The following is a 57671-nucleotide window of genomic DNA, read 5'->3' on the forward strand; positions in this document are numbered from 1 at the left end:
CACCCGGGCCTCCAGCTCCTTTTTATTCTTTTTATCATGATTGTGGATCTCCAGGGATTCTCTGATCTGCTCCCCTACCGTAACGATAGGATTGAGGGATGTCATGGGATCCTGGAAAATCATAGACATTCTGGCCCCCCGCGTCAGTCTCATTTCGTTTTTGGATTTTTTTAAGAGGTTCTCTCCTTTAAAGAATATCTCGCCTTCGGAAATGCTTCCGGTCCGCTCCGGAAGAAGCTGCATGACCGCCAGGGCAGTTGTGGTCTTTCCTGCTCCGGTTTCACCGACCAGTCCGATCGTCTCCTTCGTGCCGATCTCGAAATTGATTCTATTGACCGCATGCACAATGGCTTCATCGGTTTTATAAATTACACTGAGGTTTTTTATCTCTAAAAGCTTGTCATCCATCCTATCCACCTCAATCCTTTAGTCTGGGGTCCAGGGCGTCTCTCAGCCCGTCGCCCATCAGGTTAATGGAAAGCGCGGTCAAAACAATGGCCATGCCGGGAAATATGACGAGATGAGGTGAATAGAGCATATAGTCTTTGCCCTCGGAAAGCATGGAGCCCCATTCAGGAGTGGGGGGCTGGATGCCCATGCCCAGAAAGCTCATGGCCGCTGCCCAAATGATCATGCTGCCCACCGACATGGTGGTCTGCACAATCACGGGACCGATAGCATTGGGCAGAATATGCTTTAGGATAATATACCGGTCCGGAGTGCCGCATGCTTTGGCCGCTTCAATGAAATCCTGCCCGGTCACCGTTAATATCGCCGAACGGATCACCCGGGTATAGTAGGGAACCATGGACAGCATCAAGGCAATCAATACATTCACCAGTCCCGGTCCCAGTGCCGCCACTATGGCCAGGGCCATCAGCATGAAGGGAATACACATAATCGTGTCCATCACCCGGCCGATGATCATATCAATGATCCCGCCGTAGTATCCCGCCGCTGCACCAAAGAGGCCGCCCAGGGAAATGCCTACAATCACGGCGCCGATGCCCATAATCAGGGAGTTGCGCGTGCCGTGGATAATGCGGGCAAACATATCCCGGCCAAATACGTCGGTACCGAACCAGTGGTCCGCCGAGGGAGGCTGCAGACGGATGGCAATGTCCTGCTTCAATGCTGCCTGGTAGGGCACAATCAGGTCGGCGAAAATGGTGCAAAACAGGATCACAGCAAATATGGTCAGACCGAACATGGCAATCTTGTTCCTTTTCATCCGCTTCCAGATTTCCCTGAACCTGCTTTTTTTCTTATACTTTTTCGTGATGGGAATGGTCGTAATTTCAGCTATACTATTCATTTCGACTTTTCCTCCCTCCGTCTAACCTTTTTGATAGCGCGCCCGGATGCGGGGATCGATATAGGCATAAAGAATATCCACAAGCAGCATCACCATCATGAAGAAAAAGGCCAGAAACAAAGCACAGCCCGTCACCTGAGGGACATCTTTCATCCTGATGGCATCGATGATCAATTTACCCACTCCATTGATGGAGAAGACGGTTTCAATCACCACCGCGCCTCCTAAAAGCCATCCGAACTCCATCCCCGCCACTGTGACCACCGGCAGCAAGGCATTTTTCAGGGCATGATGGATGATCACTTTCCCTTCCGTCTGTCCTTTCGCCCGGGCGGTGCGCACATAGTCCTGTCGCTGGGTCTCCAGCATCGTGGTCCGGGTCATGCGTAAGAGGGATGCCGCGACCGGGATGGCCAGGGTAAGTGCCGGCAGGATATAGCCCTGCCACTTGTCCACACCGTTGGAGGGAAGCCAGCCAAGATTCAGGGAGAAAAACAGGATCGCCAGCAATCCAAACCAGAATTGGGGCATCGAGGCCATAAACATGGCGGCGGAAGTGCCCAAGATATCAAAAATGCTATATTGCCTGATCGCTGAGACAATTCCCAGGGGAACACCAATCAAAATGGACAGCAGGATCGCCATCGTTGCCAGCTTCACAGTGGTGGGAAAACGGGAAACGATTGTTTCAAACACCGACCTATTCGTCGTGTATGATTTTCCCATGTCTCCCTGAACAAGCTTGACTACATAATCCCCGTATCGAATAAGGAACGGTCGGTCAAGCCCGAGTTCGTGATTCAGCTTGGCTATTGCAGCCGGTGTCGCTTGCTGCCCCAGGATCACCTGAGCCGGATTTCCGGGAGTTAAATTCATGGTGCCAAAGACGATAAAAATAATCGCCAGCAAAGTAGGTACTAAAATCATGATTCTTTTTAAAATATATTTACCCATTTGCCTGCTCCTTTCGTAATCTGGCAGTTACCCTTGATGATGGCCTTTGCATTTCCGGACCTCTCACGGCAAGACATTGTTTAGGATCCGCAAAAAGTTTTCGCCAAGTATTTTTTTGATGGTTGTTTCATCATAACCCCGCTGTACCAATTCTTTGGTAATTGACGGGATCTTGCCAGCCTCCTCCAAACCCGGCGTCCCCGGATAAACACTGTAAGGAAGATAGCCGTTAAAATCCAGACCAAGACCCACATGATCATTTCCGGCAAAATTGATCATGTACTCCAAGTGCTCTAAGCAAGTAGCCAGAGAGTGCCGGTCATGATCGGCCGTAAACATAGAATTCAGGCCGATCACCCCGCCGGTATCAACGATGGCCTTGATCTGGTCATCCGTCAAGTTTCTGGGATGATTATAAAGCGCCCTCGCGTTGGAGTGGGATGCGATCACCGGTTTGACGGCAATATCCATAATATCCCAGAATCCTTCTTCATTTAAATGGGACACATCAATGATCATGCCTAATCGTTCCATCTCGCGAATTGCCTGCTTGCCTAAAGTACTCAGCCCGCCTGTATCCGCGCATCCTGAGGCAAAATAGTTCCGTCTGTTCCAGGTTAGCATGGCACTGCGCACGCCCAGTCGGTAAAACAGCGGTAATAAGATTAAATCTTTGCCCAGGGGTTCTAACCCTTCCAAGGAAAGCACCATACCAATTTTTTTTTGCGCGATCACTTCCTCCAGGTCACTTTTTGTACAAATCAGTTTACCTTCACTTTTTTCTAATTGCTCAATTAAATCCTCCAGTTGAAGCAGTACCTGTCTCAGCGATCCTTCGGGAACAATCTCCGCAAACATGTTGGCAAAAACAATGTTGACATTTCCCTGATTAAGCATGGGAAAATGTTTCACCCTCAACGTATCTGCCCCCTCATCACCCTTGAACTTATTTACTTCAAGGTTGCGGGTACAGAGCAGATCGAAAGGAATATCGGTATGTCCGTCAATAACGAGTGCCTTGTTATGAATCTCCAGATAATCTTTCATGTAAGCTTCCTCCATCCAAATAGGCGTCATCCTGTGCTCATGTCCCATGTTAACGCTAACCTTTGTTGATTAAGTATTACGCTTCTTCCGCTCCCCCATTTTAGCTTCGGCTTCCGCTACAATCTCGTTGATGATCCTGGATTGGGCATCCGTAAGATACGTTACTTTCTGCCGGTTCAGAATCTCCTTCACCCGCTCACGGGCTCTGTCCCGGACTGATTTAGATCCGGTTGCGGCCCACTCCTCATAAGTAAGACTGTTTCCCAGCCCCGAGCCATAATGATAAACCTCGTTACTGCGAATGTACTTAAAAGTGTGCTCATGATTCAAGAAGCTTCCCCCATTCATCACCTGATCAATTACATCTGCGGCAATCGTATCGCCATTGAAAGCCAAGTCCCGGCCGGCATATTTTAGCAGCTTAAGAATTTCGCTATCGATCATAATCTGCTCATAACTGGTGGTTAGCACATTATTTAAAGATCCTGCTCCCGTCAGCCAGTCCGTATCTGTTAGTACCGGCAGTAAACTATTCATCGCTTTTTCATACCCGCACGAAGCATCTGTTAAAATTGAACTGGTACCAAGCCCGCACACATCTGACTCCATTCCATAGAAATGGGCTAATTCTACCGCACAGGCCCCGGCCAAACCATTGTTAATATTTCCGTGGGCATTAAGCCCTGTACTCATATTGGGATAGAGCGCCCGAGCGGTATAAATAACCGGAACATCCGGGTTAATCAAACGGGCGATGAGGGAGAATCCTATAATCTCAGCATTTTGCTGTGTTAATGTTCCGGCCATCGTAACCGGTGAAGTTAGGCCTGGGATGGGACAAGTACAGGCGAGTATGGGGATCTTTGCTTTCGCAGCAACAGCAATAGCATCGCATACATCCTGCGGAAAAGTGAGCGGACTGATGGGGCACATGAGCAGTGCGCACAAAGGTTTGGCCTGCAATTCCGCCTCGCCCCCGGCCACCGCGGCTAAGATATCTATCATGCACCTGGTATCATATTCCCCAATAACTCCCTGTATCAGGGGTTTATCCGTATTCCCCAATGCTATCTCCAGCATCCGTATTTCTGCCATTTCCTGAGGGATCTCTTGAGGAACCAACATAGGCAATACTGCGTTGTATTCTTCCAGTGCATCAAGCAACCGTGTTGTTTCTACCAGATCATTCATGGTGCATTTACGTTGATTTCCCGTTTCAAGATCAAGAATGTTACTGACATAACTAAAATTATGGCTCAGAAACCCTTGTCCTTTCTTCCTTGTGATGCATTTCCCCGACCGCGTATAAAGCTCCATCCTTGGCACAGGTAAACTGATCATTTTTTGGATCAGGGATTTCGGAATCCTTACCACCTCTCCTCTGACCTGACAGCCATGATCAGCCATGATACTTCTGATATGTACGGATTTAACTACCATGCCCGTATGTGACAGGATTCTAACGGTAGCCTCATGAATTGCATTGACGGCTTCTCTACTCAGAATTTTTAAGCTACGTGCTGTATCAAAAACGGTCACTCGAATCCCCCTCTTTTTAAAAAGCAAATTTTTTAAAAGCTCTCAAACCTGTTTCCTCAGTACATAACATGGCTCTGATAGGAGCATCCGGCAATGATTCCTTCCAAAACAGATAATTTTCCTGTCATTGCTTAATATTTTTCTACTAATTTGAGCAATTGTTTTTTATTAGGATATATTATTTCGTATTTGTTATAACATTTTCTCATATGATTAACTTATTCCAATAGTACCACATCATTTTTTGAACTTCAATAGGTCTTTTTTCTTTCCATGTAAGGAACCGGCCTTTCCTCAATGACATGCCGCACGAATTAAGAATTGTTGTGCAATCCTGCCGGTAAAAGACAACAAAAAAACCAGGAAAACATGGGATTTTCCTGGTTGAACATGTCAGAAGCAGAAACAGATGGTATTCCCTTGGTATATACATACAAATACCGGGGGATTTATGCCGGATAAAGCAACCCGGTAATTAGCTTTGTGTTTCCGCGGGCACATTCTTCAAAGCAGCTCTCACCGTGAAAAGCCATCGGAAGGACTCAGTTTAAAAGCGCCGCCGTACTTCCGAGGGGTGCGCTGGTTAACAAGGCTAAAAAAGCGGCAGGATTTAAGGTAGTGGCACAACGCAGTGAAGCTGCAGGGACATTGTATATTTTGCCGGCAGGTACTGCCAATAATATCGGAAATGTCACAGCAGCTGTTATCAGCAGTGGGGCATCTGCGGGAGCATTTGCGGATACGACGATAACAATCTCAGCCAATCATACCGGTGTGATAGACGCAACTCCATACCAGGTATATGCGGTAGATGAAGCAGGAAAGTTCCTGCCCATATCAGACATAGCATTTACAGCCGACCTGACAACCCCCATCGAAAATTGCACATCTCTGGCCTTTGATGGTTTGGACGACTATGTGGCGATCTCCGACAATGATGATACCCTTTCTGCTTTTACAATCGAGACTTGGGTTAAGTGGGAAGTGAGTTCTCCTATGATATCCAGTTTATCCTATGATATCCGTTTTTTGGCGACCATTGATACCCTGGATGCAGATCTTAGTCGGATAATTATGCTATTAATTCGAGCATATCTGTTTTATTTCCTTATTTATTGGGAAAATTTTTGAATTTTCGTAAGTTTTTAATTGGAGTTTTTCCCTTCAACTGCATAATTTCTGTTATCTATGGATTCAGTCTTGCTGCAAGGCCATCCAAAATATACCCCCTTGGGCTTCAGATGTGCCGCAAGGGGGTTTGCGTTTAAAAAGAATATTTATAATGTTGCTCTAAATAAGGCCGGCCTTTTTCAGCATTCTCTCGATTAAGGCGGCTACCTCGGCGCGGCTGATGTTGTCCTGAGATTTAATCCGGCCGTCGCTGCCCTGGACAATCCCGGCCTTAATACAACTGGCCACCGCATCCTGCGCCCAGTTGTCCACATTGCTGCCGTCACTGAAACGGGCCAAAACTTGAGCTGCTTCGCCGGAATTTAACTGGGTTTTTATGCCTGCTATCTGTGCAGCCTTCTCCATTATTGCCATGGCCTCTTCCCGGCTGATCTTGCGCCCGGGCTGGAATGTACCGTCGTCGTAACCGCTCAGCAATTTGTTCCCGTAGGCTATGGATACCGCATCATAGTACCAGGCGTCTTTGTTTACGTCTTTGAAGCTGGCCTGGCCGCTGCCCGGTCTCATCAGTCCCAAGCCCTTGACAATTATGGTGGCAAATTCGGCCCGGCTGATGTCCCGGTCGGGTTCAAACTTGTCCTGGTTCACCCCGTCTATTACCAGACGTGAAGCCATGTCGTTGACGGCCGTTCTGGCCCAGTGTCCTTCCACATCAGCAAAGGTTTTGGGATTGTAGATTACCGAATAAGTACTGTTGGTTAAACTGTTGATTTTGGCGTAATATTTGCCGTCTATTTCTACTATGGTGGTTGGTACATGGGAGAAAGTTCCGTCATTGTTTAATACAATTCCGGTGGTAATCTTACCGGGGTCCACTCCCTCGGGTATGACTATGGTCCTTTCCACATAACCGTTGAATTTGGATACTTCTACGCTCTTATCCCCGCTGGTGCAGGTTATGGTGAATTCCACCGGCTTAACCACCAACTGGTAGTTGTTTTTATTTACGGTGTCTTCCACTATCTTTACGGTATCTGCCGGCGGGGTGGCTATGCATATGTTTACGTTTATGTCTTTTAATTCTACTGTGCTTCCCAGCTGGTTATCAACTGCGGCGATATTAATCTGCGCTGCTGGCAGGGTGTAGGTGACCTGTCCGGTCTTGATTTCCAGTACGGCTTCTTTATCTTCCATGTTCTTTACGGTCTGCCCGTTTAACTGCCCTATCACCACATTGGCACTGCTGTTTACGGGTATGGTTACTACGGATTTATTGCCTTCACTGGCCAGCTTCTCGTTTACCTTGCTGTCATCCACCACTACGGTGGTTACGGTTCTATTATTTATGGTGGTGGTGGTGGCAGTGGCCGCGCTCTCGTTTACTCCGTTTACCTGGATGCTGACGGTGTTGCTGTCACTGCTGGTGCTGTCACTGCTGGTGCTGCCACTGCTGGTGCTGCCACCGGACTTGTGGGGGGTAGCGCTGGCTTCGTTGGAATTAGTGCTCTCTCCCTCGGAATCAATAGCCTTGACTATGAAGTAATAGATGGTTCCATTGGTTAACCCGCTGGCCTTATAACTGTATACGGAACCGGCCACTGTGGCCAGGGCTTCTCCATAGCTGCCCGAGGTGGTGCTTCGGTAAACGCTGTATGCTACGGTATCCGCCACCTCACTCCAGCTTAAATTTACGTAGCGGTTTCCGGCGGCAACGCTTAGCACCGGGGCTCCTCCTGACTTAGCCTGCGGGGTGGCCTTTACTTCATTGGAAGTGCTGCTGTCTCCTTCGCTGTCAAAACCTTTAACTATGAAGTAATAGGCGGTGCCGTTGGTCAGCCCGCTGACTTCGTAGCTGTATACGGAACCGGCCACTGTGGCCAGGGCTTCTCCATAGCTGCCCGAGGTGGTGGTCCGGTAGACGCTGTATGCTACTATGTTTTGGCTGCCGCTCCAATTCAGGGCTACTTCCTGGTCTCCGGCGGTGGCTCCGAGTGATATGCTGCCCAGGTTTTGGTTCCATTTGGCATACAGGGTTATATTGCCTGTTATGGCGGTGTTAAAGTCAAAGGCAGTGCTAAGGCTGCTGTCTGAGTACCAACCCATAAAGGTATAACCGGATTTTACCGGGTCCTGGGGTTCGCTGGCCCTGGTTCCTGATTCTATGTTCTGGCTGTTTATGCTTGAGCCGCCGTTACTGTCAAAGCTTACCGTGTAGGTCGGAGTATCGGCTGCCGCTCTGGTTACAATGATAGTGTAGGTCTTGCTGCTATTGTCCTGGGCGGTTACTTCTATGGTTATGGTGTTTTCTCCCACGCTAAGACTAATATCGCCGGAGGGGCTGCCGCTCACTACCGCGGTGCCGTTCACTTTTACCGTGGCGTGGCTTTCGTTGACGCTCGGGATTACACTCAGGCTGCTGACGCTGTTCCCCACGCTGGCCGTATAGCTGGTGGTGGCCGGGTCAAAGTCCGGGCTCAAGGTCCCTTCGCTCAAGCTCAGGCTGCTCAGGGTGACGTCCTCCGACTGGGCTGCCGCTCTGGTTACGGTTATAATGTAGGTGTTAGTGGTATTGTCCTGAGCTGTTACTTCTATGGTTATGGTGTTTTCGCCCACGTTGAGATTGACCAGGTCGCTAGCCTCCCCGCTCACTACCGCGGTGCCGTTCACTTTTACCGTGGCGTGGCTTTCGTTGACGCTCGGGGTTACACTCAGGCTGCTGACGCTGTTCCCCACGCTGGCCGTATAGCTGGTGGTGGCCGGGTCAAAGTCCGGGCTCAAGGTCCCTTCGCTCAAGCTCAGGCTGCTCAGGGTCGCATCACCCGACTGGGCCTCGGCTCTGGTTACCGTTATGGTATAGGTCTTCCTAGTATTGTCCTGGGCGGTTACTTCTATGGTTATGGTGTTTTCTCCCACGCTAAGACTAATATCACCGGAGGGGCTGCCGCTCACTACCGCAGTATCGTTCACTTTTACCGTGGCATGGCTTTCGTTGACGCTCGGGATTACGGTTATAGAATTTACGCTGTTGCCCACGCTGGCCGTATAGCCGGTGGTGGCCGGGTCAAAGTCCGGACTCAGGGTCCCTTCGCTTAGGCTCAGGCTGCTCAGGGTCGCATCACCCGACTGGGCCTCGGCTCTGGTTACCGTTATGGTATAGGTCTTCCTAGTATTGTCCTGGGCGGTTACTTCTATGGTTATGGTGTTTTCTCCCACGCTAAGACTAATATCACCGGAGGGGCTGCCGCTCACTACCGCAGTATCGTTCACTTTTACCGTGGCATGGCTTTCGTTGACGCTCGGGATTACGGTTATAGAATTTACGCTGTTGCCCACGCTGGCCGTATAGCCGGTGGTGGCCGGGTCAAAGTCCGGACTCAGGGTCCCTTCGCTTAGGCTCAGGCTGCTCAGGGTCGCATCACCCGACTGGGCCTCGGCTCTGGTTACAATGATAGTATAGGTCTTGCTGCTATTGTCCTGGGCGGTTACCTCTATGGTTATGGTGTTCTCACCCACGCTGAGGCTCACCGGGTCGCTAGCCTCCCCGCTCACTACCGCGGTGCCGTTCACTTTTACCGTGGCGTGGCTTTCGTTGACGCTCGGGGTTACGGTTATGGAGTTTACACTGTTCCCCACGCTGGCCGTATAGCCGGTGGTGGCCGGGTCGAAGTCCGGATTGAGAGTCCCTTCGCTCAGGCTCAGGCTGCTCAGGGTCGCGTCCCCCGACTGGGCCTCGGCTCTGGTTACAATGATAGTATAGGTCTTGCTGCTATTGTCCTGGGCGGTTACTTCTATGGTTATGGTATTTTCTCCCACGCTGAGGCTCACCGGGTCGCTAGCCTCCCCGCTCACTACCGCGGTGCCGTTCACTTTTACCGTGGCGTGGCTTTCGTTGACGCTCGGGATTACGGTTATGGAGTTTACACTGTTCCCTACGCTGGTCGTATAGCCGGTGGTGGCCGGATCAAAGTCCGGGCTCAGGGTCCCTTCGCTCAAGCTCATGCTGCTCAGGGTCGCGTCCCCCGACAGTGCCTCAGCTCTGGTTACGGTTATGGTGTAGGTCTTGGTGGTATTATCCTGGGCGGTTACCTCTATGGTTATGGTGTTTTCGCCCACGTTGAGATTGACCGGGTCGCTAGCCTCCCCGCTCACTACCGCAGTATCGTTCACTTTTACCGTGGCATGGCTTTCGTTGACGCTCGGGATTACGGTTATAGAGTTTACGCTGTTGTCCACGCTGGCCGTATAGCCGGTGGTGGCCGGGTCAAAGTCCGGGCTCAGGGTCCCTTCGCTCAGGCTCAGGCTGCTCAGGGTCGCGTCCCCCGACTGGGCATTCCACTTGGCATATAATGTTCTTGCTGCGGTTACGGTGTCGCTGTCAAATATCCATTCATTAATGCATTCGGCCTCCTTGTACCAGCCTTCGAAGCTGTACCCTTCCTTTACGGGGGCGCTAGGAGCGCTTATCGTGCCTCCATATACCGCGCTCTTCACATCGCTTACCGTTGTTCCTCCCTGGGAATCAAAGCTTATCGGGGCATAGTAGTCGCTGCCATACTGGTATTCATATGCTCCCATGTCTGCCGTTCCGGCGCTGCTGCTGCTTTTGTCCATTTTTCTGCCATAGCCGCTGCCGCGCAGGTCATAATCGGTAGCGGCATAGCTGTTGTCTCCGCTGTCTATACAAGGGGACTCTCCGTAGAGCATATAGGGATGGTCAGACGCCAAAGCGCTTCCCACGAATTTGGGATCAACCGCAAAGAGGTTGTCGCTGCTGGCCGGAAATCCATCTCCTGCTCCCAGGAGGTATACGTCTTCTTCCGCATCTCCAAACAGGCTGTTGTAGGCATATGGCTCGGAGTTGCTGTCAAAATATACGTTGTTGCTTTCTCCGCTGTTGCCGTAGATTATGCTGTTGTATATCCTCACATTTCCGCCCGCATATATCCCGCCTGCTCCTCCATCTTGCGCGGCTCCCTGGTTGCCGGTTATGGTGCTGTTGGCGATGAAGAGGTATGATCCCGGGTTCTCCATGCTTATTCCGCCGACTCCGCCATAGTTATCGGCGTTGGTTCCCGAGGCCTGGTTGCCGGCTACCACGCAGTTGACCAGGGACAGCCAGGTATTGATATAGGTAGCGTATAGACCGCCCGCATAATAGGCGGAATCATTGCCGTTCTGGATTTTGAGGTTTTCCAGTCTTACATTGAGTTTGTTTTCGCTGTTATTAGCGCTGTTGTCCAGGGTGATTACCCGGCAGGCATTATTGCCGTTAAGGGTAATGCCGTTATCCGGTCCTATAATGTTGACGCTTTTGTCCATTACCAGCGGTGATGCCAGGGTGATGGTTGCTCCTGCCAATGCATCCGCGAATTGTATAGTGTCTCCCTCGGTGGCGGATGCCAGCACATTCCTCAAGGTTCCTTCACCGCTATCACTGATGCTGGTTACGGTATGGGTTGCCGCCGGCTCGCACCCGGCGAACTCCGAGAAGCCGCTCAGGCCGGATATGGTAAATTTGCCGGCCACGCCATCGGTGGCCCGGCTGACTATAGTTCCTATGTCTTCCCCTATGGCTTCCCATTGGCCGGTGTAGTTGTTCCTTTTCATGAGTTGGTAGGTGTCCCAGTTAACCCCGCTCAGGCTGGAGAAGTCTATAACCATGGTATAGGTGCCGGGATTGTCGTTATCCAGAGCTTTGACTTCAAAATACAGGGATTTGACCCGCCCGCTGCCAGGTACGCCATAGAAGTTGGCTCCGGCTACACTATTGTATTTGTAGGCTCTGAAGTTGGTAGCACTTATTCCGTTGGGGAAACTTATGCTAACTCCTACTCCGGGGAAGCCCGCTCCTACTGATGCGGTGGATGAGACTCCCGTGCTGCGGTCGGCATAGACGTCGCTACTTCCGGTGAATATTTGGGTTTGTCCGCTTAATGGGTTTGATGTCAGGTAGTTTATTGTTTCCCCGCTGCCGTTGTAGGCATAGATCTTGTAATAATATTCGCTGCCGGCAGCGGCGGCCGCATCTGTAGCGCCGGGTTCTGTTCCCACATAGACAATCTGTTCATCGCCCTGGGCTCCGGCGGTATAAGCAGTTCCATCTACCGGTACAAAGATAGGCTCCGCTCCTATCTTTCTCACTACCAGGTAGCCGCTGGCAGTGGCTGGAGCTGTGAAATGCAGGTTTATGTCAGTATTGGAGTTATTGGAATAATATAGGTCGGTAGCTTGTGATTCCGGCTGATCAGCCAGTGATACGGTATAGCCGTCATCGGTGGCTGCTGTCTTGCCCCACTTGGTTATCTTGCTGTCGGCGCTGGTGATTTCTATTACTTCTATATATTTGCCATCAGCCGCTGATGCTTCAAAAGCGCTGGTTCCACTGGTGTTCTCGGTCCAATCGGCAACTGTAACAGTATCACCTACATTGGGAGCGCTCGGATCGCTGTCCACTACCCGGTAGTAGATCTTATATCCGTCGCCGGCAACCGCTGTGCTTATGGTCAGCATCACCTTACCGTTCTCCGGGGTGCTTTTGGCGGCTGTGCTGGCGGTTATGCCAGTAGCAGATACCGGGGCGGTATAGCCGTCATCGGTGACTGTAGTCTTGCCCCACTTGGTTATCTTGCTGTCGGCGCTGGTGATTTCTACTACTTCTATATATTTGCCATCAGTAGCTGATACTTCAAAAGCGCTGGTTCCGCTGCTGTTCTCAATCCAGCTGCCAACTGTAATAGTACCGCCCACATTGGGGGCGCTGGGATCGCTGCCCACCACACGGTAGTAGATCTTATAGGCATCGCCGCTGACCGCTGTACTGATGGTCAGCATCACCTTCCCATTCTCCGGGGTGCTCTTGGCGGCTACACTGGCGGTTATACCACTGGCTGCGGTGGCACCGTCGCCAACACTGTCAATTACCGGGCAGCCGTTGTTTATTGTGGCGGACTTTATTTTCCACGTTACCCCGCCTCCGCTGTTGGTATTCAGCAGTGACACAAAATCTGCTGACTGCATATAGGCTAAAGTCTCGGAGGTTGTACTGTCGGTTCCGGAGCCTACACCTTTTTTGGAGGTTGAATCCAATGTGCTTCCGTTGCTGCTTTGTACGGCATCGCTGTTCCAATAGCAGTATGATAAGGTGCCTGATTTATAATATCCGCAAAACCCGCCAATATTACCGGTGCTTCCGGTTACGCAAACATTTCCTCTAGAATATGCATTGCTTATTGTCAGTTTATCTGCTTGACCGATAAAACCTCCTGCGGAACCCGCTGCAATACTTACATCACCTGTGGCGTAACAATTTTTTACTGTGAAGTTATAGGACGTATAGCCGATAAGCCCGCCGGCATAGATTCCTGTATTGGTTCCAGTAATGCTTCCGGCGGCATAACAGCCAGTCAAAGCACCTGAACTTTGCCCAAGCAGGCCTCCCAAACACTCAGATTTACCTGTGCCTGTGACATTACCAGTGGCATAACAACCAGTCAAAGTTTGGTTATTTGTACCTGCCAATCCGCCAACATAGCTGTTAGTTCCCGTTCCAGTAACATTACCGGCGGCATAACAGCTAGTCAAAGCGCCTGAATTTTGTCCAGCCAGTCCTCCGACAAATTCTTGACCTGTACCTGCGCTGGTAACATCGCCGATGGCATAACAGCCGGTCAAAGCGCCTGAATTCCAGCCCAGCAGACCTCCCATATTGTCACCGGAACCTGTACCGGTACTTGTAACATCGCCAGTGGCATAGCAGTTGTTCATAGCTTTGTATTTCAACATGCCAATTAATCCGCCCATATAATTTTTGTTGCCATTACTGGTTACATTTCCGGTCGCATAACAGGACTCAATGGTTCCGTTTTTAATGTCGGAATAACCTATTAACCCGCCTAAATTTGAACTGTCGCTTCCCGTAACATTGCCTTTTGCATAACAATTACTATATGTAGTAGTATAGCCCCATGTGGTTGTGTCTGATCCGACCAGTCCCCCAACACTTGAACTGGAAGCGGAAGATACGTTACAATCGCTGGAACAGCCTGAAATCGTAGCAGATTCGACGGTTCCTATCAGTCCGCCTACCGTTCCACTGGCGGCGGTGCACGATATAGTCCCGGTGCTGGTGCAGTTTTGAATTGTTCCAGCACTTACCTTTCCAACTAGTCCTCCAAGTTTTGCCGCTGCGTCAGAAGTTATTTCTCCGGAAAAAGATGTGTCTGATATATTCCCAGCGCTTCCGGCCACACCGCCTATACAGGCCGAACTGCCACTGTTAATTATTTTACCTGAAACGGAACATTTCGATATGGTGGCGGTGTATTCTAGATAACCCGCAATAATACCCGCATATGCGGGATTCGACGACGAAGCAGCTTTTGTGTATATGACTGCGCCGGACATATTCAAATTTTTTATCGACCCTTTACCGGAAACATAACCGAAAAGACCTGGGCGAGTTGATGAATCCGGAGTAGCTTCACTGCCGATTACCATCCCGTAAATATTGTGTTCCTGACCATCGAAGGTGCCATTAAAATAATACATTCCCGCTGAATAGTTTCCTATTGGTACCCAAAAATGGGCGGAAAGATCAAGATCATTAGCAAGTAATACGGTTTTGTCTAAAAATCTTTCAGGGCTGGAAGATTTGTTGGTTTGGGCCGCTATCCAGGCAAGCCCTTCGGCCGTTTTCACCGTATAGGTCAAGCCATCGGCGCTGATCTCAATGTCATCAGTGCCGTTTTCGGCGTAATCCGACCAATATCCAACGCAGATAGATGGTATATTGATTTTCAACTTATTACTTAGGTTTTCCCCTTCATCTTTAACGTAAATATAGATTGCCTTGGCTCCCAACGTCAGACCGGTAAGGCTGATGGTGTTAGTACCGGTCGTACAGGCTGTGCCCGCGCCGCTGGTATCGATACCCGGCTCGTCCGCTCCGTCGTCCACTACGGTATAATAATAGACCCCGTCCTGATCTGTGCTAAATTTGACAGTAGCCTCACTGCTCGAAGTCCTGAGTGCCTTAACTTCTGCGATTGTTGCCGGCAGTTCGGCAACGATGTCAATCTTTTGAATGCCGACATTTCCTGCCAAATCTTTAACAGCGATATAAATATCCTTGGCACTGCCGTCAGTCAAGTCGGTGACTGTTAATGTGGTTTCAGCCGCCGTACAGCTTACCCCTGTGCCGCTGGTATCAACATCCGGCGCAGCCGCCCCGTCGTCTACCACCTTATAATAGTAACTGCCCGCCTCGCTGGGGGTAAATTTTATAACCGCGGTCGAATCAAGGGTGCGTACGACAGTCCCCGCAGTTATCGTCGGCGCTATGCCATCCACAGTAGTTATGTTCCCGCTGGTTACCGCGGTAACCGTAAGGCCGGCATTGCCGGAAGCATCCGAAAAATTGCTGATACTCAGGGATGAGCCGCTCACTCCCGCCGCCACCGTATACGTAGCCGTCCAGTTGGTACCGCTTCCGGTTACGGTGGCTGCCTGCCCGGCGATAGCTACAGTAGGAGCGCTGGTTATATCTTCATTTGATACAATGGTTACCGTAACGATGTCGCCGACTTTAGCCCTGGTGTTATCATTGGTGTTGTTGGAGCTCATGGTTACAGTTGTCAGCATTGGGGCAACCGTATCCGGGTATGAGAAAGTCGGATAATCGCTGGTTACCTGCTTCCATGAGCATGCGCCGCTGTCGGCGTCAGCTATATGGTTGTTTAAGGTGGTGACAAAATCCGCTTTTTTCATATTAGCTGCTGTGTAGGTCGCACAACCCGTCGCCGATACGCTGCTTCTTCCAATAATAGTGCTATTGGTTGTATACAGATATTTGGCAGTGCCGTCATTAAACCCGATCACGCCGCCGACATAGGTATATTGTGTTAATGTTGTATAGCTGACAGCAGAGGTGGAATAGCAGTTGATAACATTTGAAGTGCCTTTTGCCCATCCGACTATGCCGCCGGTATAGTAGAGCCCGGCTACTGTTCCCCTTGAATAACAGTTGGCTATCGTTCCCCAGTTCATACCGGCTATTCCACCGGTGTATATATCATTAGCCACAATATTAATATTGGTAAAGCAGTTGAGTACTTTACTGCCGCTTTCGATTTCTCCGACCAGTCCTCCCAGATTGGCGGTATTTCCGGCTGAATTGGTCAGTGTTCCGGCGAGGCCAAGGTCTTTCACGGTACCGTTTAATTTGTTCCCCCATGCGTCTTCCCCGCCGCCTAAATTGCATATAAAGCCGATAGCTCCATTATATAAATCAAAGCTCGTTGACAAAGGCACGTTTAAATTCAAATTGTTGACTGTTTTGCCGGACCCATCCAGGGTTCCGTAAAAATAAAAAAGCGGTGTCGTCAAGGTTTGATTGTTCATGTCAATATCCGCGATAATTTTATAATAAGAGGCTGAATAATTTGCGGCCGACATAAAATAGGCCAGCTGCCCGGGGGTTTCAATAAGGTAGGGATTACTTGCGCCGCCGTCCCCGCCGGCAAAGGATGTAGCTACAGTTCCATCCCAGCCTGCTGCTTTAACCCCAATAGGATTGATGGCGCAAACCAGCACCATAATCAAAAGTGCAATCATCCATGACAATAATTTTTTATTCAATATTATCCTACCTCCCCTTTACTAATAAAGTTGCAACCGTTTTAATGCACAATTTAAAAAACGGTTGTTTTTTTACAAACTTACAATTGGTTCCATTGTACAAAAAGCCTAACCGGCTCTCGCCAGGACCTCGATAAAGCGGTCATAATCCAGGGGATCCAGCAGATAATCCACTGCCCTCAGTTCCCAGGCCAGGGTGGTATAATCCTGGTTTTTGCAGATAAAAACTATCTTGGCCAACTCATCCATGGCTCTGATTCTTCGTGCGGCTGATAAACCGTTAAGGTCCGGCCGGCCCACTCTGATGAAAACCATTCCCGGCCGCTCCCGCCGATAGGCGTCCAGCATCATTTCAGACTGGGTATAAACCTCGGTATAGCTGATGTAATCAAGTTCCTGCAGATAGCTTTGCATTTTTTTAAGTGTTGGCTGCTCCGTGTCCAGTATGAGAATTCTGATTCCGGCACCTCCTTCCTCGCCCAAGCGAAGGCTAACACCGTTCCGGATATATTTTTTTTATCTTACAGCATGGCTCTGAATTCATTCTGAATTTTTACATAAATTTACAAATCCCGCAAACACAGTATAAACAAGGGCACTGAAAAAGTCCATTCGCATAAGCGGGATGGATTTTTTCATATATTTTTGGTATAATTATGCATAGAAAGAAAGGATGGATGGGAGCGGGAGAGAATGCTGAGGGACAACAGTCAAATGCAATTGTCCTTGTCACCATATCAAGGGCTTTATGATATCGTGGTTCCCCAAGAACACCTGTTGCGAAAAATCAAAGAGCATATAGATTTCAGCTTTGTGAATCCCATGTTGCGGAAACAGTATTGTGAAAACTTCGGGCGCCCGGCTAAGGAGCCGGAGATGATGTTCAAGCTGATGTTTTTGAAAAAAATGTACGATTTGTCTGACGAAAAGCTAATAAGTGGCGCGCAGACCGACATGGCATACAAATACTTTCTGGATTTAGACCCAGAAGCTGAAATGATAGATCCAAGTTTGCTCACAAAATTTCGCAAGACCCGCATTACAGAAGATATTTTGGAAGATATGCTAAGAGAAACCATACGGCAAGGGATAGAAAAAGGAATCATCAAATCCACAGCGATCATAGTGGATTCTACCCATACAAACTCGGCGGCACGGCCCAAAACGGTCACACAGGTACTGAGAGAACTTAGCAAACAATTCCGCAGAAAGATTTACCGTGAGATGATAGAGCTTTCCGAAAAGTTTCCGGAAAAGCCAAGCGAAACCGCAGAATTGGCGGAGGAAATCGAATATACATACCACTTGCTTGAAAATGTCAAAGAGGACATACTGCAAAGCGAGAAAATTTCGCTGATTGAACTGTATGAGCGCATTAAGGAATTGCTGGACACACAGCGTATTCGTGAAATACGTTCCAAAAACGATGAGGATGCCCGCTTTGGGCACAAAACGGCAACCAGTACATTTTTCGGTTATAAAAGCCATCTGGCTATGAGCGAAGAGCGGATCATAACAGGCATTGAAGTCACACACGGTGGAGAAGCGGATTGCAAGCAACTTCCGGCACTACTTGAAAAATCCCAAAACAATGGTGTTGAGGTTAAGGAAATTATTGGCGACATGGCGTATGTCAGCGAAGATAACCTTGATACTTGCGAAGAAGACGGCGTGATGCTTTTCGCTAAAACGAATTCCGCTGTGGCGGCTGCTGCCGCCTCGTCGCTGGATGAAGGTTTTTCTTTCAACAAAGATGCCGGATTGTTACAATGTCCGGCAGGGGAATTGGCTATGCGTGTTGAAAAAAGGGCCGCAGAGAATGGGAATACCTATTTGAGATATGTGTTTAGCAAAGTCAAGTGCCGAAAATGCCCGCTATGGGAGCAGTGCCGTGTTGGGAAATCAAAAGCGAAAGAACGGAGTTACAGCATCACGCAGCCGAACGAGAAAAACCGCCTAAGACTTGAATTTGAAGCCGGTGAATACTTCCGTGAACGGCTGAAAATCCGGCACCGTATTGAAGAAAAAAACGGTGAAATGAAAGTGGCGCACGGTCTTGGCAAAGCCGATTCCGTGGGGCTTGACGCCATGCGATTACAAACGTATTTTACAGCGTTTGTGGTAAATGTGAAGCGGATAGTTAAGCTTTCCGCACTAAATCCGGCCTGATTGGGGCTGCTTTTTTATTTCAAGCGAAACCCAACAAATTTTCCGCTTATTCCTACGAAAATTACAACGCATATTTATGCACTGAGAAATCCCCGTCTCTAAAAACGGGGATTTTTCAGTGCCCTTTATAAACCGTGGTTTGCGGGATTTAATCGCTGAACTGATATATATTCAGATGTTTTTTTCTAATAATTAAGATTACCTTAACATAATACTGCCGGCCATTCCTGCCGGGAATATTCAATCAACGGGATCGGATGCTTCGTTATGACTGTTGCTTTCTTCTGGAATAGCGGCGATAAAAAACCTGATACTTTTCTTCAGGTTCCACCTGCAGCTCTTTCTCCAGCATTTGGGCATATATCTCGTATTGCCGGCAATACCGGGCGGCTTTGGAGGGCTGCATGTAGAGATCCAGCAAGGCCTGATGCGCAGCTTCTGACCACGGATTGATTTCCAGCAACCTTTTCAGGTGGCGTTCGGCTCCACTGTTTTGACCCCGTGCCTGATAATAAGCCGACAACTGGAACAACAATGCTTCAAAACGTCTATCCAGCCAGTTCCACGTCTCCATTACCCATATATAATCTTCTCCACCCAGAAACGGTCCTTGATAGCTCTCAATCAGATGCTCCGCCGCCTGTACATTCCCTGCATCCAGGAACGCATGGGTATTTATGAAGTTTACAAAATCGATGTAATCACAAATGCCCGGTGCTACCTCCAAAGTATAGCTTTCCCGGATGAGCAAATGGGAACGGTCAACGCCAAAACTTTCCAGCATATTGCGCAGGTTGTAAACGGTAACATGCAAATGATTAATGGTTTTTTTATCCTCAACCCCTTCAAACAACACATCAATCAGTTCTTTGCGGCTGACTTCCCGTCCAAAGTGAACAATGAGGTAGGCAAACAGTTCTCTCATTTTGCGGTTGGTTAGCTTCATTATCTCTCTGGTTTCACCCTCCCGGGAAAGCTCCAGCTTGCCAAAACAACGCAGCGATATGGTACTTTGTTTGCGGCTGCCGGTCTGCCGTAGCCTGTGCTGTTGCAGCATGTGCCGGATGGTTTGATGAAAACGATCTTCATCAACCGGCTTTAGTATGTAATCCAGTGGGTAGGTGCGGAAGGCTTCCAGGGAAAATTCCGCATGAGCGGTAACGAACACGATAACAACGCCCTGATAAAGTTCTTGCAGCTTAAGCGCCAGTTCAATACCGTTTATATTGGGCATATCGATATCTAAAAAAACCACATCCGGTTTATCTTGTTCCATTTTTTTCATGGCCTCCAGCGGATTTTTAAACATTCCGCCGACGGCCAGTTCCGGGTAGCCTCGCAGCAAATACCCCAATTCCTGCAAGGCCGGCAGCTCATCATCAATAATATAAACCTGCAGCATCCGCCATTACCTCCTATGCCGGTTTTTCGCACTATATTTCCAAGGGGATTTCCATATAAACTTCAGTCCCCTTACCTTCCGAACTTGTTATGGTCAGCCCTTTTCCGTACATCTTTCTCAATCGCCCGTCTATATTATAGAGTCCAATCCCCCGGCTGCTTCTGTATTCATTTTGAACATCAGCCAATTTTTCCGGAGACATCCCGACACCGTCATCTTTTACACCCACCTTTATAACATGATCATCCCTGCTGATATAAATCAGGATGCGGCCCCCTTCCGGTTTGGTCCGCAATCCATGCATGACCGCATTTTCAGCCAGCGGTTGAAGGATCAGCGGGGGAAGGGTGAAGGATGCTTCCTCCACCTCATAGTCGACCTTAATCATCTCTCCATAGCGGGCTCTTTCAATCTCCATGTAGGAACGGACAAGGCTCAACTCTCTCTCAATGGGTACAACTTCCTCAAGTTCCCTGAAATCAAAACAGTTTCTTAAATAACGACTGAATTCAACCAGCAGTTTTCTGGCCCGGTCAGCATCGCTACGGGATATGGATACCACGGTATTCAGAGCATTGTGAATGAAATGAGGACGTATCTGGGCCTGCAAAAATTTAGTTTCCGCCTTGATTGCTTGGTCCACGGTCTTTTTTAGTTCAACCAGTGTTCTCACCCTGGCCAGAAGCTCTTCGGTATCAAAAGGTTTGGCCAGGTAATCGTTGGCTCCCGCTTCCATCCCCATCACGATATCCGGTGCGGCCGTCCTGGCAGTCAGCATCAATATCGGCAGTTCGGAAATGGAAAATTGTTTTCTGATTTCACGGCATATCACATAGCCTGACAGTCCGGGCAGCATTACGTCCAGAATGACCAGATACCATTCTTTCATCCTTCCGAATTCGGCAAAGAACTCCTTACTGGAAGTAACTGCTGTAACCGAATAGTTTTCCATTATCAAAATACTGGATAAGGACATCAGATTGGCCTCATTATCGTCCACCAGCATAATATGGGGGCCATCTCCTTTATGCCGGAACGGGAAGCTGTTAAGATAGGTCTCTCTGTATACTGAAGCAGCTATTTCGGCTGATGCGGTTGCATACTGCATCAGTTTTTCCGGTGCGGCTTTCGTAGAAACAGGTATCGAAAAATAGAATCTTGAACCAGTTCCAACCCTTGATTCGACCCGTATTTTACCGCCATGGGCTTCAACCAGATATTTGCTGAGGGAAAGCCCCAGTCCCGTGCCTCCACTCCTTTTGGTAAGGGAATCTTCAATTTGCCGGAAGGATTCAAATATTATGTCAAACTGGTCCTCAGCAATGCCAATTCCTGTATCCTCTACACAAATTTCCACCATCTCTCCCGCTTGAGCCGCTGTTACCTTTATGTATCCATTTTCCGTAAATTTTACAGCATTTCCCATTAAATTGTACAGTATCTGGATCAACCTGTTCTCATCCGCGTAAATATCCGGAAGGCCATCCGGTATATCATTTATCATTTGCACCTCGTTCTTATTTGATCTGGCGAATACATTCATAACGCTATCAACCATGCGTTTCAGGTTGACAGGCTCCAAGTTCATGTGTAAATCGTAATTCTTGAGTTTTGAATAATCCAAAATATCATTTATCAGGTTAGAAAGGCGTTTCCCATTACTTATAATCATCTCCAGACCAGTCTTTTGTCTTTTATTTATGGTTCCATCCGCTTGCCGGGATATGCTTTCCGCGATATTTATCATAGCATTGAGGGGTGTTCTCAGTTCATGAGATGTGTTGGCCAGAAACTCATCCTTCATTTTGTCAAGCTTCATTAGTTTTTCCGACAGCAGTGTGGCGTCAGCGTATGCCTTTGATAATCGTTTCGCCAGGACAAAGGCTTGCAGAAAAAGCAATATAAGAAACCCAAAAGTGATAAATTCCCCGAAGCTGGAGGAAATTATATTATTTTGGTAAAGAACATCATGGACTCCTGCCAGTACGGCAACTAAAGTGCCGATTAATATAATTACCGAATCCACTTTATTCTTTTGGAAGGCTCTCGCGCTGCATGTGACTGTATAAACAACTATTGCCAGCACCACACCCTCAATGGGATATGACAGGCTGGTATACATATAAATAGGAAAAAATATAATAAACAGCGACATTAAAGCGGCATAAACCGTAAATACTCTTTTTAGCTTCGATGAAGTTTGTTTCGGGAACAATTCTCCTATCAGCAATACCAATGCTACGGGAAACCAGACCAGAGAGACGTAGTCTATGGTGACGATAACATGATATCCGGCCCCGGGAATTATTCTGTTTATGATATAATCACCGTATATAACTGTCCTGCCGATGGCCATCAGACACATCAGTACATAGTATAAGCTGGTCCTGTCCTCCTTGCGCATGAGAAAAATGCAGAGATAGTAAAGCATCATGATGAGAAATGCCCCAACCAAAAACAAATCTTTATAGGCGATGATTTTATCATACTCAACTATTTGGGGAACTGAGCCCATAAAAACAGGATACCATGCACCGCCCCGGGCATAGGAAAAGTTTGCAACCTGGAGAATTATATCGAAGTCCCTTGAAGGCGGGGTGAATTCGGCCAAAACAGGGCGGTATTCCGGCATAAAATGCTGCCGGTCGGAGCCGACCTTACCGTTGCAGGCAATCAACCGGTCGTTTATGTAGAGGTTGTAAGCGGTAGAAACCGTAGGCATTCTGATAGCCAATGCCTGTCCTAGCGGCGCATTTTTTATCTTCAGCCGGTAGGTTGCATACCCGAAGCCGGGCAGGCTTTGTCCGTTGATTCGGTAAGTATTCCACACCCGGGGCACTTCAGCCATCAAGTCAGGCTTACGGTTACTGTCATAAAGATCATCATAATTAAGCAGCTGTTGCCAGTAGAATTCCCAAAAACCGCTGAGGTTAATGAGCCCGTTCTGCGTGCGATTCCAATCGGCCAGATCAAGAGTCCCATGTTGGAGCGATGGACTTTCCGTCCGATTATTTGATTGTTTCAGAGCTACCGTAGATAGAAAAAAAGCTGATAAAATAATAATCAGCAGCATCAGCAGTATTTTTACCAGATTACCCTTTATTTTCATTTCATGCTCCTGTTGTTACAGCTTGGTTTGTATCATAGACGCTTACGAACGCAATTCCGGCTTGCGGGCAACGCTCAAGGCTTTTCGTTTCCAAAACATTTTTTACTTCGATCATTATTGTCAACTTCCTGCAAAGATTGGAAAGAAAATTAGGCAAAGATGGTTTGGAAGAGTATGTAAAGGCTTTATTTAAGGAAATGTGTTTAAATAAAATGGAAGATACTGCTGTTATAAAAGTGGTATCCTTTATTTTTTGGGGTATACTAAATTATTGTACCTATGAAGGAAGGTGATAAAATGACTAACTCAAAGAGAGTACCCAATTGCTTAGTAACTGAAAAGAGTCCTTATCTTTTGCAACACGCATACAACCCAGTTGACTGGTACCCATGGGGTGAAGAAGCCTTCGACAAGGCGAAAAAAGAAGATAAGCCTATATTCCTAAGCATTGGGTACTCTTGCGATATTGGTTACAGAAATCAGTTTGTCACTGGTGGCAAAAGTTACAAACCTGTTATTCCAGATAATGTTGCACTTTAAGTTCTCAGCTTAAGGTGCTTTTTTATTACTACCACGATACACACGATACATAAGTAATAAAAATCATGTTGACCGATGATCACTAAAATGCTATTATTATATTGACCGATGGTTAGTATAAAATATTAGGAGGTAAACCCCATGCCTTTACAGCTTTACGATAAAGAACGAATTTTGGAAGCTTGCTTTGATGTGTTTGCCCGCCATGGATATGCAAATACCTCCACCACGATGCTGGCGGAACAGGCCGGCATATCCAAAGCACTGATCTTTCACCATTTTAAGAGCAAGAAAGAATTGTATTTCAGTGTTTTAGATAGATGCTTCGAAAAAGGAAGGATTGAAATGGGCTTTGATACCCTATTGGAAAACCAGGATTTTTTTGAAGCCAAAGAAAAATCAAGTATTATCAAATTCCATTATTATAAAAGCAATCCCGACTTAATGAGGATTATAAGAGAAGCTTTTTATACGACACCGGATGAACTTAAAATGGAGATTCAAGAAAAGTATGGAGTGTTGCTTGCTAATAATGAAAAGGAATGGAAGCGTTTATTCGAAAAGGTTTCTCTCAGAGAAGGCGTGAATCGTGAGCAGGCTTTCAGATTGGTCATGCTTACGCTGGATTATTTCGATAACAAGTATTTATCAGATATAAAGATTAACGATGATTTGGAAGAAAGGTATCTTCAAGACTTTCTTGAGGAGAGGAACAGCTTTCTTTCAATGATTCGATTTGGAATTGCAAAGTAGAAAGGGATGCTTTTATGATAAATATGGTAAAAAGCTTTAAAGAGTTGACTCCCGAGCTTCAGACCTTTGCAGGCGGAAAAGGCGGTATGCTGGCTAGGATGTTCCAGGGTGGATATCCGGTGCCGGAGGGTTTTGTTATTTTGCCATCGGCTTTTCAGGAAGAAAAGCTGAATGAGAAAGCCTGGAACGAGATACTGGTTTTTCTTAACACAATAAGAAGGGATAAAGAAGGAGCACTATTCGCTGTGAGGTCCTCTGCTTTAAGTGAAGACTCGTCCCAAGCCTCCTTTGCAGGGGAATTTGAAACTGTTCTCAATGTAAGAACGGATAAAGAGTTACAGGAAGCCATATATGCGGTTTTTAGATCGAGGCAGTCGGAGAGAGTAAAAGCATACAGCTCTGTTCAAGGTATCGATCAATCTCATCAAATTGCTATAGTTATTCAGTTGATGGTGCCATCTGAAATCTCAGGGGTTTTGTTTACTGCCGATCCTATAACAGGGAGTTTCGCAAACATGATAGGCAATTATGTGCATGGATTGGGAGAACAGCTTGTTTCCGGGGAAGCAAATGCATATAACTTTAAATTAAGCAGACCGAAGGGAAAATATGATGGCCCTGATGAGTTTAAGAAATATGCCGTTAACCTGTATCAATATGCGGCCAAGCTTGAGAGGGAACTGGGAAGTCCCCAGGATATTGAATGGACAGTGGCAAGAGGGAAATTGTATCTTTTACAGGCAAGACCAATAACGACATTGACTCCAGGAAATCTGGATACCTATGAAATAAATGAGAGCTTAGAAAGAGATGCCCTTTGGGTAAATACAAATGTGGGAGAGGCAATCCCTGATGTTGTTACACCGCTTACCTGGAGTTTAGTACGGGCTTTGGATATTGAATCCGGTTTTGTACCAGGGTATTATTTGTGGTCGGGCAATATTTACGGAAGAATATACTCGAATATAAGTCAAAGATTATCTGCTATCACTGCACTGTATGGAAGTTCAAAATTAGGCTTAAGAATTCTCGGGGAAGTATTCGGCCAGATACCGGAAGGGTTAACAATTCCAGTCTATCCATTTTCAAGAATGGATGTAATAAAAGCAATGTTACCGGGAATCAAATATTACTTGAAAAAGAATCGGGAGATTTCAAAAAGCCTGTCGCAATCTATTCAGGATACGCCGGATTGGTGCAGAAGGACGAAGGAAGCCATTAAGAAAATAAACACCAAGGAAGAACTGCTGGACTTATGGAAGCATGAGCTTGAGCCCTATAATGCAAAGGCATGGTGGGGGCTGATCGTAAGCGGCAGTAAAGCTGTACTTGCCTTAACATTGAGTAAAAAGCTCACAAAGCTGGTAGGAACTGAAGATGCCAACACCCTTCTATCCAACCTAAGGGGGAATTCAGAGCTGGCCAGCCTTGGGCCCGTCATGGGCATCTCCAAGGTTCTTAAAGGAGAGATGAGCCGTGAGGAGTATTTTAAGCAGAATGGTCATCGGGGTCCCCACGAGTTTGAACTATCCATACCGGACCCTTCGGAGGATGCAAACTGGCTGGAAAGGCAGATCAAGGAATTTGAAGAGTCAGATACGGATGCAGATGAACTTCTAAAGAAGCAGCATACTCAATATGAGGCCGCCTGGAGGAGATTTGGGGAACGTTTTCCTAATAAGGTAAAATGGCTTGAGAAACAAATGGCAAAAGCATCGGAAGGTGCCCGTATCAGAGAGGCGGCACGCTCGGAGTTTGTAAGGGTATTCAGGGTTGTCCGAACCTTTGCACTCAAGGCGGGCGAGCTTACAGAAATAGGAGAAAATGTTTTTTTCCTTTATATTAATGAAGTGAAAGACCTCCTGTCTGATAGAAATGCGAAAGTACAGAATATCCCGGCCAGAAAAGAAAACTATGAAAAATATAAAGCACTGCCGCCATTTCCGACAATCATCCGGGGACGGTTCAATCCTTTCGAATGGGTCAAGGACCCGAATAGAAGAATGGATTACTACGATTCCATTGCACCAATTGAAACTGCCTCCGATTCCGAAACATTAAGGGGCTTTGCGGGAGCAGCGGGCAAAGTTGAAGGGATCGTACGTATTCTGGCGAATCCCGAAGAAAGTGAAAAGCTTAAACCGGGTGAAATCCTGGTTGCTACAACAACTAATGTAGGTTGGACTCCTCTTTTCCCTAGAGCTGCAGCAGTCATTACAGACGTAGGAGCACCGCTGTCCCACGCTGCTATAGTAGCACGAGAACTTGGCATTCCTGCTGTTGTGGGATGCGGTAACGCCACTTTAAGACTTAGAACAGGGGATAAGGTCATTGTTGATGGTGGGCAGGGCATCGTGCGCATTTTGGAATGATACCTATACAGCATTATGAAAGTGCGTGATACTGTACCCTCTGGAAAGTATAATATGGTACAAAAATGGAGACGATATTAGAATAAAAATCAATTTCAAATAAGCTATTAGCCTGGACGTATGTGCAATTGTAGGTACGTCCTTTGCTATGAAAGGAGGTGGTCATGTGGACAATCAAAAGAAAATACCCAATAGGTTAATCAATGAAAAATCTCCCTATCTGCTGCAACATGCTTATAATCCGGTGAACTGGTATCCGTGGGGAGAGGAAGCATTTGAGAAAGCACGGCTTGAAGATAAGCCTGTTTTCCTATCTATTGGGTATAGCTGACTTGTCTACTATGATGAACTTGTCATTGGTGGCAAAACGGTTACTAGAACCAGAGCCTTGATATTTCAAATGGGTTCTACAAGGCTCTTTTTACACAATTCTCCCTATTTTCTTGTAGAATAGCCTCTTTGCTTATAACATTTAATATTATTCTCGGTTAGCTCTTTGAGGCTGATAACCTTTTTACAAACTTCTTCACTAATATTATTATCCTTGCAATAACATATAATAGGTTGAAATAGCTGAACCCATGTTTCAAGTTCTTCAACAATTCCTTCATCATGTGAAGTAAGACCTATCGGAGTGAGATGCTTGTTCATTTTGTCACCAATAAATTGGATAAAGTCGCAGCTTAACAGGCGATTTCTTGTTTCTTCATGTTCTTTAGATATTTCATAAAAATAGTATACTTCATCATACATCGGATTTAGTATCCATTGTAAATTGTTCAAGGGGTCATGTGGTGTAATATTATTTCTATAGCTTTTTATATGAGAATACAGACATTCATCTTTGGGGTCGGTATTATTTATTCTTGCATGGAAAGAATATCCATTTCTATTTGAGTTCTTATATGATTCGATAAACTCTAAAGGTGAGCTATAAGGAAATTTTTTGTTTGTTTGAAATATGTAAACTAAATATTGTAAATCCAAAAGGGTTTCATGGGCTATCTTTTCAATTTCAATTATATCTTCTCCATTAGTTAGTAAACCATGTGCGACTTTATTCCTTATCAAAGGAAAGTCAAATGCAAAGTACTCATAGGCATTAAAGACCTGTTTATCGTGTAATCTGTCCAATTTTGTATTTATAGTAAATGAGTTCAGCTTTTTAGGCTGAATGTCCATTTCAAAACAATAATCATAAAATATACCTTCAATTTGTATAGCCGCAACATTTACAAACGATAAATATTGCTTGCTTATATAGTTTTCTAAAGCTCCTTTCAGTACATCAAGTCTTTTATTAATAACGTGGTTATTTTTAACATTTTTAATTATATAATCACAGATATTCTTTTCTTGAATATACCTTGCTAAAAAGTCTTTATACGCTACAATTGAGTTATTCCTTAGGGTCTCAATAATATTGGAGTGGTATGGATATTCTGCGCTGGCTTTTTTAAACGCTTCTTCATCAAAAGTAAATTTATCGAACTTCCCAATAAATTCATTCATCTCTTTAGCAAATTTCACTGATATACTGTAATCACAATCAGGCAGAAATACAGCTTCACTATCCTCTAAAGAAGATATGTAATACTTGTAGTTGTTGTCGTCAGACGCTATACGAGAGCAGATTGACAAAGCCTTTTTCTTTAAATCAATGCTCTGTATTTCAATTAATTCCACATCTAACAACTGCTTATAATGCCTGCATTTTCTGCCTTCATAGTCAAGTTTTGGGAATATCTCAACTGCAATCGTTTCCTTTTGCTGTAGTTCATTTTTAAATGATTGGCATTTATTTCTGAGCTTATTTATCTTCCTTTCTAAAGCCTCAAAAAGTCTTTCGTTCTCATGTTCTTTTGTATTAATCTGGGTTTCTTTGGCTTGGATTTGTGCTTTTATGTTATTAATCTTTTGGTATAACCCCTGTACCTTATTATTTAAAATTTCATACTCATTCCTTGGTAATCCTTCTAAAAACAGCAGCCTGTTGAAAACTGTGTTATAAAACTCTGCCTCATTGTCTGGAAACTCAATTCTCATGTGACTTACAATGTAACAGACATTCTTTTTAATATCTTCAAAAGGCTGAATTTCGGGGTCTAATTCCATAGTATCCTTTATAAACTGTTTGGCTATACCGACTTTGTCATATTCAAATATATAGTCCAATTTTGATAGGTTTTCATGTGATATATAAGCCAGACACCTATCTAATATGCTTTTTCTGTTCACCATTACCCCTCCATCTAATACTTTTAATAAATAAAAGCACTCCCCGAAGAAGTGCTGCATTTTTGGGTTAGCTCTATGCGGTACATATGTAAACCTGTGCTATCCAGTTACACCACACTCCCGACATGCCACGCATAGAGCTATAACTGCCATAAATACATTTTTCATAACTGACACCATCCTTCTACTGATTTCTTTAAGCTTGTACATGTCAATGATGTTGCCTATTCCCTTAGACATTACCACTCTTGCTACAATATCTAAGATGAAATATATACTCATAACAGAGGTCGAGAGGTTAGGACTCGAACCTAAACTGTGGACTACCAATATTAAGTTACTTGATATATTTTACCACAATTTAGGAGCGAAGTAAATCCTACAGCAAGAAAGTTTACGGACATATATAAACATCAAATATCTCATCTGTTATTAACTTCCCAATTATTTTATTAGAGCAGGGTTTTACATTAAGACATTATAAAAATAAATAACATCATTAGAAAACAACCGTAATCGTTGTCCATTAGGACATGAATTACGGTTGTTTTGTCTTTAGACCGTGTGTTACAGGCGTGTGGATATTCTCTATTAGAACATTCAAACCATAGATAATCACTTAGTTATTACCCCTTAACCTATGGCTGGATGCCTATGCGTATTGGATAGTGTAAAACATTAAAATTAAGGAGGACGTTGGAATTATGAGTGAGAACATTGGTAACTTCAATCAGCTGTTAGAAAATGCAGGTGGGATTAATGGTCAGGAGAATAACATTCCTTTGACTACTAAACCGTCGACAGATGTGGTTGAAACTCAAAAGAAAGAAGAATCAGCACCGAGTATACCTAAACGTACAACTAAAGAGAGAAATATGGCACTATATGATGGGATGGCAAAAAGTGCAAAAGAATCTGAAGCTCTGGAGGCTGGAATACTAGAGAGAGCTTTTGATTTAAGGCACAGGATGGCGAGGGTCTACGGTAGCGAGGGTGAAGGTTATGTTTATGCAGCATTTATCCAAGAACAAGCAACAAAAGAGGGAAATCTTTTATTACTTGTTGAATACCCGGATGGGACGCTTTCAAAACCGATAAACGTACCACAGGATGGCCTTTTTGATAAGTCAAACTATTTTACAATCCATGAAGCAGGCTCTCCTATTTGGCTAAAGAACGCAAAATGCTTGGAGGTCTTAAGAAAATTTTGTGAAGGTGACATGGACATTGATTATGTGACGCTTTATTGTACACTAAGAAAGCACTATAAGGAACTTCCTGTCGGTAAAATACAAGAAAAATATACTTTGCCTGAGGCATATAAACTGATAGTTAGAGTAGCTGAATCGTTACGTGATATCAATGACGTTAATCATGAGGATTTCATTCCTTTTGATTGTGAAGATTATGTGCTGAACACGAAAGCATTTGAGAGAGTTGCATATGAAGCTGGCTATAAACCACGGGAACTACTTAAATTACTGGCTGTTCATGACATTCTGCGTGCTGATGAGGGAGAAAAACTAAGATATCAAAAGTCAAAACGAATACCTGGAGCCAAAGACCCTAAGAGATTTTATGTCTTTAAGCATGAGACTGAAATTAAAGCTATGGTCAGGGAGCAGCAGGATATGCAGATAAAGGTCATACCATCAGAACAAAGGCCTGATGTTTGTACTTATAAGAAGTCATATCCGGCTAATCCTTTTAAGAATAGAAGTAACAAGAAAAGGTAGTTTGTTGCCACTGTTGCCACAAAAAGCAGCCAATTAAAAATTGGTTGCTCTTTGTGGATATACAAATACATTATGGAGGTCAATGAAATGGTATCAATCATTGAAGATAATGAGGATTTTTTTACAACATTAGAAGGTCAATTACGTGGAGTGAGAGCATGTATAAAAGACAACTATGTAAGAGAATGCTTTGATTATGTGGGAAACACTCCTTTAGAGAATCAGTATAGTGCGGCGGAACTACTTGGGATTTTTTATAGTAGCATTCCAAAAGACCAGAGATATGATATTGTACTGGATGTGTATATGCGTTCAAATCATTCAAAGAACTTAGCTAAATATGTCAGGGCTATTAAGAAATATAGACCTAGCACTTATGCAGATGACATTAAGACTTTGGCAGATTCAACAGGAAACATTGTTGTGTATAGGGGTGGAGTATTATCAAAAAACCCTGACCGCTCTGTATCGTGGACAACAAATATAAATATGGCGCTGTTCTTTACTGACTATTGTAGACGAGGTTATAAAGGTAATAATATAGGTGTTTACATGGGAAACATCAGTATTGATGATGTAATAGCTTACACAAATGACCGCAACGAATATGAAATACTTCAATATGGTAGTGTGAAAAATATTATTCAGATAGGTTGACTGATTTTATATTGCAGTCCCCTATCTAGCTGAAGTTTCGAGGTGTCCAGTATTTTGGACACCTTGTTTCTCTTTCAATAGGGTGTCAATCATAAATGAAATGTTTGAAAATGGGATTTGATACCCTATTGAAATGATTTAAGGGGCTCTGGGATAGGTCAAAAAATGTTCCTTCTGGGTGTACCCTAGAGAAATGGTTATTTTTTATTACTTTATATTGACTAGTTGAAAAAGTTGAAAAATCCTTGCCTTTCATTAAAATTTCAGGTACAATCCACCACCCAAGAAAGGAATTGTAAAGGAAAGGAATGATAAATGAAATGGCAAGATATTCATATGAGAGAGTTTCGGACAAGGAACAAAAAACAGACAGGCAAACCACAAATATTCAAAAGCATTTTGGCGACATACCAGCAGAAAATGTGTTTCGTGATAAGATTACGGGCAAGACATATGACAGGCCGGAGTGGTCAATCCTTAAAAGGATTTTGAGGTCTGGTGATGAGCTGGTGGTAAGCGAGCTAGATAGGCTTGGAAGGACTAAGGCTGGTATCAAGGCTGAACTGGAATTCTTAAAAAGTAAGGGTGTCAAACTTCGTGCATTGGATATACCCAGCACCTTGTATGATGCTGAAGGCAAGGAGCAGGACTTAATACTTGAATTGGTCACGAACCTGTTAATTGAGGTCTATTCTACCCTTGCACAGCAAGAACTTGAAAGAAAAGAGGTAAGGCAACGCCAGGGCATTGAAGAAGCCAAGAAAAAAGGCGTGTATAAAGGACGAAAACCTGTTGAGGTTGATATGTCAAAATTTGCAAATATTTATTCTCGCTGGAAGGCTCGGGAAATAAAGGGTGTTGAAGCAAAAACCCTCTTGAACTTGAAAACAAACACCTTTTATAGAACGGTGGAACGCTACGAAAAATTACATGGGCTTGGAAAATTTGCTGAAACAGCAGCATTGCAGGAGGCATAGTCATGGGCGGTGTCTTCTATTACATCTTAGGTGTAATGACAGTCCTATTTGTGCTGACAGTAATCGTCATTATAAAATTGTACTTTCTGCTCAAAAGTTTCTTGGACGTAATTGCAAAAGAACTATCTAAGGAAGATTAAATCAATTTTTACACTATGCAGAGTAGGGTTATCCCCCCTACTCTCTTTTTCTGTTAATATGCTTTAAAGATTTTGTCACCGTCCTACCAAGTAGGCTTATTTGTTATTATAATTGCAAGCTAAACAAAATGAGGAAAAATTTGACTAACCTAATTAAGACATTGAACCAACTGTTGAAGTGTTTTGAAATCTGGGAAAGTAGATATTATGTCTGTTATATAGTTTTGATAAACTGTAGAAAATGTCAAAGGAGTTGAGAGCAATGCCAATGTATTGCAATCTATGTCATGAGATTTATACCAATGGGCTTCTGACCTGCTGGACTTTCCTATTGAGCAGACGGATACATTAAAACAGAGCCAAGGCGATTGTGATTTGAAGCATGGTGAGGTTTAAGAGGTTTAAAGGGTTCAGACAAAGCCCATCAGGATACCTGGGGTCTGTGGGGCTTCCCATGTACCACTCAACCATTCACCTGTTCCAATAGTTTCGACTGTTCAAAGGAAACTAGGAAGGCAGGAAGGCTCTGTTCTAACTGTCCCATATTCCTTAACAAGGCTCTGTCCTACTGTTCCCTGTTCAAAGGTCAATCTATTCAAGTAATCAAAATGCTGGCTAACCATAAAGTAAGGCTGCAAACAATAATACAAAACTTCCATACCATTCAGTTATAAAATTTGAATATCAATTAGAGGATTGAGGAAATTACATGCTGGAGTATAAAATTAATCAATGGGTAAATTGGGATATCTCCATGTGCTAAAGTTGTGTTTAATGGAAAAATTGTGTTTATACGGCGGCTCAAAGTAATGGTCAATTAGCAGTTTAGCAGGCAAACAAGGTATGGATGGTGGAAGGCTCACTGTTTGGACGGTCTGAAGGCTGGAAGGCTCTGTTCAGTTTAACCAGAGCAAGGCAGGAAGGCTATGGTTCCAGTTCCCTTTTAAGGACAAGGCTGGTCAGTATTGTTTAATAGAAGGCTTTGAATAATTGGGCTTTATGGACAGAGGGTAAATGAAGGCTACCATAGGTTTTCTCTCATATCAGGGTCAGCCAGTTCCTTTAAGCACAGGGCTTTCAACATATACAATTAGAGGTTTATTAGTTTATCAAGGGACAAGGCAAGAAGGCAACCTACCATTTCCCCTTATCATAAGGAGGATTGGGTGGTTGTCTTTTATTATTTAATGGCTACAGTTATATGTGTAAAACATGAGCGTCCTTTACACAAAAGCCAGCATTGGTCTGAAATGGCTGAAGGACTGAATGTGTAAACAATGAGCAGCCTTTACACAATGATAAACATAAGGATGAAATGGTTGACCGGCTAAATGTGTAAGCTAGGAGCGTCCTTTACACAAAAACAAGCGTACAAAACTACTTACTGTTTATTAAGAAGTATAAAGATGTGTAAATTGAAAGCGTCCTTTACACATCAGGCAATTCAGCAGGATTGGAGGAAAGGTCATGCCTCACCGTTTGTTATCAAATGAAATTCAAATATGGATACCCAAAGCAAAAAACGACAACACAGAGAAGTATGAAGTATTACAGCAGCATTTACAAAAGTATGACAAGGATACCCTGTTAAAGTCTATGTACTTTTCAATTAGTGCCTTATTAAATGATAAGGATAGGCTTGAAAAGAAATTAGCAGACGAGGGTAGTTTATTGGTTGAATATAATAAGCTGGTTGAGAGCTACAACCAGCTTCAACAAGAGACGGCTGTACTCAAAAAGAAACTAGCAAGCGCAGATAGTTTAGCGGTCAAATACAAAGAACTGGTTGAGAGCCATAGCCAGCTTTTGAATGAGAAACAAAGTCTAAAAGATAAATTAATAAGGCTTCTTGGAGATAAAAACATCAGTGGAAGAATTCAGAGAAACAATGCTGTTACTATCTCTAAAATACTGGAATTGCAGAGCAAAGGTTTAACTGACAATGAAATATGTGCTGAACTGGGTATCAGCAGGAAAACCATCTATAACAGGAAAAAGGAATACGAGGATTATTGCCGTAAGCGTGGTATCAGTGTAAATAACCTATGGAGGAGGTCTGGGAGAAAATGAGGTCTCCATGGGAAACGAAGTATTCAGGTCAGCTCGTTAATATAAACAGTCACTGGTATGGCCTTTATCAGGATAAAGTCATTTCTACAAGTGAAGCAATGGACGGTAACGAGGGCGATATTAAAGATTGCGTTTATGAGGGTGGTTTTATAACCGGCAATATCATAAAAGAAAAAATCAAGGCCTATGGGATTCTTGAAAGTCAGGAGTATGTGGAACAGCCTGTGAACTATAAGGACAATGAGGATATTTTGGCTCAATTTATAGATGAAGGCAATGGACAGTGAGCAAGTTGGAAGGCAACCATGGGTTTCCTCTCAATTCAACAGTGAAGGAAAAGTGAGCGTGAGGATCCGGCGCCATCATAATTAAAAAGGGTCAGGCATGGGAAACAACCATTTGCAAAAAGCGGTTTATTTGTGCGGAGCAGCACAGGTCAATTTCAGCCATACATAAAGGCCATCATTCCCCTATCAGCATTTCAATAAAATAAAATTGGTTTCTGATTAAATAATGAAAAGGGTAAAATTCAGTTTCTACAGTCTATAAAAACAGTCGGTACAATGGGTAAAAATCATCTATGCATGGGTATGTGAAAAATGTGGGTTTTGGAGATAGGGAAAATTAAGAAGGTAGTTTATACGGTTGGCTATTGCAATTTCATTGAAAATAGGTTAACCTCACTCTCCAATATTGGAGAAAGCGGGGTTATGATATTATGAAAATACAGAACAATGTTTTTAAAAGCAAATTACATGGAGAAATAACAGAACGAAAGGCATTCATACTTTGGCATGGCAATAAAATTGCCATTATAACAGAGAGAATGAATGATGCTACTGAAATAGAATATGTCATTGAAGTTCTTTGGGATGACTATTTTAAAAGCGGCTGTGACGATACAATAGCAGGTATTGATATGGAGATTAAACCTCGTAGATTTTATGTGAGAAATCATTATCCTTCTTTTGTTATACAGAGAGTTCCGCCTGAAGGTCGGGAAGATGTGCCTAATATCTTAGCAAGATTAGGGTTAAAACATTATGATAAGTGGGATATAATGTGCAAAAATAAAGGGCTATGCGGTAATGATGATTTTACAGTAGAAGAAATAATATAGCGAAACGGACGAGCATTGAAAGGAGCTGGGTGAGGTATGATATTAAAACACATATGTGAAGTTTGTGGACTTGAGGAAGTGATTGATAGCGAAGAGGCTTACAATAACGGTTGGGACTATCCACCCGTGATGGGGTCGTTTACTGTCGTATCGCCAAGAACATGTGGTGATTGTTCAATAGACCGAACTTTATGGTGGGAACTAATTGTCAATCATATTTCTGTTGAAAATCTAAACGAACACCATAAGTTAACCCTATCTCGCATACTTAATGAGCCAGAAAGCATAAAACCATAGGGGGGTATTCCCTATTTGATTATTTTATATTGGAGGTGCGGTATGGGCAGTTACAAGTTTATTGATGAAACTCTGAAGGAAAAGTATTCTCATTTGGATTTATCAAAGAATCCATGGAGAGAGTTAATAAAGGCTGGGACTGGATATAAAAAGGGCTGGCATGATTTAGTTATACAACTCATGCAAGAAATTGAGATAGCCTACGACAATTACAACGAGCCAATAGAAAACCTTAAAATACATGGAATTAAAGAAAAGTACGGTGGATTGCAGGTAGACATAGGTGATTCTGAAAATGAAAATTTGAACACAGTAATATATGGCTTGGTAGACCAGTATGAAGAAAATTCATATTCGGTATGTGTTGAATGTGGCTCTATGTTTGCTGAACTGTGTAAAAATGATAGAGGTTGTCTACAGGCCTTATGCCCTAAATGTGCAGAGAAACTTGAATATCAGCCAGAAAGCAAGACTTTGTTTGTTTATATGACCATACAAAAATAAGAAATGTCAAAGGTAATTTGCCTGTGACATTTCTATTGGGGGAAACATCATGGTATCTCCTCTACTCTATCGTCAATTTATACTTAATAAAGAATTATAAATGGCGGTTAAAGGAATATACCCAACTGAATAGTTTTAATACAAAAAGCAAGTTCAATTTATTTTGTACTTGCTTTTTTATTGCTCATCACCTTCTTGAATTTTTAAGGCTTTTAACATAGCTGTAAGTACTTCATTGATTGGTGGTCGTAACTCGGGCTTTACCCTTTTCAACCTCTCAATAAGTGGGTCAACAGGTTTATCAGGCAAATTTCCAAAGTATAAGAAATCAGTAGAAATTGAATACAATTCTGCAACTTCTTTGATAATCCTTGTGCTTGCACCACTGACACCACGTTCAATCGAAGAAACGTGGTTGGGTGTTATGTTTAAACTTTCGGCTAATTCCTCCTGTGTATGACCTGTATATTCACGGATATAACGTATGTTTTCACCAATAATACGGTTCATTTCTTTAATTTCTCGCATGTGTACTCACCTCGTAACATTATTTTAAGTAATGATTGCGCAGGAGTACACGATATATAAGTATGAGGTTACTAATGACAAGACATGAGTTTTGTTATATAATGTATATTAGTTTATCTCAATTAATGGAAAAAAGACGATATATGTATAAAAAACGGAGTTGATGAAGAAACATGGAAGTTGAAAATAGCAAAGGGCATATAAAAATTGTACCTGTGGTACTGAGTGTTCTTTTAATAGGAAGTCTTTGTGTGAATGGCTACATATACAGTCAGATTGTAAAGGTCAATGGGACTATCTCTGATACACAGGGTAGTTTAGTTGGTTTTACTTCTGAACTGGCTTCTATCAATTCAGAGATTGCCAATAAGCAAGAGAAATTGGATTTGCTACAAAAGGAAAAAGAAACACTACAATCAGAGGAAACCAAGACAGACATAGTAAATGGGAATAATAGCGTTTCTGAACCAGCAAAACCTGAAATTAAAGAGGAACAGGCTGTACAGCAGCCTTCAAAGCCTGCAACGGCAACACCTTCTACCTCAAGTAATAAAGGTGGGACAGACGTAGATGGTGACGGTATCATGGATTATGATGCCAGCGGCAACCTAATTAAAGGAAGTTCCCTTGATAAAAATAACAATGGGCTTGAAGATAAATACGAGGATGATGGTACTTACAGTGACCTGAAAGGTGGTCATGTACCATCAGGTGGAGAAGACCGTTGGAATAAGGCAACAGGCGGTCAAGACATAGACGGTGATGGGAAAATTGACGTGGATGCCAATGGCAACATAGTTAAGGGTGGAGCATATGACAAAAACGGCAACGGCATAAAGGACTGGTTGGAAAATTCAGACGGTACAACCAATGATGGTGAAGTCACAGATGGCTCCGGTTCTGGTTCTGGTGAAGGTGACTACGAGCTAGATACACACTAATGGGAGAAAAACACATGATGAATAAAACGGTTATTATAAGTGCTATTCTCGGGGTACTGTTGGTTGGCAGTATTGTAGGAACTGTAATACTGGTGAATCAATACAGTAAGGCAAAGGAAAGTTTATCTGGCATAGAAAATGAGCTTTCAACAGCACAAACAGAGCTTGACACAGCAAAGGCAACCTTAGAAGATTTGGAAGTTACATATAACGAATTGTCGCTTGATACTTCAATAGAAATGGATATCAGTGGTGATAGCATACTTGAATCAGGGGTTACCATGGACGAGGCCTATCACATGGTAGAGGTTATGAAAGCATCTGGACAATTAAAGGATTATCTTTCTGAAATGGTTAAAAAGCTGGGTACTTCCCTTGAAGCTATTGAAAAATATGGAGAAACAATAGAAACGGTTCAACAGCCATCAGCACAAGAGCCAAGTCAAGGAAATCAAGGTGGCGGTCAGAAACCAAGCAATCAACAACCAGCTAACAATAATGACGTACCTGACACTGATTCAGACGGAGACGGATATTCTGATTCGTTTTCTGGAGGGCAAGGTAATCAAGTAATTACAGACGGTTCTGGCTCAGGTGGCGGTGGTAGCGACGATTACGAACTTGACACCCATTGAAAAATAGGAAGGATTCATATTTTAAGGAGTGAGGGAACATTTGGAAGTTAAAAACAATAAAAGAAAGGTCATAGGGATAGTAGCCGGTCTATTACTCATTTGCGGTATTGGGCTGGCAGTAGGTATTCTGAACAGAGCAGAGCCAGTTGAGGATAGTTTAGCGGATACTCAAAATGAGGTTATGACTTCTCAGGAGGAAAATGTAGCAAACACTCAATTACCAGAGACTACACCTGAAACGGTTAGTAATACTGCAAAAGAAGAACCTAAAATAGACCCAACCTTAACAGGAGATTCAATTTTATCATCAGGTTTATCACTTAGAGAAGCATGGGCTTTCTATAATGAAGCTAAGAAAAATAATGAGGAACTGGGCTTATCGGCAGAGGAAACCAATGAATTCCTAAATAATATGCTATTTGACTTAGGTACGACATTGGCCCAATTGGAATATTGCAATAATGCAGGAATGTTTAACGAGCAACAGCAAGTAGCACAGACACCAGTTCCATCAAAGCCGACACAGCAGCAGCCACCAAAAACATCAGAGCCAAATACAAGTAATCTTCCAGATGGAGTTTTAGAGCGTTCTGTAGGCTATTTTGGTGATGAAAACGGAAATTACATGCATGAATATGTATATACGAAGGCTGGAAGTACTGTAAATACTTATAAAATGGACTCTAAAGGTGAGTATACCATCTTGCTAAAAACAGAGTTTTCATTATACGCTTCATATGATTCATATGAAGACATACCTGATGACAGCAAAGATTTGTTTATAGGGTTCACAGATGGAACGTGGATGAGAAAAGATGTAAACATTTATGAGTTTTCTGAACAGATTCCAAGTGACAAAGTAGCTAAGTATGAAAAAGACAGTAAAGATGGTTATTGGCATTACAATGCAGATTTATACGCCAGCTATGAGGATATACCCGATTATGAAAAGAAGTCTGGTTATCCAATGCAGGACGGCAGGTGGAAAGTTGTAGGTATGTACTCTCTTCCAAGTAAATCTTCGTTTAGTAAGTCGGCAGAGTCCGTATATAGCACCTATGATGATATTCCAAGCTTTTTAAGACATGCGTATGACCAGCATGAGGACGGAAAATGGTACAAGAACAGTTATTGGCAAGGCCATTAACATTGATTAATTAAGGAGGACAGGTAATGAAAAGGATTTTAGCAACAATTACAACGGCAATTCTATTGGTAGGTTTATTCAGTACGGCGGCTATGGCAGCACCATTGACCAAAGGCAATCTAACAGTAATTGATAAGGACAACTTTGAGGCACAGACCATTGAGTATTTTAAATCACACAATTCTACTATTTATAAAGACTGCCCTCAATATGTTACTAACAGGACACTTCAATCAGATGGCACTATGAATTACAAAGTTGACTGGAATATAGTTTCCCATCCAGATATGGGAGATGATGTAACACATGAAATAGTTGGCAGAGGCGCATATATAACGGTTGATAACATCATCAGGGAAACAATAAAAATAGGCGGTGCTTATTCTGTAAAGGATTATTCAGCAAAAACAGGTATGACCAAAGAATACATAACAAGAGAGTCCGGAACAATGCTATTTTCAAAAGGGCCTGTTACAGTCACCTTTTATGGTGGTGACGTGAATTATCTATACCCACTTCAAAGAAACTATGGAAATACACGTTCAATAGATAAAATTTTTGGCTATGAGATTGCCAGAGGGTCTTTATTATATAGCACCAGCAGCATAGAGAGAGGGTCAAAAGCATCGGAAGAAATACTGCTGGAGTTTAGTGATGTGGAAGATGGACCTCATACAACAACAACCAAGGTATTGTCTGAGCCGGGGATGTATAGTATATATCTTCAACTCGTAGATGTATCTGCTGGATTAAGTGCTGGCCCGGGTATCACCTTGTGTATCCTTGATGGCACAGAGGATATGAACGATAACATTCAAGAGACAGTGACAGCCATACCTTCAACAGCAAAGGTCAGTGTCAATGGAAAAGCATTTAATGTACCTGCTTACAATGTAAACAACAGTAATTTTTTGAAGGCACGGGATATCGCCTATATTCTAAATGGCACATCTAAGCAATTTGATGTAGTCTACAGCGAAAGAAAATTTGAAAACAAGGTTATATCAAGCAATGTTTATTTGAAGGAATTCACACCATATGAGAGCGTAGGCGGTGAAATGACTCCTCTTAAAGCTGGTAATAAGACAGCGAGTTTGACAGCGCAAACATTTACATCAACGTATACTGGTGGAATGAATCCATTGGTCTACTCAATAGATGGGGCCAATTATTTGATGCTGAGAGACGTAGGGAGAATAATTGATTTCAGTGTCACTTATGATAATGCAACAGGCACAGTATTAATTGACACCAACAAAGGTTATGACGGTACAGCAAAGGTAATATCTAAAGATGCTGTACAGGCTGATTATAAAGTTTATTCAGTAACAAGCAGCGGAAACCATGAAACCTATACTGTCAATGGTGAAAGGTACTGGAGGCTTAGAGATTTTGCAGGATTTAATGGGTTCCCATACTTCGGTTATGTGCATGACACTGACAATAATACTCTGACAATAGATAAAAAATACAGGATTTTAGAAGCACCATTAGGCATAAAACTTGATAACAGTCCTGAATGGGCTACCCCTGTCTCTCCATTGGTCATTAAAGGTGACTCACAGTTTACCTTGTCAGGCTATGAAATCAGGAAAGAGTTGTACTTTACAATTCCTGATATACAGAAAATATATAACTTCTACATTGAATGGATTGCGGATGACAGGTATCAGGATGGCGGTTTCTATTTTATAGACTACTATCCTGAGGACGGTATAGACAGACCGTTATTCTGGGGAACTTTCCCTGGGGCGCAATAATCAGAACAATTCAATAGTTAAAAGGCTTGGGCGTTTTGCTCAAGCCTTTTTTCATGCTCAAAAGCAGGTCGGATTTATTGGCTTCTCAATAATAAATGGAAATTGGGTGTTGCAATCCTTACTTTTCTCTGGTATCCTTCCAGACCAATAAATATAGGGATTTGGAGGTGATGGACATGCAAAGCATTTATTACAACATTTGTGACGAGGTTTTCATATCAAGAAACGGATTAATTGAGATACTTCGGAAGGCTCTCATACGTGGAGACTGTCTATTCTGGGTATCTGACTTCAAGGTGCAAGGCGGCAGTATCATATTAAGAACCGTTGATAATCTGATGGGGCGGTTGACCATAGAAGATTTGCTTTTGAGTTTAAGGGAATTGACGGTTGATATATTAGCAAAAGCAGTCACTAATGGAGAGTTTGACATATCTATTTTGGACGGAGATTCAATTGATTTAGTGATTCAGGTCGGGGTTTTCGGAACACTGGTTTATGATTAGGGGTACTGATCTCCTACCGGCGTTTTTCAATACTATTATTTCTGGTGTGAGTAAGTGGTAAAGAAGTGGTTTTGGAGTTTCAACAGTTGCAAAAATCAAGGTCAGTACCTAAAGAAATTTTTATAAGCAGTTGATATGTGGAGAATGGTGATTTTGAGGATGTGAAAAATTTAAGGATATGGAGGCATGGAGATATGAAGAAACGTGATAAAAAAAAGAAGGATAACATGCAGGGCGAGCCTGTACATTTGTTTACTGTGAATTTTATCAAAGGCATAAAGGTCAAAAGTATATATAAAAATAGAAAGGATGCTTTTGAAGGTTCAATGAGGTCATATATTCAGTATCTGAAATCTTTTAACACTGAAGATTTGGGCTTAGATTGTGGAGAGATAGATGTTTACGATTGGATTAACAGCGTTCTATCCGGCAGTTATGACGCTGTTGCTCATATGATTGCATTGTCACCAATGGAATTACTTTATAGGATTAGCACTAAACCAGCGGTGAAGTTTGATATTTCAATAGCTGATGCCTTATTCTACATATTAGAGTCGGTGGAACGCATTGAAGACGAGGGGTTTTACTTCAAGTCTTTTGATAGGGGCAGTTCTTTTGAAATGCTCTTTGGGTGGGGTGCGGTCAGAATGAGGCTGACATGTGTTGATGTCCCTAAACTGTTTCAGGTGTTGGAAATCAATCATAATCCGTCAGAATACGTTGAGAAGGCTATATGTCAAGCACTTAATATGGCTGGTTTAACTGATAAGTTTGGTCATTTCGTGGATGTGATGAATCACATGGCTCACCCTTATTCTATTGACAAGTTTATAGAGGAAGAATACGGCTGTATTTACAAAGAAGATACATTTACACCCTTTGGGGCTGGTCTTCGTGAGATTGCTTTCCTACGATATTTGTACGAGCAGAAGAATTCATATAACAGAGATTTGCAGATTGAGGTCTATGGAGGAAATATCTTGATTGCAGAGTTTAACTATGGGGAGCATGGAATATTGAAGTTATTAATTTCATTGTATGCGGATGATGCACATGAGCGGCTATTCAGGGCCTATAAATTACATCAATAGGCTCTCACCTACCCTTCCAGCAATTTGTAAGAAAAAAATTTTTAAGTTGATAAATCCTTCTGTTGCAAAATTTTTCCAGAAGCGGTACAATTCCTCCGCCACATGCAAAGTAGTGTGGTGGTTTTGGTAAATAATAAAAATTTTTATTGAGAAAGGAGATTTTCAATTCATGGAAAAGGCTGGTGAAATGGAGCGACTGGTAGCAAAGCAGCTCAGGGAGATAGTGCCTGATTTGCTTCTTCTTAATCTCTGGGAGTTGTGGGAGGAACAGCACTCAAAGGATGTTAACATCAATCCTCAAACATTCAAGCTGTTTGGAATATTGGGCCAACCTCGGAGTCAAATAGTTTTACATTCTGTCGGTGAGAAAACTATCAAGCATAGTTTTCAAACGGCTATGACTCCTTGCACAGCAACGATAGCCATATACGATTTAGATAGTTTATGTGCCATTATGCTATCTGAAAGTCAGGCTGAATCAATCTTAGAGCATTATTCTAAAGAGAGGGGTAATATTACATGGATAAGAGATATATAGCTTGTCGGCTCGACCTTGGTATAACTCGCATAGCTGGATTTTTGCTCTTTAATGCAGCAAGCGAACACTACGAGTTTGAAGAAGTAACTCCCAAAGAAACACTGCGGCTTGTAAAGGCTGGTATGGTCAACGGTCTGAAAATCGTTGACGGCGAGCTTGTACCTGATTCTGAAGGGTTCGGGCAGCATAACTTTAAGATTAAGTCAGGAGTTGGCAATTATAGAAACGCCGTAGAAACCGGCAAACAAGGTGATAAAACCTACAGTATCATTAGAAAAGTTTCTCATGATGACGAGGATGAATATACCGTCATAACGAGTAAATGCGGTAGATTTTCCATTGATACTGAAGGTCTGATAGCCCTCATGCGGTTTTATGATGTGGCTGGTGTGCGGTTGGATGAATCAGGTGAAATTGTGACATATCCGGGCGTGACCATTTCAGACATGAGAACCCATGCAGACCCTAAAAGTTATGACCCTAAAGAGGTTTTGGATGTTGGCGGTGTACTCATGCCAGCTTCTGATTTGACAATGGCAGAAATCTTTGGAACGGGTGGTATTGAGGAAAAGGCTGAAGGTGTTGAACAACCTGTCAAGGAAAATGAAAGTTCAGAGACGGTTAAAGTGGATGAACCCAAGCAGACACCTAAAAAGCCTGCAAGTAAAGGCGCAGCAGCCAAAAAGAAAAGCTAAACAGTTTCAATTAATAGAGGTCAGGTATTGTACTTCTCGTACATATCTGACCTTTTTTTATTATCTGGGGAAAAAACAATCAACACAATAAAAATAAAAACTTGAAAGGCCGTGATTGAAGGTGAAAACAAAGGAATTGCTGCGATTGGCTCTTTTGCAGATGTACGAAGCATTTTCAGATGAGGATAAGGCCCTTTGTAAGTTTGATTGGTACTTTAATACCTTTATCCGTTCATTTTCTGACCTGCGTGTATCCCCTAAGCACGTTGCAGGAAGGCAGGACATGGAAATAAATGACCAGCAGCGCATTGAGGAAGATATGTGTCGGTTAGAGTTTGACGTTGTAGATTATGGGTGCTGGATGTGGTTTTATCAAACAGCAACGGGCGAATTCGATATCGTCAATTTTGATGATGAAATCCCTGTAATAAAGTTGTTGAAAGACTTTGAACATGAAAAAGGCACGAAAACATTTTTGGTGAGGAGGCAAATGTAATGGAAATCAATTATAAGGTCGAAACGATTATATCGAAAAACGGCAGACCCTACGCTTATAAGGTTTATGCAGGGGTCTACATTTTCTATCTGTCGCAGAAAGTGTTTTCAGAGGCTGTGAATAGCGGCATGATTGAGCTTGACGGGTCTACAAATTCCGTAAAATGGAATGACATTATCAGGCTCAAGGGTGAAAAAGCAGTAGAAAGGCTTAGGTATGCCGTTGCCAACACGACCCTTGATTACTTGGAAGAAGAACTGGAAGTCGTGAACGAAATGCCACCTATCCTATATCTCCATTACAGCTTTGGTACATTCAGGCTTGCAGCAATATCTTTATTGGTAAAGAGCGGTACTGTTGAGATTAACTCGGGTGGAATAAATAGAGATAATGGAAAGGTCAATGAAAATCTTAAAGAAATAAATAAAGCTGTCATGGAAGGGTATTCGGGGGTCTTGAACTATATAGCCAACTACTGCGACAAGGAATACTGCAATTCTCATAATCTGATTCGTATGGTTCGGGAGAGTAATCGGGAGACATTCAGACTAGCGAATTACAATATAAAGCTAGGATACTGACGGTCATTTTACAACTTCATAGCCAACGACAAAAGCACCTCTGAAATCAAGGATGGGGCTTTTGTTATGCCTTAAAATGGAGTCTGAAGGTATGGGGGCTAGTTTAGATTGAGGATTTGCCGGAACAATTTCAAGGGGTGTCCAGAGGGTTAAAATGGTTCTGGGGGTATTCGGGTATGGGGTGAGATATAAAAAGGGCTTAGAACAAGCACCAGAGGGTTCCAGCAAAGGGTTATTGGATTTGGTAGAACGTGAAATCAAAATATCTTTCCAAAGGGTGAAAGTAAGTTCTTTATGCTTTGAAATCATGTAATACATGGGGTTAATAAAATAAATGTGAAATCAAAAATACGTCCAGATGGGAGAATGTAAGTTCAATTTTAGTATTAACTCAAGGAATATTGAAATAGCTTTGTGCATGGCTCTTTTGATTGATTCAAAATACGATTTTTTAGACAGCAAAAGGCCTAGTTGATAATGGGGTATCATAGCATACCCTGTTATGAAAAAGTATAAGGTTTCAATAAAACTGATACATTAAATTGGCTTGTTGATACGGTTTGATTCTGCTCCAAAGTGTAAGCATTGATAATGAATTTGGAATACTGAAGGATTTTTTCTACATAAACATGGCATGTTATGAAATTGGAGTATTGAGTAAATCAAGGTTTGTTGAAATATTTGGGACATTTTCATGGCTGGTTATAAAAGTATGTCTGCATGGATCTAAACAGTATTAGTTCATAAGAGGTACATTGCAGGTGAAACAATTACCTTTGATAAACGACTTGCAAACCAATTTGAACCTTGATTTTCAGAGCTGTCAGGCCTGATTCAAAGAAATTTATAGCTAACAGACAAACTTCATATTGATAAAATTTCAGAATTTAAGGTTTTAGGTTGTAATTTTCTTGCTTCAAAGGCTTCCAGAGTGGGGTTTTGAGAAAAACAAAATATATAGACAGAAATATAAGATTGGAGATTAAGAAAAATACCTTAAAATTCTTAAAAGTTTTATCTTAAAGGAGTTGGAACGACATGAATAAAACTATGGTGATGACCAAAGAAATCTATAATGACCTTGTTGATTATACTGGTCAGCTTTACGAAAAGCCAATAGGCAGGATTGGTAAACGTGAATTAAGAAAAGAGTCTGTTGCTTTTCTGCAAAACTATATAAGTTTTGTTATGGCACCGGGGGTTGTTTCAAAGACAACACAAATATATTTGAAGTCCAGTAGTGGTAGTGTGGCAGCAGCCATCAGGTCTTACAATCAGGATGCCGGTGAAGGTAATCAAATAAATTTAAAGACGGCTAGTGCAGCTGTAGACTATGACCGTAAGAAACTACTCAAACTATTCAATTCAAATGATGACATGCTATATAATGTTATTTACGTTAGGAATTTCGATATAACAGGTTACAGGCGGTTGTTACAGCTTGCTAAGTTAAAATATGGCATAGGACAGAGTTTAAATGAAAAGATAATCCTCAAACTCAATCAAAATCATTACTGCCCTACTCTATCGGATGAGGACTTCGATGATTTGATACAGAAGCTGGTAACATACAGTAAGAGAATAATCAGCGAGGTTGAAGAAACAATGAATACGGACGCAGCAGGTTATTTTAATCACCTTCAATTTTCAGATAACCTTTCAGAGATTGACATGGAACGCTTGCAACAGATAAAGATGCTGTTATGAGGGCTTGTAAATATTAAAAAATAAAAAGTAGTTGGACATTCGGTCATATGATTGAGTGTCCAACTACTTTTTATATTCAGTTGATTATTTCTGCATTATCAAGGCTTGTGGAGTGTTGTAGCAGGCTGTATTTGTCGAATTTCAGGGTTTATAGGCACCTTTGTTTGTGATACAATCATTTCAAACAGTTTAAGGGGTTAATTACATGTTTAGCAACGAGTATTTTAGTAAGGGTGAGCATAGACAAATAAAAAGCAAGATGAGTAGATATTCTGATATGCTAAAAGATATAGTAAAAGACAGTTTAGGTGTGGGATTTTCACGAACAATTTCAAAAGGTAACAATTATGACCGAATAACAATACATATTGACGAGAAATTATACTTAAAAGAGGAAATAATCAACTTTATTAATATGGTTATGGCAGAAAATGAATGTGAATATAAAATATTTACAAACTATGGTGTAGTCATAATAAAGGATGAACGTACTCTATGGGGCTTAATAAATACGAATACTTCTTATTTAAAGCAGCGTATACAAGAGAACCAAGTCAAAGTATTTAAACTTAATGAAGATATAACTGACCTATTGATTATGACCTTACACGGTTATTAAACAAGTATTATAAAAGAGCCGGACATTCATTACTGGTGATGAGTGTCCGGCTCTTTTATTTTTTATGCCTTTTTAGGACTAGTGGAAATATTTGTATATGCATAACATCATTAATGAATTTTCTTTAAGGACGTGTTAATGGGTTAGAACGTGTCCAATTTTCCATGAGAACATTGGGCATTTTATCGTTAATCTAAGCACTATGGCGTGTTTTGTATTCGTAGCAAATATATAAGAGGAGCGTATTTGCTATGAAAACATCACATGACAACTGTCAGAAATCTATTATATCTGACATGCCCTACTCTGTAACTGTTCAGGACAATGCGAAAATAGAAAGCACTTATAAAGATTGTGGTAAATCCAACAAAGCAGTAAATGAAAGTATTTCAGCTATTGACAAAGAGTATAAGGAAGCGGTAACCTCTCCGTCCATCTTGGTTATAGAAACGAATTCGCCAAGTTCGCAGGCACTAAAGAGTTTTAGTTTGAAGCTGATTCAAATTAAAGCACGCTTGCATGGGGAGGTGAAATAGTGGTTCAACACATGGAGTTTACATACGAGAACTTTAAAATCAAGTATGTCGCAATCTATTTGAGAAAAAGTCGTGGTGAAAGTGAAAAAGACCTTGATAATCATAAGAATGCATTGATTGAGATATGTGAAAGAAATGGTTGGGAATATGACATATTTGAGGAAATCGTCTCTGGGGAGAGTTTAGAGTTAAGGCCTAAGGCACAAGAATTGCTGTACTATCTTGAAAATGAACCGGATAGTTATGATGCAATCTTGGTTATGGATATAGATAGGCTTAGTAGAGCTGGTACAAGTGAGTCAGATTTAGTAAAGAAACTTTTAATTGATTCAGAAACATTACTGGTTATAAAAGACCGAATCATGGATTTATCTAACGAACAGGATGATATCACCTATGATATACAATCATTCGTTGCTAAGTTAGAGTACAAAATGATTAAAAAGCGTTTGAGACAGGGTAAGTTTCAAAATGCTAAGAAGGGATATTGGAGCAATGGTATTCCACCTATTCCCTATTTATATAATAAAGAGGCTAGAATGTTGAGCATAGATGAAACATTACTTAGAACGTACAGATATATTATTGATTCAGTAGTTATTGATAGAAAATCTACCAATCAAATAGCATATGAACTGAATCAAAAAGGATGGTTGACAGCAGGTAAAAAAGGTAAAAGGTATTGGACGAGTAAGACGGTCAGAGATACACTATTGGATAAAACCCATCTTCAATATAGTGAGGAAACTGACCGAGGGTGCATAGTCATAGGCAAATCAAAAGGCAACGGTCATAAAAAGAGGTCTTCAATAGCATTAAAGTTTAAACGGATACCTCAGGATAAATGGCTTACGTTTAAAGGCTTGCATAAATCGTTAAAAACTCAAGAGGAACATACCATAATAGAGGTGTTTTTAAAGCGTAAAACAAAGGCACCTAGAAAGACTACTGCAAAAACGATATTTCCTCTTACAGGATTGATAAAGTGCGGTTGCTGCGGACATTATTTAGGGTTCACTGAACGGTCTGACAGAAAGGGTTTACTGTCAGTAAAGAATTGTTGGTATAAAGACCCATTCGGCAATAAGTGTCATAACAGAAGTAGTCCTATGCTGGTACTGATTGATAAGATACATGAATTAATTGAAAAGCACATAGCAGACGTACAGTATGAGATAGATACGATTGACAATGATAGGATTACTGCCATTGAAGATGAAATCAAGACTAGCAAAAGGCTTGTTGAAGTTAAGGACACTGCTATTGACCGTGTAGATGAGGCTTATGAGGCTGGCGCATATTCAGTAGATGAATTGAAAATGCGTAAAGGCAAGCTGAAATCAGAGAAAGGAAAAATACTTGAAGACATCAAGGCCTTGGAAGTGGAATTGAACTATTTAAGGGAAAGAGGCAAAACGGAACGGGTTGATGCACTGAAGGAGTTCAAAGAGTTAATAGCCCATCCTGACCTTACATGGGAAGAACAGAACGAGTTGTATAAGACACTGATAGAGTATGTGGTATATACAAAGGTTGACGAGAAAATAAAAATTCAAGTCGTTTATAGGTAATATGAAGGATACTGCTATTATGATAGTGGTATCCTTTATTTTTTAGGGTATACTAAATTATTATATCTATGAAGGAAGGTGATAAAATGACTAATTCAAACAGAGTACCCAATCGCTTAGTGACTGAAAAGAGTCCTTATCTGTTGCAACACGCATACAATCCCGTTGACTGGTATCCGTGGGGCGAAGAAGCCTTTGACAAGGCGAAAAAAGAAGATAAGCCTATTTTCCTAAGCATTGGGTACTCTTGACGATATTGGTTACAGAAATCAGTTTGCCATTGGTGCCATGTGATGGAAAGAGAATCATTTGAGGATGAAGAAATTGCCCAAGTTCTCAATCAACATTTTGTATCCATTAAAGTGGACAGAGAGGAACGTCCTGATGTGGACCACATTTATATGACAGTCTGTCAGGCCATGACCGGCCATGGGGGCTGGCCCCTGACCGTGGTGATGACTCCCGCCAAGGAACCCTTTTTCTCCGGCACCTATTTTCCCAAAACAGGGCGAGGCCATATCCCCGGCCTGAGGGACATTCTCCTCAGCATTGATGATTTATGGAAAAGTGACCGCAACAAGGTGCTTGCTTCCGGTGAAAGAATTCTAAAAACTCTGGAATCCCACTTGTCTGAGAGCATTCCTCCCGAAGATCTATCCGACTCTGTGATTCATGATGCCTTTCATCAGCTGGAAAAAAGCTTTGACCCTATCTATGGCGGCTTTGGCCGAGCGCCCAAATTCCCTACACCGCAGGTTCTATTTTTTCTTTTACGGTACTGGAAAGTATTTAAAGAAGGAAAAGCCCTGGAAATGGTGGAAAAAAGTCTGCAGAATATGTTTAAGGGGGGAATATATGACCACATCGGTTATGGATTCGCCCGTTACTCCACGGATGTAAAATGGCTGGTTCCTCACTTCGAAAAGATGCTTTATGACAATGCTTTATTAGCCATCGCTTACTTGGAAACTTTTCAGGATACCCAAAATCAGCTCTACGCAGAGATTGGGGAAGAAATCCTCACCTACGTCCAAAGAGATATGCTATCTCCCCACGGCGCTTTTTACTCGGCGGAAGATGCTGATTCAGAAGGAGTAGAAGGAAAATTTTACTTATGGGACCCCGAAGAGGTAAAGAAGATTCTTGGGGAGCAGGCGGGAGAAGCTTTTTGCCGTTTTTATGATATTTCTCAGAAAGGTAATTTTGCCGGAAAAAGCATTACCAACCTGATCGGTAAAGACTCTCTAACAAAACGGAACGAGTATCTCTCCCAGCGGCAAAGTCTGTTTTCCGCCCGGGAAAAACGCATTCACCCTTTTAAAGACGATAAAACCCTCACATCCTGGAACGGTTTAATGATTGCCGCTTTCAGCCTGGCCGCCCGCGTTTTGGGGAAACCCCTTTACGGGCAGACAGCAGCCACCGCCGCCCGTTTTATCCTGAAAGAGCTTCGGCAAAAAGACGGCAGATTGCTGGCCCGTTATCGGGAAGGCGAAGCCGCCTACCCGGGATATATTGATGACTATGCCTTTTTCATCTGGGGGCTGATTGAACTCTATCAGGCAACTTTTGAAACAAACTACTTAAGGGAAGCCTTAAACCTTTCCCAGGGAGTGATGAATCTTTTTTGGGATGAAGCCCAGGGAGGGTGCTTCCTCTACGGCAATGACGGCGAAAAACTGATTGCCCGGCCCAAAGAAATTTATGACGGCGCCAGTCCTTCCGGAAATTCGGTAATGGCTCTTAACTTTTTGCGCCTGGCCCGGCTTTCCGGGCAAAACCATTGGGAAGAAAAAGCCGAGAGGATTTTTCAAACTTTTGGACGCACGGTGAAACAATACCCGCCGGGATACTGCTATTTTCTCATGGCATATTTGTACACGATAAGCCCGTCCTACGAGATCATTCTGACCAGCAAACAAGGGGCCCAAGGTGTCAAAGAAATGCTTCGTGCCTTAAACAAGAGATTTTTGCCCCACAGCATCATTTTGGTTGCCGACAAATCTCTGGAAGAAAATGTTCCCTTCATCAAAGATTATCATCCTATTCATGAAAAATCCACGGCATATGTGTGCCGGGATTTCTCGTGCCATGCCCCCACTAATGATATCAATGAAATGATGCGCATGATTGAACAATAATCAGGTGTAATCATAATCATGAGGACAGGTCCCCTGGTTGATCGGTCTTATTTTCAGACTCAACCAGGTGCCTGTCCCCGTTTTCTCATGATTCTATTTTATTTTTGCTGGAGACAATCAAGCAGGCTCTTCCAGTACTAACTCGGTTAATTCTCTGAACTGCTGGTCCAAAAGAATTTTTTTAGTTTCCAGCAAAATAATCAGTTTGTCGTTCCACCGGCCGATCCCCTGGATGAAACCCAAATTAATCTTTGTTTCCATCGATGAGATATGTTCAATGCTTTCCGAAGGCAGCGTCAAAACTTCCGTTACTTCTTCCACAATTAATCCTACCGTCTCCTGATCGATCGAAACAACAATGATTCTGGTATCGTTGGTTTGTTCCACGCCACCCAAGTCCAGTTGTTTTTTCAAATCAATCACGGGAATGATCCTTCCCCGCAAATTGATAATTCCTTCTACAAAATCAGGGGTTTTAGGGATTTTGGTTACCTGCTGCATTCTGATGATTTCGGATACACAGGTAATGTTGATGCCATATAATTCTCCCACCATTTTAAAGAGCACAAATTGGTTGTCCATCTAAAAACCTCCTTAAACCAATTTTATCCAGATCCTTAACTAACTTTAAAGCCTTTTACCATATTCTGCAGTCTTTCCGACATGGCGGCCAATTCTTCTGCAGAGGCGGCAATTTCCTCAATGCCGGCCGCCGTTTCTTCCGTAACGGAAGCAATATTTCCCGTGGCACCCAGCAAATCACCTTCACTGGTGGCCTGCTGTTCCACAGCATCAGCAATCTCATTAATTAAGCCTGAGGTCTTATTTACCAGCTCGGTAATCCGGGAAAATGACTGTCCCGCTTCTTCCGTCATTTTTTCTCCTTTATCCGTGACCGCCACAGCATTAACCATGTCTTGTTGAATATTGGCAATCAATTGGGTAATTTCTTTGGTCGCTTTTCCGGAACGCTCGGCCAATTTCCTCACTTCATCCGCCACAACGGCAAATCCCCTGCCGTGTTCCCCTGCCCGGGCCGCCTCAATGGCTGCATTCAATGCCAACAGGTTGGTCTGGTCCGCGATGTCATCAATAACGGAGATGATTTCGCCAATTTTTTGGGAATTCCGGTTTAATTGATGCATGTTTTGATTGATTTCCCGCATCCCGCTCACCACATTGGTAATGGCCACGCCGCCTTTACTGGCGGTAGCGCTGGCCTCCTGAGCCGCCAAGGCGGCCTCCCTTGCCTGCTGGGCTAATTGCTCATCCTCACCGGACACCTGTTCCATAGTATGGGAAATGATCTGTACCTGATGAGCCTGCTCCTGGGACCCCCGGGAAATTTCCTGGGTACTTGCCGACATCTGCTGTGACGCTGCCGCCATATTTTCAGAACTTTCCTGAATGTGCACCACTAAGTTGCGCAATCCTTCCACCATTTGTTTAAAAGCCTTTGCCAGCAATCCAATTTCATCATTTTTCTTGAGATATTCAGGGGAAATATCACAGCTTAAATCACCCGAACCGGTACGGTTCATCTGTTCGGCCAATACCGTTAAAGGCTTCGCTAAGCGGTTGGAAAATACCAGTGAGATTAGGGATACTCCTATAATCACAACCAAGGCAATCAGGAAGGAAATCCATTGGATGTGTCTGGCTTCACTGAGCAACTCCGACGTTTCCACCAAGGAGATAAACCGCCAACCCAGTGCCGGAGATGTAAATACGTTAGCCAAATAAGATTTGCCGTTGATCTTGACGTCGAAAACACCGTCTTTCGCCTTGGTAATATCCTCTAAGCCCTCCACTTTAAGGTCTTTATAGTTCTTGAAGTTCATTTCCTTGTTTTTCGGATGGGCTAAAATGGTACCGTCCGGCTCCGTTAAAACGACAAAACCGGTTTGGCCGATTTTTATTTTATTAACCAAATCGGTCAATGTGTTCAAACTAGTGTCCAGGCCCATCACCCCGATCACTTGCCCCGCTGCATCGGTAATCGTCTTGTTCAGACTGATTTCCACTGCCTGCGCCGGCTCCCAATAATAGGCTTTTGATATTAATACCTGACCGTTGCCGGCTACGCCATTTTCATACCAGGGTCGGACCCGGGGATCATAATTGTCATTCAGCTGTTCTTCCGGCCACTGAATATACCCCCCGTCTTTTGTTCCCATATAGACATAGGCCGTGCCTGGATGAGACTCGGCATATTTAACAAATTCTTCATAAATGCCCTGTTCATCTCCTCCATTTTGGGAAGGAGTCATTTTCGCTTGCTCCCCGGTCTTGTCCATATAGGTAGTAACCTTTTTGTCCGGCTTCTGCACCAGCGCATTTTGGGCCAGATAGGCACAGTTTTCTTTCATCCCTTGGAAAAATACATTGATGGCATTGTCAACCTGCTTCACCTCAGCAGAAGTTGACTGAATAAAATCCTCTGTGAGCTGTTTTTCCATGGTGTAATTGATAAAAACCGCAATCAATACAATGGATATTACTGTTGTCGATAATAATAATACCATAAGTTTATTTCTAATCGCGTTGAGCCTCATTTTTTTTTAGTCCTCCTTATTCTCCTCTTTTTCCTCTCTCTTTTGTCCTATTCTGCATCCCCTTCACCTATGCGCCACATGACGAAAGCTGTGAATATGGTCCCTCCTCTGAAATTTTTATATCAATGACCCGTTTCTTAACTGAGTAATCCGTTCTTTCGGGTTTATGATATTCGTAATCCGCACACCAAAGTTATCATTAATCACCACTACTTCCCCTTTAGCTACCAAAACATCATTGATCATAATATCCACGTTTTCTTCCACTAAGCGATTTAGTTCTACAATCGAGCCGCTTTGGTACATGAGAATTTCCTGAATTGGTTTTTTTGTTCTTCCCAGTATCACGGAAACCGTAAGAGGGATATCTAATATCAAGTCGATATTGGTATCACCGGAAAAAACTTCCGATGCAGCACCGGCATTCATTCTTATGTCATAAGGAGCTTCCTCTATAGGCCGGTTGAAAGGCGGATTACTTACAGGCTCGCTGATTACCGGCTGATTACTTACCGAAGGAGTAATCATTTGATTGTCGGGAGCCGAAACAGGGGGTGGGACCTCTGTCGTCTCAAATAAGAGTCGCGCTTGCTCTTTCGCTGTTTCAATCGGAAGGATTTGGAAAAGTTCTGAATTTAAAAAATCCCCGATTTTCATATTGAATTTGATAGCAACCAATTTGGTTTTTCGGATTAATTCATCCAGCACCTGATGGGTGAAGGGTTTAATATCCGGAGGAGAAATATTCACTGTACGTTGAAAAACCTGGGACATGGCGGTGGCGGCCGATGCCACCATCTGGTTCATCGCTTCACTGGCCGCGCTGATTTGGATCTCATCCAAATATTCCGTATCGGATGTGGGGGATTCCCCCATCATCATTTTGGCCAATATCCCAGCGTCTTGATTACTGATCACCAATAAATTGGACCCCAAAAGACCGCTGATAAACTCTACGCTGATGGCTAAGTGAGGTTTGGGCAGGTGATCCAGAAACTCTTCTAAATCCACCTGCAAAACCTGCGGGTTGGTAATTTCTACTTTATGGTTCACTAATTCGGAAAGAGCCGTAGCACCCGATCCCATGGAAATATTGGCTACTTCACCTAAGGCATCTAATTCCTCCGGGGACAAGAGTTCTTCCTGTTCATAGTCTTTTTTCAGAAGGGCGTCAATTTCGCTTTGATTTAAAAACTTAGACATGTGTATCAGTCTCCTTCAACATCGCCTGCAATTTGTATGGCCAGTTTGTTCCCCGAAGTACCGGGTTTGCATTTAAATTTAAGTAGATGATCGACATAAAAATCTAAGTCCTCCTTGATGGACCGGTTCAACTGTAATACGTCGCCTTTTTGCAGCTGTAAAAAGTCCCTGGCAGAAATATCTACGGTACCCATAAGCACGGATAAATCAGCTTTCACTTTAGAGACTGTTCTCTCGGCAAAGGCTAATTCCAAGTTATCCGGCGCACCCATGTTCTCCGTAAGCCAATAATGGGCCGACAACCTGCTAATAACCGGGTCCAAGACAATATAGGGAATACAAATATTTATTACGCCGCTGGAATCTCCAATAAAAGTATCAAAGGAAATCACCGCTACCGTTTCCTTAGGAGTAATCGTTTGACTGAACCTGGGGTTCGTCTCCATGGATTCAATTGTTGTTTTGATTTCAAAAATATCCGTCCAAGCCCTGCTGAAAAGATCCAGAACCTTGGCATGAAATTTCTTCATCACCGAAATCTCAATTTCTGTTAAAGCTCGAACCTTTTCCGCCGCATTGCCCCTTCCCCCAAACATCAGCTCCAAGACAGGAAAAACATACTGCATATTTGTTTCAAAGATGGCCGTCCGTTTTAAAGGTTCCAAGCCAAATACCGTAATCAAGGTGGGGCTGGGCACCGAACTGACAAAATCCTCATAGGTGAGCTGTTCTACTTGGGCCACCCTGATTTTAATACTCGAGCGCAAATAGGCAGACATAAAGTTGCTGAGCATTCTGGCAAAACTATTGTGGATTAATTCCAAGCTCAACATCTGCTCTTTGGAAAACTTGTTGGGACGGTTAAAATCAAAGTTCTTTACCGGTGAAGAGGGCGCCGGCTTAAAACTATCGATGTTTAAGTTTCCTGTGGCAAGGGACTCAATTAGGGAATCAATCTCATGTTGAAAAAGGACTTCCGTCACAACCGACAACCTACCTTCCTTTTATAGCGGCTATATCAATTTTGCCCGCTGCAGCACTTTGTCCACTGCTTGAAGAATTCTCTCCTGTTGGAATGGTTTGACAATAAAATCCTTGGCGCCGCTTTTCACCGCGTCCATCACCATCGCCTGTTGACCCATGGCACTAACCATAATAATATTTGCACTGGGATCCATAGCCATAATCTGTTTGACCCCTTCAATCCCACTTACTTTTGGCATCGTAATATCCATCGTTACCAACTCAGGCTGGGAAGACTTATACATCTCCACGGCAATTTCCACGTTTTCCGCCTCTCCCACAACCTCATGACCATTTTTCTCCAGGATGTTTTTCAACATCATTCTCATAAAAGCTGCATCATCCACAATTAAAATTCTTGCCATTTTTTCACTCTCCCATTGTTGTTAATCTATCATCTTCTCCAAACCCTATACCCAAACCCCTATATTTATATTTTTCGAAAGAAACTGGGACAAATCCTCTCTAAACCATATTTTCTGTAATTAAAAATATTTTCACTGGCGCCGATAAATAAGACTCCTCCGGAATTAAGTGACTTGGAAAATCCCTGGTAACAGTATTCTTGGGCTTCCGGAGTAAAATATATCGTTACATTCCGGCACACGATCAGATCATATCCCTTATCATAAACATCCAATAATAAGTTGTGTTTGCGGAAAGACACATGGGCGGAAACTGACTTTTTTATTC

Annotated in this window: 42 protein-coding genes and 3 pseudogenes (2 of these 45 running past the window's edge); 28 read left to right on the plus strand and 17 right to left on the minus strand. The window is 43.0% G+C overall.

From position 1 onward, the window contains the following. The 5 genes from DCMF_RS13305 to DCMF_RS13325 all read right to left on the minus strand — a co-directional run. Window positions 1-408: the 5' portion of an ABC transporter ATP-binding protein gene (locus DCMF_RS13305; RefSeq protein WP_148134861.1), read on the minus strand. Its footprint begins 570 nt before the window's first position; the window shows 408 of its 978 coding nt (coding positions 1-408); the start codon lies at window positions 406-408; its stop codon lies beyond the left edge, outside the window. A gap of 10 nt (window positions 409-418) precedes the next feature. After that, window positions 419-1315, minus strand: coding sequence for an ABC transporter permease (locus tag DCMF_RS13310; protein ID WP_214659326.1), 897 nt, complete (start codon window positions 1313-1315; stop codon window positions 419-421). Window positions 1316-1336: 21 nt separating this feature from the next. Continuing rightward, the gene (locus DCMF_RS13315; protein WP_148134862.1) at window positions 1337-2269 is read right to left on the minus strand and encodes an ABC transporter permease; all 933 of its coding nucleotides are present in this window, start codon (window positions 2267-2269) and stop codon (window positions 1337-1339) included. 63 nt (window positions 2270-2332) lie between these two features. Continuing rightward, window positions 2333-3316, minus strand: coding sequence for a dipeptidase (locus tag DCMF_RS13320; protein WP_214659327.1), 984 nt, complete (start codon window positions 3314-3316; stop codon window positions 2333-2335). A 69-nt stretch (window positions 3317-3385) separates the two neighbouring features. Then, window positions 3386-4855: a trimethylamine methyltransferase family protein gene (locus DCMF_RS13325; protein WP_214659328.1), complete on the minus strand. Its 1470-nt coding sequence runs from the start codon at window positions 4853-4855 to the stop codon at window positions 3386-3388. Window positions 4856-5473: 618 nt separating this feature from the next. Here DCMF_RS13325 and DCMF_RS13330 point away from each other — a divergent pair. After that, window positions 5474-5986 carry a hypothetical protein gene (locus DCMF_RS13330; RefSeq protein ID WP_148134865.1) on the plus strand — a complete coding sequence of 171 codons (513 nt, stop codon included), beginning with the start codon at window positions 5474-5476 and terminating at the stop codon, window positions 5984-5986. A 159-nt stretch (window positions 5987-6145) separates the two neighbouring features. Here DCMF_RS13330 and DCMF_RS13335 read toward each other — a convergent pair whose 3' ends face one another. Beyond that, a complete protein-coding gene (locus DCMF_RS13335) occupies window positions 6146-16621 on the minus strand; it encodes a cadherin-like beta sandwich domain-containing protein (protein ID WP_148134866.1) in 10476 nt (3491 codons plus the stop codon). A 108-nt stretch (window positions 16622-16729) separates the two neighbouring features. Continuing rightward, window positions 16730-17104, minus strand: coding sequence for a LytR/AlgR family response regulator transcription factor (locus tag DCMF_RS13340; protein WP_148134867.1), 375 nt, complete (start codon window positions 17102-17104; stop codon window positions 16730-16732). 231 nt (window positions 17105-17335) lie between these two features. Here DCMF_RS13340 and DCMF_RS13345 point away from each other — a divergent pair, with 231 nt between their 5' ends. Continuing rightward, window positions 17336-18790, plus strand: a complete 1455-nt coding sequence (locus tag DCMF_RS13345; RefSeq protein ID WP_236860051.1) for an IS1182 family transposase — start codon at window positions 17336-17338, stop codon at window positions 18788-18790. A gap of 265 nt (window positions 18791-19055) precedes the next feature. Here the strand turns inward: DCMF_RS13345 and DCMF_RS13350 are convergent, their stop codons facing one another. Both DCMF_RS13350 and DCMF_RS13355 read right to left on the minus strand, forming a co-directional pair. Beyond that, window positions 19056-20192: a response regulator gene (locus DCMF_RS13350; protein ID WP_148134868.1), complete on the minus strand. Its 1137-nt coding sequence runs from the start codon at window positions 20190-20192 to the stop codon at window positions 19056-19058. A gap of 31 nt (window positions 20193-20223) precedes the next feature. Next, window positions 20224-23301, minus strand: a complete 3078-nt coding sequence (locus DCMF_RS13355; RefSeq protein WP_148134869.1) for an ATP-binding protein — start codon at window positions 23299-23301, stop codon at window positions 20224-20226. 297 nt (window positions 23302-23598) lie between these two features. On the opposite strand from DCMF_RS13355, the pseudogene DCMF_RS13360 reads away from it, so the two are divergent. The 4 genes and pseudogenes from DCMF_RS13360 to DCMF_RS13375 form a co-directional block, all read left to right on the plus strand. Then, window positions 23599-23787, plus strand: a pseudogene (locus tag DCMF_RS13360) (DUF255 domain-containing protein); the annotation flags it as partial. A 195-nt stretch (window positions 23788-23982) separates the two neighbouring features. After that, entirely contained in the window at window positions 23983-24594 is a 612-nt protein-coding gene (locus DCMF_RS13365; protein ID WP_148134871.1) for a TetR/AcrR family transcriptional regulator, read from the plus strand. A 14-nt stretch (window positions 24595-24608) separates the two neighbouring features. After that, window positions 24609-26966: a PEP/pyruvate-binding domain-containing protein gene (locus DCMF_RS13370; RefSeq protein WP_148134872.1), complete on the plus strand. Its 2358-nt coding sequence runs from the start codon at window positions 24609-24611 to the stop codon at window positions 26964-26966. Between the two features lie 148 nt (window positions 26967-27114). Continuing rightward, window positions 27115-27294: pseudogene (locus DCMF_RS13375) on the plus strand (DUF255 domain-containing protein); the annotation flags it as partial. 107 nt (window positions 27295-27401) lie between these two features. Here DCMF_RS13375 and DCMF_RS13380 read toward each other — a convergent pair. After that, complete coding sequence (locus tag DCMF_RS13380) at window positions 27402-29207, minus strand: hypothetical protein (RefSeq protein ID WP_148134874.1); 1806 nt, start codon at window positions 29205-29207, stop codon at window positions 27402-27404. 701 nt (window positions 29208-29908) lie between these two features. Here DCMF_RS13380 and DCMF_RS13385 point away from each other — a divergent pair. The 7 genes from DCMF_RS13385 (at window position 29909) to DCMF_RS13420 (ending at window position 36705) form a co-directional block, all read left to right on the plus strand. Further along, a complete protein-coding gene (locus tag DCMF_RS13385) occupies window positions 29909-30940 on the plus strand; it encodes a hypothetical protein (protein WP_148134875.1) in 1032 nt (343 codons plus the stop codon). A gap of 87 nt (window positions 30941-31027) precedes the next feature. After that, complete coding sequence (locus tag DCMF_RS13390; protein ID WP_148134876.1) at window positions 31028-31597, plus strand: hypothetical protein; 570 nt, start codon at window positions 31028-31030, stop codon at window positions 31595-31597. A gap of 308 nt (window positions 31598-31905) precedes the next feature. Continuing rightward, window positions 31906-32574 (plus strand): recombinase family protein, encoded by a 669-nt coding sequence (locus tag DCMF_RS13395; RefSeq protein WP_148134877.1) that lies wholly within the window; start codon window positions 31906-31908, stop codon window positions 32572-32574. Between the two features lie 1607 nt (window positions 32575-34181). After that, a complete protein-coding gene (locus DCMF_RS13400; protein ID WP_148134878.1) occupies window positions 34182-34784 on the plus strand; it encodes a helix-turn-helix domain-containing protein in 603 nt (200 codons plus the stop codon). Then, complete coding sequence (locus tag DCMF_RS13405) at window positions 34781-35071, plus strand: hypothetical protein (protein WP_214659329.1); 291 nt, start codon at window positions 34781-34783, stop codon at window positions 35069-35071. The genes DCMF_RS13400 and DCMF_RS13405 overlap by 4 nt, the downstream gene beginning before the upstream one ends. A 431-nt stretch (window positions 35072-35502) precedes the next feature. Further along, window positions 35503-35904 (plus strand): hypothetical protein, encoded by a 402-nt coding sequence (locus tag DCMF_RS13410; RefSeq protein ID WP_148134880.1) that lies wholly within the window; start codon window positions 35503-35505, stop codon window positions 35902-35904. A 339-nt stretch (window positions 35905-36243) separates the two neighbouring features. Beyond that, the gene (locus DCMF_RS13420; RefSeq protein ID WP_148134882.1) at window positions 36244-36705 is read left to right on the plus strand and encodes a hypothetical protein; all 462 of its coding nucleotides are present in this window, start codon (window positions 36244-36246) and stop codon (window positions 36703-36705) included. A gap of 177 nt (window positions 36706-36882) precedes the next feature. On the opposite strand, the gene DCMF_RS13425 is transcribed toward DCMF_RS13420, so the two are convergent. Then, window positions 36883-37233: a helix-turn-helix domain-containing protein gene (locus DCMF_RS13425; RefSeq protein WP_148134883.1), complete on the minus strand. Its 351-nt coding sequence runs from the start codon at window positions 37231-37233 to the stop codon at window positions 36883-36885. Window positions 37234-37406: 173 nt separating this feature from the next. Between DCMF_RS13425 and DCMF_RS13430 the strand changes: the two genes are divergently transcribed. The 15 genes and pseudogenes from DCMF_RS13430 (at window position 37407) to DCMF_RS13510 (ending at window position 52197) form a co-directional block, all read left to right on the plus strand. Next, window positions 37407-38174 (plus strand): hypothetical protein, encoded by a 768-nt coding sequence (locus DCMF_RS13430; RefSeq protein ID WP_148134884.1) that lies wholly within the window; start codon window positions 37407-37409, stop codon window positions 38172-38174. Window positions 38175-38188: 14 nt separating this feature from the next. Then, window positions 38189-38809: a hypothetical protein gene (locus DCMF_RS13435; RefSeq protein ID WP_148134885.1), complete on the plus strand. Its 621-nt coding sequence runs from the start codon at window positions 38189-38191 to the stop codon at window positions 38807-38809. Window positions 38810-38849: 40 nt separating this feature from the next. After that, window positions 38850-39956, plus strand: coding sequence for a hypothetical protein (locus DCMF_RS13440; RefSeq protein WP_148134886.1), 1107 nt, complete (start codon window positions 38850-38852; stop codon window positions 39954-39956). A gap of 26 nt (window positions 39957-39982) precedes the next feature. Continuing rightward, on the plus strand, window positions 39983-41716 hold the full coding sequence (locus DCMF_RS13445) for a hypothetical protein (protein ID WP_148134887.1): 1734 nt from the start codon (window positions 39983-39985) through the stop codon (window positions 41714-41716). Between the two features lie 176 nt (window positions 41717-41892). Beyond that, window positions 41893-42222 (plus strand): hypothetical protein, encoded by a 330-nt coding sequence (locus DCMF_RS13450; RefSeq protein WP_148134888.1) that lies wholly within the window; start codon window positions 41893-41895, stop codon window positions 42220-42222. 194 nt (window positions 42223-42416) lie between these two features. Further along, complete coding sequence (locus DCMF_RS13455) at window positions 42417-43313, plus strand: hypothetical protein (RefSeq protein WP_148134889.1); 897 nt, start codon at window positions 42417-42419, stop codon at window positions 43311-43313. A gap of 169 nt (window positions 43314-43482) precedes the next feature. Then, window positions 43483-43851, plus strand: a complete 369-nt coding sequence (locus DCMF_RS13460) for a DUF960 family protein (RefSeq protein WP_148134890.1) — start codon at window positions 43483-43485, stop codon at window positions 43849-43851. Further along, window positions 43833-44546 carry a hypothetical protein gene (locus tag DCMF_RS13465; RefSeq protein WP_148134891.1) on the plus strand — a complete coding sequence of 238 codons (714 nt, stop codon included), beginning with the start codon at window positions 43833-43835 and terminating at the stop codon, window positions 44544-44546. Before DCMF_RS13460 ends, DCMF_RS13465 begins: the two co-directional genes overlap by 19 nt. 121 nt (window positions 44547-44667) lie before the next feature. Continuing rightward, window positions 44668-45042: a hypothetical protein gene (locus DCMF_RS13470; RefSeq protein ID WP_214659330.1), complete on the plus strand. Its 375-nt coding sequence runs from the start codon at window positions 44668-44670 to the stop codon at window positions 45040-45042. Beyond that, window positions 45042-45623, plus strand: coding sequence for a hypothetical protein (locus DCMF_RS13475; RefSeq protein WP_148134893.1), 582 nt, complete (start codon window positions 45042-45044; stop codon window positions 45621-45623). Before DCMF_RS13470 ends, DCMF_RS13475 begins: the two co-directional genes overlap by 1 nt. 1038 nt (window positions 45624-46661) lie before the next feature. Further along, window positions 46662-47330 carry a hypothetical protein gene (locus tag DCMF_RS13485; RefSeq protein WP_148134895.1) on the plus strand — a complete coding sequence of 223 codons (669 nt, stop codon included), beginning with the start codon at window positions 46662-46664 and terminating at the stop codon, window positions 47328-47330. 205 nt (window positions 47331-47535) lie between these two features. After that, entirely contained in the window at window positions 47536-47949 is a 414-nt protein-coding gene (locus DCMF_RS13490) for a hypothetical protein (protein WP_148134896.1), read from the plus strand. Window positions 47950-48200: 251 nt separating this feature from the next. Continuing rightward, window positions 48201-48485: a hypothetical protein gene (locus tag DCMF_RS13495; RefSeq protein WP_148134897.1), complete on the plus strand. Its 285-nt coding sequence runs from the start codon at window positions 48201-48203 to the stop codon at window positions 48483-48485. Next, window positions 48485-50056 (plus strand): recombinase family protein, encoded by a 1572-nt coding sequence (locus DCMF_RS13500; protein WP_148134898.1) that lies wholly within the window; start codon window positions 48485-48487, stop codon window positions 50054-50056. The genes DCMF_RS13495 and DCMF_RS13500 overlap by 1 nt, the downstream gene beginning before the upstream one ends. A gap of 86 nt (window positions 50057-50142) precedes the next feature. After that, window positions 50143-52197: pseudogene (locus DCMF_RS13510) on the plus strand (thioredoxin domain-containing protein). A gap of 117 nt (window positions 52198-52314) precedes the next feature. Here DCMF_RS13510 and DCMF_RS13515 read toward each other — a convergent pair. The 6 genes from DCMF_RS13515 to DCMF_RS13540 all read right to left on the minus strand — a co-directional run. Continuing rightward, the gene (locus DCMF_RS13515) at window positions 52315-52779 is read right to left on the minus strand and encodes a chemotaxis protein CheW (RefSeq protein ID WP_148134901.1); all 465 of its coding nucleotides are present in this window, start codon (window positions 52777-52779) and stop codon (window positions 52315-52317) included. 35 nt (window positions 52780-52814) lie between these two features. Further along, a complete protein-coding gene (locus DCMF_RS13520; protein WP_148134902.1) occupies window positions 52815-54752 on the minus strand; it encodes a methyl-accepting chemotaxis protein in 1938 nt (645 codons plus the stop codon). A 117-nt stretch (window positions 54753-54869) separates the two neighbouring features. After that, window positions 54870-55955 (minus strand): flagellar motor switch phosphatase FliY, encoded by a 1086-nt coding sequence (gene fliY, locus DCMF_RS13525; protein ID WP_148134903.1) that lies wholly within the window; start codon window positions 55953-55955, stop codon window positions 54870-54872. 5 nt (window positions 55956-55960) lie between these two features. Further along, window positions 55961-56938 carry a flagellar motor switch protein FliM gene (gene fliM, locus DCMF_RS13530; RefSeq protein ID WP_236860331.1) on the minus strand — a complete coding sequence of 326 codons (978 nt, stop codon included), beginning with the start codon at window positions 56936-56938 and terminating at the stop codon, window positions 55961-55963. Window positions 56939-56968: 30 nt separating this feature from the next. Further along, the gene (locus tag DCMF_RS13535) at window positions 56969-57343 is read right to left on the minus strand and encodes a response regulator (protein WP_148134905.1); all 375 of its coding nucleotides are present in this window, start codon (window positions 57341-57343) and stop codon (window positions 56969-56971) included. A gap of 65 nt (window positions 57344-57408) precedes the next feature. Next, window positions 57409-57671 carry the final stretch of a CheR family methyltransferase gene (locus tag DCMF_RS13540; RefSeq protein WP_148134906.1) on the minus strand. It continues 589 nt past the right edge of the window, so only the last 263 of its 852 coding nucleotides appear in the window; the start codon falls outside the window, past its right edge; the stop codon is at window positions 57409-57411.

Source organism: Candidatus Formimonas warabiya (genome assembly GCF_002777255.1).
Taxonomy (GTDB): domain Bacteria; phylum Bacillota; class Dehalobacteriia; order Dehalobacteriales; family Dehalobacteriaceae; genus Formimonas; species Formimonas warabiya.

Excerpts from the sequence above, each read along its gene's own strand:
- DCMF_RS13520 (WP_148134902.1), bottom strand. The coding sequence starts at position 54,752 with ATGAGGCTCAACGCGATTAGAAATAAACTTATGGTATTATTATTATCG.
- DCMF_RS13465 (WP_148134891.1), top strand. The coding sequence starts at position 43,833 with ATGGATAAGAGATATATAGCTTGTCGGCTCGACCTTGGTATAACTCGC.
- DCMF_RS13475 (WP_148134893.1), top strand. The coding sequence starts at position 45,042 with ATGGAAATCAATTATAAGGTCGAAACGATTATATCGAAAAACGGCAGA.
- DCMF_RS13350 (WP_148134868.1), bottom strand. The coding sequence starts at position 20,192 with ATGCTGCAGGTTTATATTATTGATGATGAGCTGCCGGCCTTGCAGGAA.
- DCMF_RS13395 (WP_148134877.1), top strand. The coding sequence starts at position 31,906 with ATGATAAATGAAATGGCAAGATATTCATATGAGAGAGTTTCGGACAAG.
- DCMF_RS13420 (WP_148134882.1), top strand. The coding sequence starts at position 36,244 with ATGGGCAGTTACAAGTTTATTGATGAAACTCTGAAGGAAAAGTATTCT.
- DCMF_RS13515 (WP_148134901.1), bottom strand. The coding sequence starts at position 52,779 with ATGGACAACCAATTTGTGCTCTTTAAAATGGTGGGAGAATTATATGGC.
- DCMF_RS13390 (WP_148134876.1), top strand. The coding sequence starts at position 31,028 with ATGGTATCAATCATTGAAGATAATGAGGATTTTTTTACAACATTAGAA.
- DCMF_RS13400 (WP_148134878.1), top strand. The coding sequence starts at position 34,182 with ATGCCTCACCGTTTGTTATCAAATGAAATTCAAATATGGATACCCAAA.
- DCMF_RS13410 (WP_148134880.1), top strand. The coding sequence starts at position 35,503 with ATGAAAATACAGAACAATGTTTTTAAAAGCAAATTACATGGAGAAATA.
- DCMF_RS13310 (WP_214659326.1), bottom strand. The coding sequence starts at position 1,315 with ATGAATAGTATAGCTGAAATTACGACCATTCCCATCACGAAAAAGTAT.
- DCMF_RS13445 (WP_148134887.1), top strand. The coding sequence starts at position 39,983 with ATGAAAAGGATTTTAGCAACAATTACAACGGCAATTCTATTGGTAGGT.
- DCMF_RS13370 (WP_148134872.1), top strand. The coding sequence starts at position 24,609 with ATGATAAATATGGTAAAAAGCTTTAAAGAGTTGACTCCCGAGCTTCAG.
- DCMF_RS13345 (WP_236860051.1), top strand. The coding sequence starts at position 17,336 with ATGCAATTGTCCTTGTCACCATATCAAGGGCTTTATGATATCGTGGTT.
- DCMF_RS13485 (WP_148134895.1), top strand. The coding sequence starts at position 46,662 with ATGAATAAAACTATGGTGATGACCAAAGAAATCTATAATGACCTTGTT.
- DCMF_RS13405 (WP_214659329.1), top strand. The coding sequence starts at position 34,781 with ATGAGGTCTCCATGGGAAACGAAGTATTCAGGTCAGCTCGTTAATATA.
- DCMF_RS13425 (WP_148134883.1), bottom strand. The coding sequence starts at position 37,233 with ATGCGAGAAATTAAAGAAATGAACCGTATTATTGGTGAAAACATACGT.
- DCMF_RS13495 (WP_148134897.1), top strand. The coding sequence starts at position 48,201 with ATGAAAACATCACATGACAACTGTCAGAAATCTATTATATCTGACATG.
- DCMF_RS13455 (WP_148134889.1), top strand. The coding sequence starts at position 42,417 with ATGAAGAAACGTGATAAAAAAAAGAAGGATAACATGCAGGGCGAGCCT.
- DCMF_RS13320 (WP_214659327.1), bottom strand. The coding sequence starts at position 3,316 with ATGAAAGATTATCTGGAGATTCATAACAAGGCACTCGTTATTGACGGA.
- DCMF_RS13385 (WP_148134875.1), top strand. The coding sequence starts at position 29,909 with ATGAGTGAGAACATTGGTAACTTCAATCAGCTGTTAGAAAATGCAGGT.
- DCMF_RS13380 (WP_148134874.1), bottom strand. The coding sequence starts at position 29,207 with ATGGTGAACAGAAAAAGCATATTAGATAGGTGTCTGGCTTATATATCA.
- fliY (WP_148134903.1), bottom strand. The coding sequence starts at position 55,955 with ATGTCTAAGTTTTTAAATCAAAGCGAAATTGACGCCCTTCTGAAAAAA.
- DCMF_RS13460 (WP_148134890.1), top strand. The coding sequence starts at position 43,483 with ATGGAAAAGGCTGGTGAAATGGAGCGACTGGTAGCAAAGCAGCTCAGG.
- DCMF_RS13490 (WP_148134896.1), top strand. The coding sequence starts at position 47,536 with ATGTTTAGCAACGAGTATTTTAGTAAGGGTGAGCATAGACAAATAAAA.
- DCMF_RS13315 (WP_148134862.1), bottom strand. The coding sequence starts at position 2,269 with ATGGGTAAATATATTTTAAAAAGAATCATGATTTTAGTACCTACTTTG.
- DCMF_RS13430 (WP_148134884.1), top strand. The coding sequence starts at position 37,407 with ATGGAAGTTGAAAATAGCAAAGGGCATATAAAAATTGTACCTGTGGTA.
- DCMF_RS13355 (WP_148134869.1), bottom strand. The coding sequence starts at position 23,301 with ATGAAAATAAAGGGTAATCTGGTAAAAATACTGCTGATGCTGCTGATT.
- DCMF_RS13435 (WP_148134885.1), top strand. The coding sequence starts at position 38,189 with ATGATGAATAAAACGGTTATTATAAGTGCTATTCTCGGGGTACTGTTG.
- DCMF_RS13450 (WP_148134888.1), top strand. The coding sequence starts at position 41,893 with ATGCAAAGCATTTATTACAACATTTGTGACGAGGTTTTCATATCAAGA.
- DCMF_RS13365 (WP_148134871.1), top strand. The coding sequence starts at position 23,983 with ATGCCTTTACAGCTTTACGATAAAGAACGAATTTTGGAAGCTTGCTTT.
- DCMF_RS13535 (WP_148134905.1), bottom strand. The coding sequence starts at position 57,343 with ATGGCAAGAATTTTAATTGTGGATGATGCAGCTTTTATGAGAATGATG.